Source organism: Bradyrhizobium sp. USDA 10063 (genome assembly GCF_054063735.1).
The window spans coordinates 7,561,737-7,619,407 of sequence record NZ_JBSSGP010000002.1; the positions used below are offsets into that span (position 1 = coordinate 7,561,737).

General features: G+C 63.1%; 50 protein-coding genes (2 of these 50 cut by a window edge). 34 read left to right on the plus strand and 16 right to left on the minus strand.

Annotated elements, in window-relative coordinates:
• The 10 genes from ACVJGD_RS37545 to ACVJGD_RS37590 all read left to right on the plus strand — a co-directional run.
• Positions 1–688: the 3' portion of a helix-turn-helix domain-containing protein gene (locus tag ACVJGD_RS37545; RefSeq protein WP_456638920.1), read on the plus strand. The gene continues 236 nt to the left of window position 1, outside the view; 688 of the gene's 924 nt are visible here — the last part of the coding sequence; its start codon lies off the left edge, out of view; its stop codon occupies positions 686–688.
• Positions 689–898: 210 nt separating this feature from the next.
• Entirely contained in the window at positions 899–3,235 is a 2,337-nt protein-coding gene (locus ACVJGD_RS37550; protein ID WP_456638921.1) for a TonB-dependent siderophore receptor, read from the plus strand.
• 9 nt (positions 3,236–3,244) lie between these two features.
• On the plus strand, positions 3,245–4,408 hold the full coding sequence (locus ACVJGD_RS37555; protein ID WP_456638922.1) for a PepSY-associated TM helix domain-containing protein: 1,164 nt from the start codon (positions 3,245–3,247) through the stop codon (positions 4,406–4,408).
• Positions 4,408–4,602 (plus strand): hypothetical protein, encoded by a 195-nt coding sequence (locus ACVJGD_RS37560; RefSeq protein WP_456638923.1) that lies wholly within the window; start codon positions 4,408–4,410, stop codon positions 4,600–4,602. Before ACVJGD_RS37555 ends, ACVJGD_RS37560 begins: the two co-directional genes overlap by 1 nt.
• Positions 4,603–4,739: 137 nt before the next feature.
• The gene (locus ACVJGD_RS37565; protein ID WP_456638924.1) at positions 4,740–5,618 is read left to right on the plus strand and encodes a helix-turn-helix transcriptional regulator; all 879 of its coding nucleotides are present in this window, start codon (positions 4,740–4,742) and stop codon (positions 5,616–5,618) included.
• Between the two features lie 241 nt (positions 5,619–5,859).
• The gene (locus ACVJGD_RS37570) at positions 5,860–8,160 is read left to right on the plus strand and encodes a TonB-dependent siderophore receptor (RefSeq protein ID WP_456638925.1); all 2,301 of its coding nucleotides are present in this window, start codon (positions 5,860–5,862) and stop codon (positions 8,158–8,160) included.
• Positions 8,154–9,074, plus strand: a complete 921-nt coding sequence (locus ACVJGD_RS37575) for an alpha/beta hydrolase (protein ID WP_456638926.1) — start codon at positions 8,154–8,156, stop codon at positions 9,072–9,074. Before ACVJGD_RS37570 ends, ACVJGD_RS37575 begins: the two co-directional genes overlap by 7 nt.
• Positions 9,013–10,203: an ABC transporter substrate-binding protein gene (locus ACVJGD_RS37580; RefSeq protein ID WP_456638927.1), complete on the plus strand. Its 1,191-nt coding sequence runs from the start codon at positions 9,013–9,015 to the stop codon at positions 10,201–10,203. Before ACVJGD_RS37575 ends, ACVJGD_RS37580 begins: the two co-directional genes overlap by 62 nt.
• Positions 10,204–10,280: 77 nt before the next feature.
• Positions 10,281–11,309 carry a FecCD family ABC transporter permease gene (locus ACVJGD_RS37585; RefSeq protein ID WP_456638928.1) on the plus strand — a complete coding sequence of 343 codons (1,029 nt, stop codon included), beginning with the start codon at positions 10,281–10,283 and terminating at the stop codon, positions 11,307–11,309.
• A complete protein-coding gene (locus tag ACVJGD_RS37590; RefSeq protein WP_456638929.1) occupies positions 11,309–12,079 on the plus strand; it encodes an ABC transporter ATP-binding protein in 771 nt (256 codons plus the stop codon). Before ACVJGD_RS37585 ends, ACVJGD_RS37590 begins: the two co-directional genes overlap by 1 nt.
• A 21-nt stretch (positions 12,080–12,100) precedes the next feature.
• On the opposite strand, the gene ACVJGD_RS37595 is transcribed toward ACVJGD_RS37590, so the two are convergent.
• Complete coding sequence (locus ACVJGD_RS37595; RefSeq protein ID WP_456638930.1) at positions 12,101–13,432, minus strand: aminotransferase-like domain-containing protein; 1,332 nt, start codon at positions 13,430–13,432, stop codon at positions 12,101–12,103.
• 93 nt (positions 13,433–13,525) lie between these two features.
• On the opposite strand from ACVJGD_RS37595, the gene ACVJGD_RS37600 reads away from it, so the two are divergent.
• Positions 13,526–14,002, plus strand: a complete 477-nt coding sequence (locus ACVJGD_RS37600) for a DUF983 domain-containing protein (RefSeq protein ID WP_456638931.1) — start codon at positions 13,526–13,528, stop codon at positions 14,000–14,002.
• A 334-nt stretch (positions 14,003–14,336) separates the two neighbouring features.
• Positions 14,337–15,335 carry a class I SAM-dependent methyltransferase gene (locus ACVJGD_RS37605; RefSeq protein WP_456638932.1) on the plus strand — a complete coding sequence of 333 codons (999 nt, stop codon included), beginning with the start codon at positions 14,337–14,339 and terminating at the stop codon, positions 15,333–15,335.
• Positions 15,336–15,766: 431 nt separating this feature from the next.
• Here ACVJGD_RS37605 and ACVJGD_RS37610 read toward each other — a convergent pair whose 3' ends face one another.
• Genes ACVJGD_RS37610 through ACVJGD_RS37620 form a run of 3 tightly spaced genes read right to left on the minus strand, consistent with a single transcriptional unit; the run spans position 15,767 to position 19,137 of the window.
• Positions 15,767–16,942 (minus strand): glycosyltransferase family 4 protein, encoded by a 1,176-nt coding sequence (locus ACVJGD_RS37610; protein ID WP_456638933.1) that lies wholly within the window; start codon positions 16,940–16,942, stop codon positions 15,767–15,769.
• A gap of 9 nt (positions 16,943–16,951) precedes the next feature.
• The gene (locus ACVJGD_RS37615) at positions 16,952–18,226 is read right to left on the minus strand and encodes a glycosyltransferase (RefSeq protein ID WP_456638934.1); all 1,275 of its coding nucleotides are present in this window, start codon (positions 18,224–18,226) and stop codon (positions 16,952–16,954) included.
• Complete coding sequence (locus tag ACVJGD_RS37620) at positions 18,223–19,137, minus strand: WecB/TagA/CpsF family glycosyltransferase (RefSeq protein WP_456638935.1); 915 nt, start codon at positions 19,135–19,137, stop codon at positions 18,223–18,225. Before ACVJGD_RS37620 ends, ACVJGD_RS37615 begins: the two co-directional genes overlap by 4 nt.
• A 90-nt stretch (positions 19,138–19,227) precedes the next feature.
• On the opposite strand from ACVJGD_RS37620, the gene ACVJGD_RS37625 reads away from it, so the two are divergent.
• Entirely contained in the window at positions 19,228–20,331 is a 1,104-nt protein-coding gene (locus ACVJGD_RS37625) for an endo-1,4-beta-xylanase (RefSeq protein ID WP_456638936.1), read from the plus strand.
• On the opposite strand, the gene ACVJGD_RS37630 is transcribed toward ACVJGD_RS37625, so the two are convergent.
• The 9 genes from ACVJGD_RS37630 to ACVJGD_RS37670 form a co-directional block, all read right to left on the minus strand.
• Positions 20,284–21,777 carry a lipopolysaccharide biosynthesis protein gene (locus tag ACVJGD_RS37630; protein WP_456638937.1) on the minus strand — a complete coding sequence of 498 codons (1,494 nt, stop codon included), beginning with the start codon at positions 21,775–21,777 and terminating at the stop codon, positions 20,284–20,286. The genes ACVJGD_RS37625 and ACVJGD_RS37630 overlap by 48 nt on opposite strands.
• 2 nt (positions 21,778–21,779) lie before the next feature.
• Entirely contained in the window at positions 21,780–23,939 is a 2,160-nt protein-coding gene (locus ACVJGD_RS37635) for an acyltransferase family protein (RefSeq protein ID WP_456638938.1), read from the minus strand.
• A 2-nt stretch (positions 23,940–23,941) separates the two neighbouring features.
• Positions 23,942–25,015 (minus strand): glycosyltransferase, encoded by a 1,074-nt coding sequence (locus ACVJGD_RS37640; RefSeq protein ID WP_456638939.1) that lies wholly within the window; start codon positions 25,013–25,015, stop codon positions 23,942–23,944.
• 20 nt (positions 25,016–25,035) lie between these two features.
• Positions 25,036–26,328, minus strand: coding sequence for a VpsF family polysaccharide biosynthesis protein (locus tag ACVJGD_RS37645; RefSeq protein ID WP_456638940.1), 1,293 nt, complete (start codon positions 26,326–26,328; stop codon positions 25,036–25,038).
• An 80-nt stretch (positions 26,329–26,408) separates the two neighbouring features.
• The gene (locus ACVJGD_RS37650; protein WP_456638941.1) at positions 26,409–28,703 is read right to left on the minus strand and encodes a polysaccharide biosynthesis tyrosine autokinase; all 2,295 of its coding nucleotides are present in this window, start codon (positions 28,701–28,703) and stop codon (positions 26,409–26,411) included.
• Positions 28,704–28,707: 4 nt separating this feature from the next.
• On the minus strand, positions 28,708–30,135 hold the full coding sequence (locus ACVJGD_RS37655; protein WP_456638942.1) for an outer membrane beta-barrel protein: 1,428 nt from the start codon (positions 30,133–30,135) through the stop codon (positions 28,708–28,710).
• Positions 30,136–30,436: 301 nt separating this feature from the next.
• Entirely contained in the window at positions 30,437–31,030 is a 594-nt protein-coding gene (locus tag ACVJGD_RS37660) for a polysaccharide biosynthesis/export family protein (protein ID WP_456638943.1), read from the minus strand.
• Between the two features lie 137 nt (positions 31,031–31,167).
• Positions 31,168–31,902 (minus strand): metallophosphoesterase family protein, encoded by a 735-nt coding sequence (locus ACVJGD_RS37665; RefSeq protein WP_456638944.1) that lies wholly within the window; start codon positions 31,900–31,902, stop codon positions 31,168–31,170.
• Positions 31,903–31,988: 86 nt separating this feature from the next.
• Positions 31,989–32,318, minus strand: a complete 330-nt coding sequence (locus ACVJGD_RS37670; RefSeq protein WP_456638945.1) for a hypothetical protein — start codon at positions 32,316–32,318, stop codon at positions 31,989–31,991.
• 354 nt (positions 32,319–32,672) lie between these two features.
• Here ACVJGD_RS37670 and ACVJGD_RS37675 point away from each other — a divergent pair, with 354 nt between their 5' ends.
• From ACVJGD_RS37675 to ACVJGD_RS37715, 9 genes are all read left to right on the plus strand, one after another.
• A complete protein-coding gene (locus ACVJGD_RS37675; protein ID WP_456638946.1) occupies positions 32,673–33,434 on the plus strand; it encodes a sugar transferase in 762 nt (253 codons plus the stop codon).
• 40 nt (positions 33,435–33,474) lie between these two features.
• Positions 33,475–34,908, plus strand: a complete 1,434-nt coding sequence (locus tag ACVJGD_RS37680) for a mannose-1-phosphate guanylyltransferase/mannose-6-phosphate isomerase (RefSeq protein WP_456638947.1) — start codon at positions 33,475–33,477, stop codon at positions 34,906–34,908.
• 79 nt (positions 34,909–34,987) lie between these two features.
• Positions 34,988–35,779 (plus strand): FkbM family methyltransferase, encoded by a 792-nt coding sequence (locus ACVJGD_RS37685; protein ID WP_456638948.1) that lies wholly within the window; start codon positions 34,988–34,990, stop codon positions 35,777–35,779.
• Positions 35,780–35,823: 44 nt separating this feature from the next.
• Positions 35,824–37,143 carry a UDP-glucose dehydrogenase family protein gene (locus ACVJGD_RS37690; protein WP_456638949.1) on the plus strand — a complete coding sequence of 440 codons (1,320 nt, stop codon included), beginning with the start codon at positions 35,824–35,826 and terminating at the stop codon, positions 37,141–37,143.
• A gap of 295 nt (positions 37,144–37,438) precedes the next feature.
• Positions 37,439–39,754: a bifunctional salicylyl-CoA 5-hydroxylase/oxidoreductase gene (locus ACVJGD_RS37695; protein ID WP_456638950.1), complete on the plus strand. Its 2,316-nt coding sequence runs from the start codon at positions 37,439–37,441 to the stop codon at positions 39,752–39,754.
• Positions 39,751–40,533: an SDR family NAD(P)-dependent oxidoreductase gene (locus ACVJGD_RS37700; RefSeq protein WP_456638951.1), complete on the plus strand. Its 783-nt coding sequence runs from the start codon at positions 39,751–39,753 to the stop codon at positions 40,531–40,533. The genes ACVJGD_RS37695 and ACVJGD_RS37700 overlap by 4 nt, the downstream gene beginning before the upstream one ends.
• 22 nt (positions 40,534–40,555) lie before the next feature.
• The gene (locus ACVJGD_RS37705) at positions 40,556–41,395 is read left to right on the plus strand and encodes an enoyl-CoA hydratase family protein (RefSeq protein WP_456638952.1); all 840 of its coding nucleotides are present in this window, start codon (positions 40,556–40,558) and stop codon (positions 41,393–41,395) included.
• 21 nt (positions 41,396–41,416) lie between these two features.
• Positions 41,417–41,812 carry a RidA family protein gene (locus ACVJGD_RS37710; RefSeq protein WP_456638953.1) on the plus strand — a complete coding sequence of 132 codons (396 nt, stop codon included), beginning with the start codon at positions 41,417–41,419 and terminating at the stop codon, positions 41,810–41,812.
• Positions 41,813–41,945: 133 nt separating this feature from the next.
• Positions 41,946–43,190 (plus strand): flavin-dependent oxidoreductase, encoded by a 1,245-nt coding sequence (locus tag ACVJGD_RS37715; protein ID WP_456638954.1) that lies wholly within the window; start codon positions 41,946–41,948, stop codon positions 43,188–43,190.
• 183 nt (positions 43,191–43,373) lie between these two features.
• Here ACVJGD_RS37715 and ACVJGD_RS37720 read toward each other — a convergent pair whose 3' ends face one another.
• Both ACVJGD_RS37720 and ACVJGD_RS37725 read right to left on the minus strand, forming a co-directional pair.
• Complete coding sequence (locus ACVJGD_RS37720) at positions 43,374–43,823, minus strand: cupin domain-containing protein (RefSeq protein ID WP_456638955.1); 450 nt, start codon at positions 43,821–43,823, stop codon at positions 43,374–43,376.
• 16 nt (positions 43,824–43,839) lie between these two features.
• Positions 43,840–45,006, minus strand: a complete 1,167-nt coding sequence (locus tag ACVJGD_RS37725) for an ABC transporter substrate-binding protein (protein ID WP_456638956.1) — start codon at positions 45,004–45,006, stop codon at positions 43,840–43,842.
• Between the two features lie 258 nt (positions 45,007–45,264).
• On the opposite strand from ACVJGD_RS37725, the gene ACVJGD_RS37730 reads away from it, so the two are divergent.
• From ACVJGD_RS37730 to ACVJGD_RS37740, 3 genes are all read left to right on the plus strand, one after another.
• Positions 45,265–45,759 carry a MarR family winged helix-turn-helix transcriptional regulator gene (locus ACVJGD_RS37730; protein ID WP_456638957.1) on the plus strand — a complete coding sequence of 165 codons (495 nt, stop codon included), beginning with the start codon at positions 45,265–45,267 and terminating at the stop codon, positions 45,757–45,759.
• Complete coding sequence (locus tag ACVJGD_RS37735) at positions 45,756–46,565, plus strand: alpha/beta hydrolase (protein ID WP_456638958.1); 810 nt, start codon at positions 45,756–45,758, stop codon at positions 46,563–46,565. Before ACVJGD_RS37730 ends, ACVJGD_RS37735 begins: the two co-directional genes overlap by 4 nt.
• Positions 46,566–46,707: 142 nt before the next feature.
• Positions 46,708–48,351, plus strand: a complete 1,644-nt coding sequence (locus tag ACVJGD_RS37740; protein ID WP_456638959.1) for a benzoate-CoA ligase family protein — start codon at positions 46,708–46,710, stop codon at positions 48,349–48,351.
• A 226-nt stretch (positions 48,352–48,577) separates the two neighbouring features.
• Here the strand turns inward: ACVJGD_RS37740 and ACVJGD_RS37745 are convergent, their stop codons facing one another.
• Positions 48,578–49,480, minus strand: coding sequence for a LysR family transcriptional regulator (locus ACVJGD_RS37745; RefSeq protein ID WP_456638960.1), 903 nt, complete (start codon positions 49,478–49,480; stop codon positions 48,578–48,580).
• Between the two features lie 157 nt (positions 49,481–49,637).
• On the opposite strand from ACVJGD_RS37745, the gene ACVJGD_RS37750 reads away from it, so the two are divergent.
• The 9 genes from ACVJGD_RS37750 to ACVJGD_RS37790 form a co-directional block, all read left to right on the plus strand.
• Positions 49,638–50,858, plus strand: a complete 1,221-nt coding sequence (locus ACVJGD_RS37750) for an amino acid ABC transporter substrate-binding protein (RefSeq protein WP_456638961.1) — start codon at positions 49,638–49,640, stop codon at positions 50,856–50,858.
• Between the two features lie 127 nt (positions 50,859–50,985).
• The gene (locus ACVJGD_RS37755; protein WP_456638962.1) at positions 50,986–51,852 is read left to right on the plus strand and encodes a branched-chain amino acid ABC transporter permease; all 867 of its coding nucleotides are present in this window, start codon (positions 50,986–50,988) and stop codon (positions 51,850–51,852) included.
• A complete protein-coding gene (locus ACVJGD_RS37760; protein WP_456638963.1) occupies positions 51,849–52,784 on the plus strand; it encodes a branched-chain amino acid ABC transporter permease in 936 nt (311 codons plus the stop codon). Before ACVJGD_RS37755 ends, ACVJGD_RS37760 begins: the two co-directional genes overlap by 4 nt.
• Positions 52,777–53,526, plus strand: a complete 750-nt coding sequence (locus ACVJGD_RS37765; protein WP_456638964.1) for an ABC transporter ATP-binding protein — start codon at positions 52,777–52,779, stop codon at positions 53,524–53,526. Before ACVJGD_RS37760 ends, ACVJGD_RS37765 begins: the two co-directional genes overlap by 8 nt.
• Positions 53,510–54,250: an ABC transporter ATP-binding protein gene (locus tag ACVJGD_RS37770; protein WP_456638965.1), complete on the plus strand. Its 741-nt coding sequence runs from the start codon at positions 53,510–53,512 to the stop codon at positions 54,248–54,250. Before ACVJGD_RS37765 ends, ACVJGD_RS37770 begins: the two co-directional genes overlap by 17 nt.
• Positions 54,251–54,289: 39 nt before the next feature.
• A complete protein-coding gene (gene cnbZ / locus ACVJGD_RS37775; RefSeq protein ID WP_456638966.1) occupies positions 54,290–55,039 on the plus strand; it encodes a 2-amino-5-chloromuconate deaminase CnbZ in 750 nt (249 codons plus the stop codon).
• 241 nt (positions 55,040–55,280) lie between these two features.
• Positions 55,281–56,819, plus strand: coding sequence for a flavin monoamine oxidase family protein (locus ACVJGD_RS37780; RefSeq protein ID WP_456638967.1), 1,539 nt, complete (start codon positions 55,281–55,283; stop codon positions 56,817–56,819).
• Entirely contained in the window at positions 56,816–57,241 is a 426-nt protein-coding gene (locus ACVJGD_RS37785; RefSeq protein ID WP_456638968.1) for a c-type cytochrome, read from the plus strand. The genes ACVJGD_RS37780 and ACVJGD_RS37785 overlap by 4 nt, the downstream gene beginning before the upstream one ends.
• Before the next feature lie 24 nt (positions 57,242–57,265).
• A protein-coding gene (locus ACVJGD_RS37790) for a RidA family protein (RefSeq protein ID WP_456638969.1) crosses the window boundary here: on the plus strand, positions 57,266–57,671 show its 5' portion. Its footprint extends 86 nt past the window's final position; only the first 406 of its 492 coding nucleotides appear in the window; the start codon lies at positions 57,266–57,268; its stop codon lies off the right edge, out of view.

The following is a 57,671-nucleotide window of genomic DNA, read 5'->3' on the forward strand; positions in this document are numbered from 1 at the left end:
CACCCGGTTCCGGTACTCGGAAAATTCGATTATCGTGATGGCCTTGCGGAAGCCTCTGTTCTGGACCGGCGAGACCTCCGGCGGCGGGCGCATGTTCGCCGCAGGCCTGGCGTTTCCCAAGGCATCGATCGATCGCCTCGGCCTGCAGCGTGAGTTCCTTGAGCTGTTTTCCTCGGCAGAATCGGATGAATTCGTGGTCACGCTGAAGGCGCCGCCGCGCATTCTGGCGATGGCGACGGAAATGCTGTCTCCGACGCTGGATGGACGCGCAGAAGAACTGCTGCTGTCCGCGCACGCCATGGAGATCCTCGCCAGGGTCATATCGATCGCGGGCAAGCGCGCGAGCATGGAGATGGCTGGCGACCACAAGCAGCGGCGGCTGCGCGCGATCCGCGATGCGATCGACGCGGATCTGCGGCGTCCATGGAAAGTCTCGCAATTGGCGCGGGAGGCAGGCATCAGCCGCCGCTCCTTCAATACCCATTTCCGACGCGCGTTCGGCGTCAGTGCCTCCGACTATTTGCGGACGCGTCGGCTCGAATCGGCGCGCCACGCGATCATCGAGCAGGGCATATCGATCAACGAGGCGGCCTATCTCGCGGGCTACGGCAATCCTGCCAACTTTGCGACGGCGTTTCGCAAGCACTTCGGATACGCCCCCAGTCGCTGCCGTCAGCCAACGAATTAGAATAAGAATAATTCTACATCGTAGGCTGGCCGATCCCGACGCGTCGATCAATGTAGCCAAGCCGTGCCACAGCGGAACGTCTCGGTGGCCAATCTGGAGTTCGTCGACAACAGATCAAAGGATTTTTGCGCAATCGCAAAGGCGTGAGTTTCGTAATTCTTGCACTCAGTCCCCTGAGTTTGCGGGCGCTCCGCGACGGGGGATTAAGTGATGGACTTCAAGAGAAAGAGCGAGTGGGGCCTCGCCCTGATGACGATTTGTGGTTTTGCCGCGGTGGCATTCACGGACGCGCCGGCACTGGCGCAGAGTCCGTCCGGCGCTGTGCAGCCGGGCTCGAACAGCGAGCTGCCGCCGGTGACGGTCGATGCGCCACGCCAGCAGCGCGCTCGCGTCGCGCCTGTGCGATCGACGCGAGCCGCGCGATCCGGCCGCAATGTCGCTCGGCGGACGCCGGCCCCAGTGACGCAGGAAGCCACAGCGCCTGGCGGAGCGGTGGGACGTGCAGTCGGTGAGAAGGGCACCGGCCCGGTGGTTGGCTATCTCGCCAAGCAAAGCGTGACCGCGACCAAGACCGATACGCCGATCCTCGAGACGCCGCAGTCGATCTCGATCGTCACCCAGGACCAGATCTTTGCGCAGGGCGCGCAGAACGTCACCGAAGCCTTGCGCTATACCCCCGGCGTCACGGTGCAGAGCTTCGGCGCCAATGCCTTCTTCGACAACTTCAAAATCAGAGGCTTCGACGCGCCCCGATATCTGGATGGCCTGCGGCTTCCGGCAGACAATACGACCTTCGCCGTGCCGCGGATCGAGACCTACGGACTCGAGCGGATCGAGGTGCTGAAGGGACCGTCGTCGGTGGTCTATGGCCAGTCCGAGCCGGGCGGTCTGCTCAACATGGTGAGCAAGCGGCCGACTGCGACGCCGCAGTACTCGATCGAGGGTACGTTCGGCTCGTTCGAGCGTTTCCAGGGCGCGTTCGACCTGGGCGGCCCGATCGACAAGAACGGCGAGTTCCTCTACCGCATCGTCGGACTCGCACGTGACAGCAATACCCAGACCGACTTCGTCCAGGACAACAAGCTCTTCATCGCGCCGAGCTTCACCTGGAGTCCGACGGTGGACACCAGCTTCACGCTGTTCTCGCAATATCAGAAGGCCGACAACAGGGGCTACCAGCAATACGTGACGGGCCAGGTGTCGTTCCTGCCCAACCCGAACGGACACGTTCCATACAGCCGCTATCTCGGCGTGCCCGGCGCTGACGGCTACAATCTCGAACAATTCATGGTCGGCTATGCCTTCGAGCATCGCTTCGACAACAACCTGCAGTTCCGCCAGAACCTGCGCTACACCGACGTCACCAACGATCTCTCGTCGGTTCGCACGGAGGGCATGGCAAGCGACCGGCTCGTCAATCGCAGCTATAACTATGTGAAGGCAGCCGCCGCCAACATCACCGTCGACAACCAGGTGCAGGCGGATTTCCTGACCGGACCGCTCGCCCACAAGGTGCTGTTGGGCTTCGACTACTTCAACCTCTGGTCCAACACCGACTATCGATCCGCCGGCATCGCTCCGATCGATGCCTATGCTCCGGTATATAATACCGCGGTTCCGTCCTTCGCATCGTTGGCGCCGTTCATCCTGCGCGACGACAAGCTGAGCCAGGCCGGTCTCTATCTGCAGGACCAGATCAAGTTCGACCGCTGGACGCTGACACTGGGCGGACGCAATGACTGGGCCCACACGGATTTCCGGAGCTTCGCAGTCTTTCCGCTCGCCGGCAGCTATTCCCGCGACGACCGGGCGCAGACCGGACGCGTCGGCCTCAACTATCTCTTCGATTTCGGACTGTCGCCTTATGTGAGCTATGCAACGTCGTTCACGCCGAACCTCGGCGCAGATCTCGCCGGCAACTCGTTCAAGCCGACGACCGGTGACGGGACTGAAGCCGGCGTCAAGTTCATGCCGAACGGATCGAACCTGATGCTGACGGCGGCCGTGTTCGAGATCAACCAGCAGAACATCCTCACGGCAAGCCCGATCAATCCGCTGTTCAACGTGCAGACCGACGCAGTGCGCGTTCGCGGCTTCGAGTTTGAAGTGAAAGGCAACATCACCCGCGAATTCGAGATCGTCGGCGGCTACAGCCATCTCGATCCGAAGGTCACGTCAAGCATTGCCGGATATGCCGGCAAATACATGCTGAACACGGCCCAGGACCAGGCCTCGCTCTGGGGCAAGTACACCTGGTACGACGGCCCGGTTGTGGGTCTCGGGCTCGGGTTCGGCGTGCGCTATGTCGGTGAGACCTATGGCGACTACTTCAATACGTTCGTCATTCCGGCCTATACGCTGTTCGATGCCGCCGTAAGCTATGATTTCGGCTATCTGCGTCCCGACTTGAAGGGACTGATCGCGCAGGTCAACGTGACCAACCTGACCGACCATTTCTATGTCGCGTCGTGCTTGACGGGCCTGCCTTATTGTGGATTGGGGAATGGGCGTACGGTGCTCGGCACGTTGAAATATAGCTGGAACTAGGAAAGCAAAGTGACGGCAGCGACCAGGTCTCTTCGGCGATGGGGGTTCGTCCACAAGTGGACGAGCCTCATCTGCACGGTGTTCATGCTGCTCCTGTGCATCACGGGGTTGCCGCTGATCTTTCATGAGGAGATCGACGAGCTCCTGCACAGTCAGGTGAAGGCAGCGGAGGTGGCGCCGGACACGCCGCTTGCCGACCTCGACCGTCTGCTCGGCAATGCGCTTGCCAACGCACCGGGACAGGTCCCCCATTTCCTGATCTGGGACCGTGACGATCCGAACGCCATGTTCGTCAGCGTCGGGCCTTCGATCACATCGGATCCGACCAAGAACCTGCTGATCCGGATGGACGCGCATACGGGCGCCTATCTGGACGCGCCTGACGTGACCGGCCGTTTCACCTACATCATGCTCAAGCTGCACACCGACATGTTCGCGGGCCTGCCGGGCAAGCTCTTCCTTGGCCTGATGGGCATCCTGTTCTGTGTCGCCATCATCTCCGGCATCGTCGTCTACGCCCCCTCGATGCGGAAGCTGAGCTTCGGCACCTATCGCGCCGGTCGCACGCGCGTGGTGCGCTGGCTGGATGTGCATAATCTTGCCGGCATCCTTCTCGTCGCATGGACGCTGGTGGTCGGTTTCACCGGCGTCATCAACACATGGGCCGACCTGGTCCTGAAGATGTGGCAGTACGGCCAGCTTGCCGAGATGACCGCGCAATATCGCGATCGCGCGCCGCCGACGAAGTTGACGTCCGTCAACGCGGCCGTCGAAGTGGCCGCCCATGCGGTGCCGGGGATGACGCCGAGCTTCGTCGCTTTCCCGGGCTCGATCTTCAGCAGCAAGAGCCACTACACCGTGTTCCTGCGCGGCAACACGCCGCTCACCTCGCGCTTGTTGAAGCCGGCGCTGATCGACGCCGAGACCGGCACGCTCACTGACAGCCGCGACATGCCCTGGTATGTCTCGACGCTGTTCATCTCCCAGCCGCTGCATTTCGGCGACTATGGCGGAATGCCGCTCAAGATCCTCTGGGCAGTGCTCGACGTGCTCACGATCATCATCCTCGTTACCGGTATCTACTTGTGGGTGCGACGGCGACGCGCAGGGGTCAGCGTCGATCGCGTGATCGCGCGCTCCTCCGGCATCGAAAGTCCCGCATTGTCATCCTGATGACGTCGCGCAAATCCATGCATCGCACGCTTCGGCAGATCTTCGTCGCGCCGCTGCTGGTCGCGATCGTCAGCACGCTGGGCCTCGTCGGCGCGCTCGTGGGGGACGGCTGGTGGGATGCCCTCTCATGGGTGACGCTCGCCGTCCCGGTTGTCCTCTACTCGCTGTTCATCTGGTGGCGAAAGCCGAATTAGAACGGTTTGAACAAGTGGCCGCGAGCGGCTGGCTCGCCCGATCCCAATTTGGATCGATTTTATGTTCCGGGCCTTTTGCGCGGGACCCTGTCTTCGTACAAGAAGTCCGGCCTTTCCACCTGACGGACGGGAGCGCGGTGACAGGACGTGCGATAGCGGCAGGAGCCGCTCGCGAGAACGAGCGACTGCTGATGCTTTCCGGCGCGATGGTGCTCTCCGCCGGGATCAATCGTTTTGACGAGCCGAAACGAGTCAACGCAGCGCTCCCCGCGGGCATCAAGACCGTGGTCCTGTTGAGCGGTCGGCTGCAGATCAGCGTCGGCGGCGGCAGCGAGCGCGAGGTCTGCGGTCCGACTGTCCTCGTCATTCGCAGCTCAGCCGACGCCGCCCGGGATCAGGTCTTCGCCGCGAATGTGCCGATCCGCTATTTGATCGTGCAAATGGACGAGAACGTCCTTGGCCGAGAGATGACAACGGCGCTCGACCGCTCGCTCGACGCGCTCGGCGGCAAGAGTGATGCTGCGGCGAGGCTGGCATCCTGCCCGGCCGGGCACGCGCTCCGCGCGCTGGTCTCGCAGATCACGAATTGCCCGATGCGCGGCCCGGAACGCGAATTGTATCTGTGCGGCAAGGCCATGGAGCTTGTGGCGCTCGCGATCGCGTCCTGCATCACCAGGATCGACGGCGGCGAGCTCAAGCTGCCGGCGCGCGACATCGAACGTATCCGCCAGGCGCGCGATATCCTGGTCGCGGCGATGAGCCAGCCGCCCAGCCTCGACGCCTTGGCGCAACAGGTCGGCCTTAATGTGCGGAAGCTGAGCTCCGGCTTTCGCCAGGTGTACGGCGCAAGCGTGTTCGGATTCCTGCAGGAGTACCGGCTGGAGCAGGCGTATAAACTGATATCGACGGGTGAGATGAGCGTGTCGGAAGCGGCCTCCCGCGTCGGTTATGGTCCGGCCCATTTTGCCACCATCTTCCGCAAGCGCTTCGGAGTCTCGCCGAGCAGCCTGCGCTGATCGCGGGCGAACGCGCGGCTTGTGAGTTTGTAGGTCTCCTAACCTTGAACGAAAGCGAGAGTCCGGCGAACGAAAGTCGGCCCCTAGGTCGGGCGATGGCGCCGTGTCAGTACCAAGTTCCGCGCGGCATGGGGTTCCGCGCGAAAGATTGCTTGGTGCGGGCTTGGGGATGATGAAGACGTTTCGCGGTAGATGGTTACTTTGTGTGTCAGCGCTGGTCGTAGCAAGCGAATTACCCGATATGATGAATGTCGCCAACGCGCAGGCGATCGGCAGCTCAAGTCTTCCGCCTGTCGTGGTCGAGCGTCCCGCGCCGCGGCCGGCACGCCGTGCGGCCCAAGTCACGCCGCGCGCGGCGCCGCGCTCCGTGACTGCGTCACGGCCGCAGCCCGCGCCGACGTCTGATGCCGCGAGGGAGACCGCGCGCGGACCGGTACGCGGTGTGGTGGCGCATCGCACCGGCACGGGATCCAAGACCGACTCGTCGCTGCTGGAGATCCCGCAATCGGTCACCGTGGTGACGCAGCACCAAATCGAGACACAAGGCGCCCGTACGGTTGCCGAGGCGTTGCGCTACGAACCCGGCGTGGTGTCCGAGAGCCGGGTCGGCGACCGCTTCGACAACGTGTTCATCCGCGGCTTCGGCGGTTTCGGAGGCAACGCGAACTATCTGCATTTCTGGGATGGCCTGCGGCTTCCGCGCGGCGTGTCCTATGCGATGCCGTCGATCGATCCCTATCTGCTCGAGCGGGTGGAGATCCTGCGCGGTCCGGCCTCGGTGCTCTATGGCCAGAACAATCTCGGCGGCATGGTGAACCTGATCAGCAAGAGCCCGACGCCCGCGTCGCAGGGTGAAGTGATGACGCGGTTCGGCGACCACAACCGGATCGAGGGCGGTTTCGATATCAGTGGGCCGCTGACCCAGGACGGGCGATTGCTGTATCGCCTGATCGGTCTCGCGCGCAAAGCCGATACCGATGTCAACTATACGACGACGGAGCGCGAGCTGATCGCGCCGATGATCACCTGGCGGCCGACGCTCGACACGACCTTCACGATACGCGCGCTCCACGATCGGGATCCCTCGAGCTATCAGCCGAACTGGCTTCCCGCGCTCGGCACACTGCAGCGCAATCCGAACGGGCAGATTCCCCGCGATTTCTTTTCGGGTCATCCAAACTACAACGGCTACGACCGCACGCAGGATTCGATCGGCTACGAGTTCGAGCACCACTTTGACGAGACCTGGACCGTCCGGCAGAACTTCCGCTACATGAGCCTATCGAGCGACTTCAAGGCGTTGTCCGTGACGGGCTTCGCCGCTGGCTCGACGTGCGGCGCCGGTGCGATCACCAATCTCTGCCTCGTCCGACAGAGCACTCATTATATCGAGGACCTGAAGGCTGCCGCGATCGACAATCAGGCCGAAGCGAAGTTCGCGACCGGCTGGCTGCAGCACACCGTGCTGATGGGCGTGGACTACCAGGCCTCGTCCGCCAGCGCGACGTTCGGCAACGGCACGTCGCCGAATATCAACTACCTCAATCCGAACTATGGCATGATCGCCGCGCCGGCGCTGACGTCGCAGACGCAGCAGGATCGCGAGCAAACCGGCCTCTATCTTCAGGACCAGATGCGGCTCGGAAAGCTCGCGATGGTGCTGGGTGTCCGCAACGACTGGGCCAACGCGACTTCCGATACGAAGACGATCGCCACTGGCGCCTACACGAACCGCAGTCACCCTTCCGATTCGGCAACGACCTGGCGCGCCGGGGCGACCTATCTCTTCGACAACGGCCTGGCCCCCTATGCCAGCTATTCGACGTCGTTCGAGCCCACCATCGGCACCGACTATACCGGCGCGGCTTTCGTGCCGACCACCGGCGAGCAATATGAGGTCGGGGTCAAGTACCAGCCGATCGGCTTCAACGGCCTCTTCATGGTGTCGCTGTTCGACACTACGCAGAACAACGTGCTGACGCTCGACACGACGCATCTATACACTGCCTATCCGGCCTGCACCCAGTCAGGTCCCAATTGCCAGATCCAGCAGGGCCAGGTGCGCTCGAAGGGTGTTGAATTCAGCGCGAAGCTCACGCCGCTGCCCGGTCTCGACGTGATCGCGGCCTATTCGCACACCGACATCGAGATCACCAAGAGCACGCAGGTGGTCAGCGGCATTCCCGTCGAGGGCAAGGTTCCGGTCGGCGCTCCCGCCAACACTGCTTCGCTGTGGGTGGACTATACGATCCAGGGCGGAGCGTTGGCCGGCTTCGGCTTCGGCGGCGGCATCCGCTATGTCGGCGAATCCTTCGGTGACAACATCAATTCGATGGCCATGATCGTTCCCGCCTATACCTTGGCGGACGCGATGGTGCATTACGACCTCTACGGCCTGTCCCCGCAACTGAAGGGTTGGAAGCTGGCGGTGAACATGACCAACGTGTTCGACAAGACCTATGTTTCGGCCTGCGCCTCCGCGACGCAATGCTTCTACGGGAACGGCCGCTCGACAATGGGAACGATCAGATATCAGTGGTAGATGCCGCCGTCGTGGTAACGGGTGACGAACGGAAGGCGCGTGCGCCGCAATTGTCGGAGGCTTTCGGCATCAACATGTTGATGCCGGGCGTTTCCGTACGCGACATGCGCTCTTGCGCCGGGCGCGACTACAGGATATTCGTCTGGCAGCCGGACTCTGTGCAATCAAGTGAGCCGCTTCCGGTCGTCTACCTGCTTGACGGTAACGGCCTGTTTCCGATCGCGGCGGCCGCGCTTGCGCTGCAGTCGCGACGAACCGAGCGGACCGGCGTCAGCCCGGCCATCATTGTCGGCATCGGATATCCGACGATGCACTGGATCGATGCCAAGCGACGCACATTCGACTACACGCCGCCGGTTCGTCGGGACCGGTTGGCGCCGCTGCCGGGAAATCGCGCGTGGGACGAAACCGGCGGAGCCGACGCGTTTCTCGACTTCATCGCCAACGACCTCGTTCCCGCCCTATCGGCGGAACTGGCGATCGATCGGGACCGCACGGCGTTGTTTGGTCATTCGTTCGGCGGTCTGCTCGCCCTCTATGCGCTGCTCACGAGGCCGCAGATGGTGCGGAGCTATATCTCCGCGAGCCCGTCAATCTGGTTCGCGCCGGATGAGCTGAAGAACAGGTTGAAGAGCTTCGTCGCGCCGGCACGCCCGCGCCGTCGCCTGCTGATCACCGTCGGCAGCCTGGAGCAGGGCGAGCTGTCATCGAACGATGCTGATGCCGATGATTATGGGTCCTGGATCCGTCGCAACCGGATGGTCGACAATGCCCGAGAATTTGCGGCCGCGCTCACGGCCGCTGCCGGGGCATCACTGGACGTCTCCTTCAGGGAATTCGAAGATGAGAATCATGCCTCGGTGGTCCCGGCGGCAGTCAGCGCCGCGCTTCGCTTTGCGCTGGCGCCGCGCTGAAGCCATCTGCGACATGATCGCGATGGCGGCCGTTGCGATCGCGGCGGTGCTCGCGTGGACTTGTGAGCCGGTCGCCGCCGCTGCGGCGGATGCGCCGGTCGTCGTGACCGATATCACCGGCCGGACGGTGACGCTGCCGCGACCGGCGACGCGGGTGCTGCTTGCCGAAGGCCGCCAGATCATTGCCTTGTCTTTGCTTGATCCGAAGCCTGTCGGGCTGATCGCCGCATGGCTCGGCGACTTTCGCCGCAATGACAGCGAGAGCTATGCGCTCTACCGCCAGAAATTCCCTGAAGTCGACGACATCCCCATTCTGGGAGTAGGGAGCGACGGCACGTTTCCGGTCGAACGCGCCATCGAGATCAAGCCTGACGTTGCAGTTCTCGGCGTCAGCTTCGCGCCGGGAGGCCGGGCCAACGACGTGGCACGCCAGCTCGAGGCCGCCGGGATATCAGTAGTGTTCACCGATTTCTTCGTTGCGCCGCTCGAGCATACTGTTGCCAGCGTCCGCATCCTCGGCCGCGTTGTCGGCCGCGACCAGCAGGCCGAGGCCTTCGCGGAGTTCTACGAGCAGCACATGAAGCGCATTGCGGACCGTCTGGCGCAGGTCGGCTCGCCGCGCCCCCGGGTGCTGGTTGAAACCCACGCCAATGTCACCGATTGTTGCCATGCGCCGGGGGCTGGCAATCTCGGCCGCTTTGTTGCCTTTGCGGGCGGCGACAGCATTTCGGCGGCGATCTCACCTGGACCGACGGCGCAGCTCAGCCTCGAATATGTCATCGCGGCAGACCCCGAGATTTACATCGGAACCGGCGGCGCTCACCTGAAGGCATCCGGCGGTCTCGTCATCGGGCCTGGCTTCGATGTGACGACGATCCGCGAGCGGCTCGCGGCGGTTGTGGCGCGTCCCGGCTTCAGCACTCTCAAGGCAGTGCGCGATGGCCGCGTGCACGGCCTGTTCCACAACATCATCTCGACGCCACTCAACCTGCTGGCGGCTGAAGCACTGGCGCAATGGATTCATCCAGAGGCGATGCGGAACATCGATCCCGCAGCGACGATGGCGGAGCTGAATGCACGGTTTCTGGCGGTGCCGCTCCAAGGTGTCTATTGGATCGATCTGAAATGAGTGCCGTGTCGCCTCCACGAGACCAAATCGAATCGACGGCGTCCGACGAGGAAGGGCGGGAGGCCGCACTGGCGCGAATGGCTGCCGCATACCGGGCGCTGATGCGGCGCAGGTTTGCGTGGCTGCTCGTAATGTTCGTGATCGCCACCGCGGCGTTCGTTGCCGATCTCGGTATCGGTCCGTCTCGGCTCGGGCTCGGAGATATCGTCAGCGGGATGCTGCAGCCCGGTGCGCTGTCGGCGGCGGAAGCTGCGATCCTCTGGGAAGTGCGCCTGCCGCAGGCGCTGCTGGCGGTGCTGGTCGGCATCGCGCTCGCCACTGCAGGGGCCGAGATGCAGACGATTCTCGGCAATCCGCTGGCGAGCCCGTTCACGCTCGGCGTATCATCGTCGGCGTCGTTCGGCGCGGCCTTGGCCATCGTGCTCGGCATCGGCATTCCCGGCGTGCCGCAGACCTGGCTGATCTCCGCGAACGCTTTCGTGTTCTCGTTGTTGGTCGTGCTGGTGCTGCAAGCGGTGGTGCGCTGGCGCGGCTCCGGCACCGACATCCTGGTGCTCTGCGGCATTGCGCTGTTCTTCACCTTCAACGCGCTGGTCGCATTGACGCAGTTCCTGGCCAGCCAGCAGGCGCTGCAACAGCTCGTGTTCTGGACCATGGGAAGCCTCTCGCGGGCGAGCTGGGACAAGGTGCAGGTGCTGCTCGTCGCGATCCTTGCGACATTGCCTTTTGCGCAGCGGGCGGCCTGGTCGATGATGGCGTTGCGGCTCGGCGAAGATCGTGCGCGCAGCCTTGGCATCAATGTCTCCCGGTTGCGCCTGGCAGCGCTGCTGCGCGTCAGCGTGATGACCGCCACGGCCATCGCATTCGTCGGAACCATCGGCTTCGTCGGGCTCGCCGGGCCGCACATCGCCCGGCTCACGCTCGGCGAGGATCATCGCCTGCTGCTGCCGGCGAGTGCGTTGACCGGCGTCATCATCATGTCGCTCGCCTCGGTCGCGAGCAAGACCGTCATGCCCGGCGTCCTGATCCCGATCGGCGTCGTCACCGCGATGGTCGGCCTCCCGGTGTTCTTCTCGCTGATCTTCAGCCGGCGGCGCGCGATCTGATGTCGCGTACGCTCGACATTCAGGGTCTCCATGCCGGCTATCATGGCCGCGAGGTGCTGGTGGGCATTTCCTTGCCGCCGATCGAAGCCGGCAGGATCACCGCGCTCGTCGGTCCGAACGGCGCAGGCAAGACGACGCTGTTGCGTGTGCTGGCGGGCCTCGTGCCGGCGAGCGGTGACGTGCGGCTCGATGGCCGGAACCTGTTGGAGGCGACGGCGAATGAACGGGCGCGTCTGATGGCTTTCATGCCGCAGTTCGTGCCGCAGCGGCTATCGCTCACGGTGCTGGAGGCGGTAATCACGTCGCTGCGGGCATCGCCGACACCATCGGCTGCGACGGATGAAGACGCACAGCGGCAGGCGTTGGAAGCGCTGGATCGTCTGCAGATTCTCGATCTCGCCTTGCAACCGTTCGACATCCTTTCCGGCGGACAGCGTCAATTGGCGAGCCTTGCTCAAGCCTTGGTCAGGCAGCCACGGTTGCTGCTGCTCGATGAACCGACCAGCGCGCTCGATCTGCGCCATCAGCGCCAGGTGATCGGCAACGTCCGCGCGGCGGCGCAAGCGGGTGCGATCGTCGTGATCGTGCTGCACGATCTGCAGGCCGCCGCGTCATGGGCTGACGCCGTCATGGTGATGACGCAGGGGCGCCTCTATGCGCACGGCGCGCCGCGATCGGTCATCACGGCGGCGATGCTCAAGGACGTCTATGGCATCGAGGCCATCGTGGAAGAGACGGCGCGTGGCGGCATCCACATTCAGGTTGATTGACGCTCATGCGCTGCCCGCGCCTCAGACGATCTGCGTCGCCATGACAGACAATTTCATGGCTGCGGCGAGCACCTGCATCGCCTGGCTGACATCGGCACGATTGCGCGCCGCGCCAAGGGAGACGCGGATCCCGCGCGGCGGTTTGTCGATGACGGCGAACGCATCTTCACCGACGACGGCAAGCCCGTGCCGCAGCAGGTGCGAAAGCAGGTCCATCCGATTCCAGGATGGCGGTATCTCCAGCCAGAGGTGATGGCTCGTGGGACGCGATGCGAAAGCGATGCCCTTCAGGGTACGGGTTGCCAGTTGCTGTCGCCCCTTGGCCTCGTTGCGCACCGCCTCGATGATCTCGTCGGCGATACCGGTTCGGATCCAGTGGGTGACCAGCGCGACCATCAGCTGTGGCGACATCTGCATCGTCGCCTGCAATCCGCTGCGCAGGGTCTGCGCCCCGGTGGAATCGGGCGCCAGCAGATAGGCGACGCGCAGTCCCGGCGCGATGCATTTCGACATGCTGGCGGCGAAATAGGTCCGCTCGGGGATCAGGTTTGCGATCGGGGAAGCCGACGGCTCCAGCAGACCATAGGCGTCGTCCTCGATCAGGAACGTCCCCGCATTGCGGATGATTTCGGCAATGGCCTTGCGGCGCGCCGGCCCTGCGGTCGCGGTCGTCGGGTTCTGCTGCGTCGGCACCAGATAGACAGCCATCGGCTTGTGCTTGCGGCACGCATCCTTGAGCGCATCGGGTCGCACGCCTTGCTCGTCCATCGGCAGGCCGATCAGGCGAACGCCCAATCGCGCGCCCGCCGTCTTCAGGCCCGGATAGGTGAGTGCCTCGGTCAGAACCACATCACCGGGCGAGGTCAGGGCGAGAAGCGCATTGAACACGATGGCCTGCGATCCCGGAAAGATCACGAGGCGCTCGGCATTCGCATCCGGCACGCGATGGCGCAGCCAGTTTGCTGCCGTCTCAAGCTCGAGATCGCTGCCGCCCGGTCTTGAATAGGTCAGGAATGCGCTGAAGCCGCTTTCTCTGCGAATGGTGTCCAACCCCTGCGCGATCCGAAGATCCAGATTGGCTTCCACCGGCTGCGGCGGAAGGTTCATCGAGAGGTCGATCGTGACTTGGGAGGGACCATGCGAGGGCGAGCGCACCGTCGTCTCCGAGACGAACGTTCCCTGACCGACCCTGGCGTCCAGCAGCCCGCGTCGACGCGCTTCGCCATAGGCGCGGGTGACGGTGGTGAGATCGATGCCGAGTTCGGTCGCGAGCGCGCGGTGCGTCGGCAGCCTTTGTCCGCGAACAAGCCGACCGCCCTCGATGTCGGCGGCCAGCGCATCGACGATGCGCATGAACAGGGGGCCTTGCCATTCGGAAAGTGTAGGGACCCAATCCATACAATAGGCCTATTTGTCTTTGATTGTATCCATACATTCTCGTACTGTATGGATACCCTCAGGTCAAGGAATTCAGCCATGACACAGCCAGTTTCGCTTGCCCAAGCCGCATGGCGCGGCTTCACCATGCGATGCCCCAATTGCGGGAAGGGTCATCTCTTCCGCCGCTTCCTGAAGGTCGTGGATCACTGCGAAGTCTGCGGCGAGGACTACACGCCGCAGCGGGCCGATGACTTCCCTGCCTATCTCGTCATCGTCGTTGTCGGGCATGTGATCGTACCGGCACTGCTCGCCGTCGAGATGGCTTATGCGCCTCCGGCGTGGCTGCAACTCGCGATATGGCTGCCCTTGACGCTGTTCTCATCGCTGGCGCTGCTTCAGCCGACGAAAGGCGCGATCGTCGGCCTGCAGTGGCAAACGGGAATGCATGACTTCGCGAAATCGAAGAACCGGAGGTCGGCCAGTTCCACGAAGTCCACCCAGTCCGCCAACAATACGTCGCTGAAGAGTCACGCACTTACCTGACTTTATCTGACTCTGCTTGGACCGGCTGTCCGAGCAGGGAAGTTCCGTGAGCCACCCTCACACAATGAGCCGCGATCAAGATCGTGATGACGATCGGCGCAGCCATCGTGCTGACAACTTGAAGATTCATTCTCACGCTTGGAAGCGCGGGCTCACGTCGATGCGTGGCGTGACCTGCGGCGGGCGTGTTGCGGCTCGTTGAAAGCAGGTCTCTCCGTCCCACCAGACAGAACCATCTTGCCCCGCACGCGTTGGCTTGTTGCGTCGCACAGGCGCCGCAATTTGCATCAAAAAATCGAGATATAGTTCCTAGGGCGGAACCCAGGAACGCCGCTTGAACGAAGGGGCCTCATTGGATTCTTCCGTCACCGACCGATTGGACACGTGGGCGCAGACCGACTGGTGGCGGCGCACGGTTCGTTGTCCCCGCTGTGCGGCGCCGCTGCGCGAGATCGACGCGCGACCGTTCTGTTCTAATGCAACGTGCGAATACTTCGGAAGCGGATTTCCGATCGTCGAGGACCAGCCCGTCCTGATTGATTTCGCTACCAGCGTCTTCGAGCGCGGAATGTATCGCGGCGGCAATGGCTCGATCTTTCATCGCGACGTGTCGCGCCGCTCGATCAGCTCGCGTCTCCACCAACTCACCTTCGGCGGCAATCAGGTGGCACAATCGAACTGTGCGCGCTTCATCGAACTCCTGAAGCAGGAATCCGAACGGCCGGTCGTGCTCGTCATCGGCGGAGGTGCGGTTGGCGATGGCGCCGACGAACTCTACACGGACGACTCCCTCGAGTTGATCGGAACGGACGTCTACGCCTCGCCCTACACGCTGCTGGTGGCCGACGCGCACCGGCTGCCGTTCGAGGACGGCGTGTTTGACGGCGTCTGGGTTCAGGCCGTGCTCGAGCATGTCCTGGAGCCCAGCGCCGTCGTCAGCGAGATTCACCGCGTGCTGCGGCGCAGGGGCCTCGTTTATGCCGAAACGCCGTTCATGCAACAGGTGCATGAGCGCGGCTATGATTTCTCGCGCTTCACGCGGAGCGGCCACCGCTGGCTGTTCAAGCAGTTCTCGGAAATCCACGCGGGTCGCGTCGGTGGCGCAGGCGTTGCGCTGGTGTGGTCGATCCGCTATTTCGCCCGTGCGCTCGGCGCCGGCGACAAGCTGTCGCGCCTGGTCGCGCTGCCGTTCTTCTGGATCCGCCTGCTCGATCCGTTGACGCGCGGCCGCGCCGGATCGGACGCGGCGAGCGGCTTCTTCTTCCTCGGGCGCCGGGCAGAGCGACCGCTCGATCCGCACGTCATGCCGCGATATTACGACGCGCAGAAATGACGACAGGCCTCGCCGGTCTTCAGGTGAGGCCTTTTTGATCTTCTTGCAAGGCGTCGCAGAGGTCGAGGAAAGCTGCACGATGCCGACGATGGATTTTATCGCCAGTATCTCCTTGCTCGTGAGGAAGCGCAGCGTTGCGCTCGGATAGGCGTCGCAGAATTGCGACAGTGTCGACGCCGTCGCGGGGATGGTGTCCTGCTTGGGAACGACTGCGATGCCGCCGTCCCTTAGGATATAGGCGTCCTTCACATTCGTCATGTTGCTCGCCGCCAGGCAGATCTTGAACAGATCGTTGTAGGATTGGGGCGGCAACTTCAGATCGCCGCCGAGGCTGCCCAACAGGTATTCGCGGCTTCGGCGGCAATTGTCGGCGTCGGCGCGCGCGGCGCCGGTGGCGAGCACAAGCAGGATCGCGGCGGCGGCGAGCCGTTTCATGCCGTCACGACCTCGGCCTGCGGCGCAGGCCGCTCTTTCCGAGACAGTCCATAGGTCGCCGCCGCGCACCGTTCCCAGGATAGTACGCGCGCATGAGCCAGCGCGCCCGCGGCAAGGGTCGCGCGCAATTCGTCATTGTCGGCGAAGGCGGCGATCGCCGCAGAGATGCGATCGATATCGGGCGGAACGAGGATGCCGCTTTGATCCGGCAGCACCGCGTCGGGAACGCCGCCGACAGCCGTCGCAACGCTCGGCACGCCGCCGGCGCCCGCCTCGAGATACACCAATCCAAATCCTTCGACCCGTCCGGAGGAATCCGGAAGTCCCGTCAGGCAAAACAGGTCAGCCGCACCGTAGATGTCGCGGATCTCTTCGTTCGGCAGCGGGCCGAGCAGGCGGACATCGCAATTCGCCGTGTCGATCAGGCGCTGGAGGTCGTTGACATAGTCGGCCTCGCCATTCGGGCCGATCACGAGCCAGGTGATGCGCTGGCGTAGCCGCTCGGGGAGACGCGCCAGTGCCGCGAGCGTCAGATGATGTCCCTTGCGGTGGGTGATCCGCGCGACCGTGACCATCACCAGACGCTCTGGCGCCAGTCCAAGGCCGGCGCGGATGTCCGCGCGATCTCGTCGGTCTCCGAACCAGAAGTCCGAAACGCCGAGACTGATTGCGCTGATCTGGCTTGCGTCGACCGAAAACCGTTCGCAGAACAAATCCCGGGTGTAGCGGCTGTTGGCGACGATCTCGGTCCGCGCTCCGAACACGCCGGCGCTGCGGATCGCCATCCGCTTCAATGGCGTCTGGGTCTCGTTGATCTCGGTGCCGTGCACCGTCATCAGCACGCGCGCCTTCGTCTGCCAGCGCGACAATGCGACGGGAATGAAGAACGGCCAATCGGCCGCATGGATCACGTCGTAGCGACGGTCGCGCACCTTGTTGCGGGCCAGCAGCATTTTCGCCGGCAGGTCCTTCATCGAATGCAGGCCGCCGGGAAAGCGGACTACTTCGAACGGCAGTGTGCGATCGCGGCCTGTGTTGTCCTGTCCGTAGTCCGGCGCCACCAGGGTGATGCGCGCGCCGAGCCGCGCGGCGGCGGCGGCGATCTCTGCCGCATAGGTGCCGATCCCGCCCATGGCGGGAGCAAACTCACTGGTCAGCAGCAGGATGTCCACGTCGACGCCTCAAGAGGCCGTGGCGGCAGCGAAGCCGCGGGCGTCCTGAATTTCCTGATGGTAGCGGTAGACGCGCGCCAGTTGTGTGGCCGGCGTGAAATCCCTGATCGCATCGGCGACCTGCTCGGGCGTGATCTTGCCACCGTCGATGGCGTCGCGGATTTCGATGAAGCGCTGTGCGAGGATCTCCGCCATGTCGTCGCGGCTGCCATCGCGCATCACCAGATAGCCGCTCTGGCCATCATGGATGACGGACTCGAGCTGCGGCAGATGCATCGCGACCACGGGACGGCCGACCGCGAGCGTTTCCAGCACGCAGCGCGGCATGCCCTCGAATTCGGAGGTGAGGATGCCCGCATGCGCCTCCGCCAACGTCTTCGCCATGCCCATGGCATCCTTGAAGCCGTGGCGAATGGTGATGTCCTCGATCGCGGCGAACTCGCTGAAGCGATGCGGATCGCTGGTGCCGATATAGTGAAAGCGGATCGCGCCGTTCAGCCGCTGCCGCAATCGCTCGATGGTGCGGAACATCAGCGGCGGGTCCTTGAATTCGTCGAGCCTGCCGGCGAACACGATCTGGAATGGCGAGATGCGTTCCGGGAACGGCTGCGGCTGGAAGATGTCGGTGTTGACCCAGGTCCACAGCGTATCGATCTTCTCCTTGCTGCGCGGATAGGTCTTCTGCATCCGCTCGGTGATGAACGGATTAACGCAGAGGAATTTCTCGCTCATCGTCACCGCGAACCGTTCGCCGGTATTGTGTACGAACGAATATTTCCGGAGCAGCGAATCCATCTGCAGTTTCGGCGCGCCCTCGCCATGCAGCATCTGCACGAAGGGAAGGCGCAGTATCGCCGGCAGCCAGGAGAACTCGACCCGACGCAGGTCGATCGAGCACCGCCGCGTCCGTACCAGTCGTGCGATCTGGCCGAAATGACGCAGCAGCGCCACGAAGAACTGACCTGTTAGTGAAGAACGAATGGTACGCGCGGCTTCACGCGCCTGGGCGTCGCTGTAGCGCAGGATCGGAAGGAAATCGAAGGTGCGGCCGCGGAAAGTGACCCGGTGCACTTCGCCGAGCGCGAGGTCACCGATCGAATCCACGCCGACGAACAGGATGTCGGTGTTGTCGGGATGGAAGGTGATGAAGTCGCGGATATAGGTCTCGAGCCCGCCGACCTTCTGGCCGCGCGGGTCGAACGGATGGATCAGGCAGATCTGATAGCGAGGCCGAACGCGGCTTGCATTGCGGGCGCGCAGCGCCAGTGTCACGGTCGAGGTCATGCGGTCTTCCGGATTCGTGCGTTGATGATCTGGGGCAGGGTTCGCGCAACGAGCCCCGGAACGGCGGCCATGCAACGCGCATAGCGCGGTCCGAGCCGGCTTGGGTTGTTCAGCATGCGCCAGGCCCATTCGAGTCCGGCCTTCTGGGTAACCGACGGCGCGCGCTTCTGCGTACCGGCGATGAAATCGAGCGCGGCGCCGATACACAGCACGCCGGTGCCATCGAGCTCGTCGAGACAGCGGGCGGCAAATACTTCCTGGCGTGGCGCTCCGAGCGCGACAAAGCAGAGTCTTGCACCGGACTCGCGGATCAGTTCGATCGCATGGTCGGCCTCGACGGAATAAGGATCGAAGTTGGGGCCTGGCGCGTACCATCCCACAACTTGCAGGCCGCGGAACCGTTCCGCCAAACGTTGCGCGGTGGCCTTCAACGTCGCGTCATTCGATCCGAGCAGGAACACGGGAAGGCCTTTCTTCTGCGCTTCCTCGCAGAGCGGTTCCACGAGATCGGCACCAGTGGTCCGCTCGATGTGCGTACCAAGCAAACGCGACAGCACCACGATCGGGAACCCGTCGGCCGTCACAAATTTGGCGCGGCGATAAGCCGCCCGAAAGTCGGGCCGATGTTGCAGTTGAACGACGTGGTCGAGATTCAACGTGCACACGCTGAAGTTCTCGCCTTGTTGCGCAGCCGATACGATTGAGTTCACAGCTTCGGGAAGTGAGCCGATGTTGATGGAGATGCCATCCACATTGAGATTGGATGTCGCGGGCTGCGTCTGTATTTCCGGCATGTCGATCTCCAGGTGACAGAAAGCCGAGGCGCGCGCTGACGTGTCGTCGGCATGCTCAATGCTTGTGCGAGAAGGGAACTCGCATCTCGAAGACTCTTCTTCGACGAGCAGCGTCACGAAATAGAACTATTGCGTCGCAACGATGGCGATGCCGCTGTGCAGAAATGATTCAGCGTAGCGAATGCATTCACTTGATGGAGAGCAGCCATGCAGATGTCGCGACGAAGTGCACTCGCCATTCTCGCAGGAACAAGCGTCGCCGTGCGTGCAGCAGTTTCAAGCGCTGCGCCGACGCAAAGCCAGAGTCTCGGCGCAATCGCTGCACAACATGGGCTCGCCTTTGGAGCTGCCGCTGGCCCCGTCATCGACAAGGATCTTGCCTATCGCGAGCTCTACACGACGCAGACGCGCATCATCACAACCGACGTTGCGATGAAAATGGGCACGATCGCGCCACAACCTGGCCCCAAACGCTTCGAGAGCGCGGATCGTCTGCTGCAATTTTGTGCGAGCAACCGCATTCCTATGCGCGGTCACTGTTTGATCTGGAACGATTGGGTTCCACAGTGGATCAAGAACATGAGCAACGCGGAGCGCCAGGCATTCTTCGATTCCTACATAGAAGAAGTGGTCAGCCGCTATGTCGGCAAGCTGCATTCATGGGATGTCGTCAACGAACCGTTCTGGCCGGGCCATAAAGCGCCCGGCGGCTACAGGCTCGGCCCGTGGTACGACGCATTCGGCGGAACCGGCTACATCCGCCGCGCTTACGAACGCGCAGCCATGGTCGACAAGAAAACCAAATTTGTTCTCAACGAGGCGCAGACCGAGCGCGATGACGAGGTAGGGCTTATCGTGCGCCGCGGCTTGTTGCAGCTTGTCGATGAATTGAAGCAGGCCGGCGTGCCACTCGCGGCCGTCGGCCTGCAGGGGCATCTGCAGCCGCGCTATCCGCATGATCCGGGGCGGTTTGCCGAGTTCCTGCACCAACTCGCATCGCGCGGCGTGGACATCTACATCACCGAGTTCGACGTGCGCGACGACACGTTCCCGGACGATATCGCCACCCGCGACGCGATGATCGCCGAGACCGGCGAGAAATTCCTCACCAACGTGTTGCGGGTACCGGCGGTCAAGATGGTGATCGCCTGGGAGCTGTCGGACAATTACTCCTTTTACACGGATGCGGCCAAGAAGAAGGATCCGCTGGCGCAACGTCTGCCGCGCCCGCTGCCCTATGATTCATCGATGCAGCGGAAGCCGCTATGGTTCGCGATCGCGCGCGCGTTCGAGAATGCAAAGAAGGCGTAACAGAACCGTCATGCGCCGGAATGTTGCGGGCCGGCCCGGCAACATCCTGAGCAATGAAGGCGCGTACAGCAGCGCCAGCATCGTCAGATAGACCGCCGCACCGGCTGCGATATGAGCGGCGAGCATGACGGTGTTTCCCGCTTCCGGGAACTCGCGCAGCAGCGCCGCCATCGCGACGGTCGCCACCGCGATGCGCGCGAGATGCGCAAACGGCAGGGTCAGCCCGAACAGCGAGAAGCCGATGCTGAAACTCGTGGCAGCCGCGGCAGTTGCGGCCAGCACTGTGGCGCCGGCCGCGCCGGCAAGTCCCCAGTAGCGCAGGCACACCACGCTGAGGATCACCGTCATCGTGGCATCGATGGCGGAGATCGCCATCATCCATCGCGTACGATTGTGCAGCAGGAAGACCTGGTCGCCGAAATGGGCACGAAGGTTGCGGATCGCGCCGGCGAGCGTCGCGAGCGGCAGCACGCTTAGCGTTGCCTGCTGAAAAGGCGCGGCGATCAGAAGATGCACGATCTCGAACCGCAGCATGAAGATGCCGGTCAAGCTTGGCGCGAGGATCGCGACCAGAAGTGCGGTGTTGTCGGCAAGCTGCCGCATCGCCGCTTTGCTGCCGCTTTGTTCCATGCTCTTGACCGCGAGCGGAAAGGCGGCGGCCGTCACCAGCATGGCGGCAACCGCGGCGGCGCGTTGTCCGAGCCCGTAACCGACGGCGAACAGGCCGGCGGCGGCCACACCCTGCATCTCGTTGATGATGAAGCGCGAGGCATTGAGGCCGACCCAGCCAAGTCCGCCGCCGATGATGAGGGGAACGCCGTAGTGCAATGCGTGCACGACGATCTCGCGATCGATCGGCCAAAGGCGGCGGCCGTGGGCGATCTTCGGCAGCACGACCAGCGCGGCCGCGAGTTGCGCGATGGCGTAGCCGGCCAGCGGCCATTCGGCGGATTGGCCGAACAGTTTGATCATCACAAGGCCCACGGCGAAGCCGACCGCGGGCCCGACCACCTGCTGGATCGTGTAGACCCAGATCTGCTGATGGGCGCGGGCGCGCTCGCCGATATAGAGGTTGAGCGAACGTGTGACCACGTAAGCAATGGCCGCAAGCAGCATGCCGAAGTGCGCGTCGGGGGAAATGACGAGGCGCAGCACGACAACGACGACGAGGCTCTGCAGCAGGACCGACGTCAACAGCACGACATTTTCGGTGCGGTAGAAGCGCGGTGCGTCGCCATCCCGGTAGCGGCCCGAGAAGCGCAGTGCGTATTGCGACCACCAGGCAAGGAAGGCGATCTGCAGGAATTCGTGCGTGGCCGTGACCAGTGTGATGATGCCCAGCGTGTGATCGTTGACCACATGGGTCCACACGATCATCGCGATGAGCTGGAACAGCGGCCCGACGAACTGCGCAGGAAGATAGAGCAGGGTGTGGCGCAGCAGCATCGTTACGCTCCAAGCCAGCGAGCAACGCGCGCGGGGGAGAACTGCCTGACCGCGCCGAGGGCAGCGATGCTGACAATGGCTGTCAATCCGAAGGTGACGGCAAAACTGGCAGCCGGGCCGAACTGGCGCAATCCGGCATGGTCGCGCAACAGCATCACGATGAAGATGTGCCAGAGATAGATGAAATAGCTGCCCGAGCCAAGGCTCGCGAGCCAAGCGGCGCTCGGCTGCAACGCGAGCAGCGCAAGGCTGAACAGTGCCGCGTAGAGAAAGAAGGCCGTCGAGTCGTAGACCGCGGCATCGCCGATCCCGGATAGCCGGACCGCCAGGTACAACAAATAGGCGAACAGCATGGCGGTAACAAAGATCGCGCGCATGTTCCGCGCGGTCGCGCCTGCGAAGGTTGCCGTCAGAGCGCCGACTGCCATGAACGAGAACCAGAACGGGATATCGCGCATCCGGGCTTCATCGACGAAGGACTCGGCAAAGCCGAGATGGAACAGCAGGGGATCGAGGTAGCTTCCAGCGACAAGCCCGAAACCGATCGAAAGCGCCAGCAGGATCGTCGTCCGCTGCTCTGTGTCCCCCGTATTGGAACCGGCGGTCGCATAGATCAGCCACAGCACGATGGTGCAGCCGACATAGACGAAGACGTAATAATAGACGAAGACGTAAGCGAGGCCGAAACGTGCCACCAACGTGGTCGCGCGATGATCCATCGCCGGATTATGGAGCGCCATGTAAAGGTAGGCGGCAACGAAGGCGATGGCATAGGGGATCACCGCCGCTTTCAGCCGCTTGAACAGCGGTACGCGTCCGGCGCGCGCGGTCAGGTAGCCGGACGCGAACAGGAATACGGGTACGCAGGGCCGCAGCGCCGCATCGATCGCCTTGGTCCAGGCGAGATCGAGCGGCTGCGGCAGCGAATGGATCCCGATCACCATCAGGATGGCAACGCCCCGCATAGTGTCGATCACCGCGTCGCGGCTCGTCGCCCGCGCATCCGAGCGGGCGTGAACGACGTCTGCCTGTGCCGATGCAGCCAGCGTCATCAGGCGATCTCCCGCTGCGAGATCGGTACTGCCACCGGCCGGGGCGAAGCGGCGATCATACAGGTCTGTCAGATAGCGCCGCGACGGCGTCTCGAAGTATCGGTAGGAGAGCACACTGGCGACGCCAAGGACGATGACCGACACGGGCGCCAGGATGAGTTTGGCCTCCGGGGATGCGAAGAGCACCAGACGCGAATCCAAGGTGATGATGACGGTCGCGATGGGCATATGCAGCATATAGCTCGAGTATGTCAGCGGTGCGAAGCGATCGAGCTTGAGCATCGATAACAACGTATCGCGGCCGCTGCAGTCGAGTTGGATCGCGAGTACGGCGATCACGTACACCGTCACCAGCGCAGCCATCGGCGTCAGCCACGAGCCGAACAGGATGAACGCGCCGAGCGTCAAGATCAGCGTGCCGCGCGTTGCGGGCCAGCGCGCGATTTGGTCGCGGTAGAGGGAACAGGCAATGCCGAGGCTGAACGCCGGCACCGCGCGGAAGGCGCCGCCTTCGTTGATCCACTCGGACCATGGCAGGGTTTCCATGGTCGCGGCCCACACGCTGTTGGCAAGCGCAGACAGCGCCACGAGCCCGATGATCAATGTTTTGCGCCGCGATGTAAGCGCAACGATCAGCGGAAACAGCAGATAGCAGAACATTTCCGCCGACAACGACCAACTCGGGAAGTTGAACGTCAACCGCTCACCGACGAAAGCATGCAGCAACAGGAACTGCGCCGGAAGATCGGAGAACGCATAGCGCGCGGGATTGTCCGTGTGCGCCATGCCAAACGAAAGTGCGAGGGCGATACCAATATAGAATGCCAGCGTGACGAGGTGCAGCGGATAGATGCGGGCGATGCGCCGCCAGAGGAAGCGTCCGATTGCGGGACCGTCACCGACGTCGTCAAAATATTGACGGGCGATGACGAAGCCGGAAACCACGAAGAACAGGTCGACGAACAGGTTGAAATGCCAGAGATGGTCGACCATCAAGCGCCCGAGCGATAGCTCCTTGAAGTAATCGGAATAGTGCAGGACCACCACGGCGCATGCGGCGATGATCCGCAGGCTGTCGAGGTGCCGCATCGCATTGGTGGTCTTGTGCAAGTTTAGATCCGCTTCGGGTTGAACTGGCCGGAGGTGAGGGGGTGGGCAGCAAGGCGCGAGATCAGGTCGATCACCGCTTCGCGGTCGCCGTGGGCGAGCGCGTTCCAGCGATCAAGATTCTGTTCAGCGAGCGCCACATAGCGCGCGCGCCAGTTCTGGATCGACAGCGCGGCGGCGATCTGAGCTGCGGCGGCGGCCGGCTCGGCGGGATTGATGAAGATGCCGGATGCGTCGAGCACCTCGCGGAAGATCGGTGCATCGGGCGCTGCGATCGGCAGCCCGGCATACTGCGCCTCGAGCAAGGGCAGGCCGAGCCCTTCGTCATGCGACGTGCAGACGAACAGGTCGGCCGCATCAAGCAGTTCCCTGACGCGTTCGGTCGGCTGATAATCGTGCAGTGTGACGCCTGGCGTGGATTCCAGCGCTTGCCAGTCGTCGCCCCAGCCGCGCCGGCCGACAATATCCAGCGCGGCATCGGCAAAACCCCGTCCGCGCAGCGCTTCAACGAGCGCGGCGGCTGCCTTGAAATTCTTGCGCGGCTCGACCGTGCCGAGCGCGACCAGCCGCAGCGGTCGCGGCGCGGTCGCGCGGCCGGCGCGTTTGTTCGACTGCAGGCCGAACACGTTGCGCACGGAGGGACGGTACAGCGTGATCTCGGCATCGGATCGGGTATGGGCGGCGATCCGGCGCCGTGTATCGTTGGAATTGGCGAGGAAGCGGGGATAGTGCCGCAGCGCCAGCTTGAAGGGACGCGCCATATAAAGTCGGGCGCGGGCGTTGAGCTCGGCAGGCCGCGTCACCAGGAAATCGTCATGGATGTAGGGCAGCACGCGCGAGGCGAACGGCAGCAAGAGCGGGCTGGGCGGAAAGCCGGGGCAGAGCAGCATCGCCGATGACGTCGCAAGCCGCATAGGCAAGCCAAAGGTCTGCGTCGTCACCATCTGGCGCGTGCCGCGCGCAGTGACCGGCACCACGTTGAGCGGAGCGAGCGCGGATGCGGAAAACAGTTCGAGCGTGATGCGCTCGAGCCCGGTGACGTGACGTCCGAGATGGGTGTTGTCGACGTAGATGTCCATACGATGTCCTGACGCCAGATTTACGCGTGAACAGGCCGGTAGCGGCGCTGGGCGACGGGTGGCGGAGCGGATGTCCGCCGATATCCCTCGCGCGGCAGCAGCACGGTGATCAGGACGATGAACTGCGCAAGCTGGATGTTCTTGGACGAGAAGCTCACCGAGCTTGCAGCGATCGTCAACATCAGCAGCAGCATCGGCCAGACGCCACGGTCGGCGCGCCTGATGATCTCGGTGAAAAGGCAAACGAGCCCAACTGTCAGCGCAACGGTGTGGATGACGCCGAACTGCGCGATGCAAGATATCCAGAAATTCTCGATGCCATAGTCGAGGCCGAGCTGGGTCTGCAGGGAAGTCACCCGCACCGGATTGGGGCCGAGGAGCAGCTCTTGCCAGTCGAAATACGACAGCAGGTGGAAGGTGGCATAACGCGCCAGCGTGCTGCCCTTGTCGGAGGAGAAGCGCAGTAGCATCTTGTCGAAGATACCGAGATCGAATGCCGCAAATCCGACTGCGCCCGCTACAAACAGAAGGCAGATGGCGAGGATCGCCGCCGAGAGCGGGATGCGCTTGCCCCGCAGCATCTGCAGCATCTGGAAGGCGACAAGCAGTCCCATCACGATCAGCACCGTCACCAGCGCGGTCCGGCCGCCGAACGCCATCAGCGAGGCCAGGCTGAAGGCGATCAGCGGCACCCGTATCAGAATCGGAGGGCAGAGCGCCGGGCGCAGCAGCAAGGCCAGCACATAGCCGGCGACCACGCCGGATGCCGTGAGCGGATGGCCGAGAAAGGCCGACGAGCGCCATTCGCCGAGCACGACGATGTCGCCCATTGTCAGCGGAATCAGGCGGTGACCTGAGAAATACTCATAGTAGCCGACCACAATATTGATCAGAATCGTGACATGGATCGCCCACGCCAGCGGTCGTCGTTGCAACGGCGAGAGCTGCCAGATCGCGAGGCACAACACGACCGGCGTCAGGAACGTGTCGAAGATCACCGTGAACGGCCGTTCCAGTACGAACATCTGCACCAGGAGGAACGCCCAGCATGCCAGATAGAACAGCAGAAGCTTCGACTGCGAGAACATCCGGTCGATCTCGCCGATGGGTCCGCGGCTGCGCATCAGCAGCAGGAAAAAGGCGAGGAAGGTAAAGTACGTCGCCGGATGCAGCTTCTCGTAGAAGTTGCCGCCAGCCGTCAGATAGTGGATCTTCACGTTGGTGAGCATGCCGGCCGAGAGCATGAACATCGCGAGGACCGCGAGCACGAGAAAGCCCGTCGCCAGCCATTCGACGAACGTGTCGAATGTCATCCCGCGCGTCCGCGTTGCGCCCGGCGCACGCGCCGCCGCGCCGGGCAGGCTTAAAGGTTGCCTCGCCAAGCCGGGCATGTTCACCGCGCCGCTCCGGGGCTGAGGCTCGCGGTTCCGTATGGCTTGAGATAGGCGGAGCTGCGGTAGTAGTCGTAGAACTGCAGACGGCTGAGATCGACGCGGGTCAGCACGGTGCCGAGAATGCGGTCGGCGACCGGCGACAGCAGGTCGATGGTGTGGGTCAAGACCTCGCGTGGGGTCTGATCCCAGGCCAGCGCCAGGATGATGCGGTCCGCAAGCTCCGCCAGCGCGCGGCCGTCAACCAGCGGTACCAGCGGCGGCGAGTCGACGATGATCAGTTCGTAGCGATGGCGCAGATGATCGAGCACATCGACGATGCGGTCGGAGAACATCAGTTCGGTGATGATCTCGGCCTGCTTGACCGCGGTCGACGGCAGCACGGATAGGCCGGTGCTTTCGTCGGTCAGGATAGCCTCTTCGATGGCCGCGCGGCCGAGGGCCACGTCCAGCAGTCCAATGTCGGCGCGCGGGCAGAGCGAGCGGGTGAGTTGCGGGTTGCGGAGATCACCGTCGATCAGAAGCGTCCGGATACCCAACGTCGCCAGCGACTGCGCGAGATTGCCGGCGAGCGTGGTCTTGCCTTCGCTGTCCAGGGCAGAAGTGACGAGCACGACCCTGACCGGCTGCATCCGCATGGTCCGTTGCAGCGCCAAGCGTACCGAGCGAATCGCCTCGGCGAAAAATGTAGCGGGCTCATCGATCGCATAGCGCATCAGAGGCGGCTGCAAGGCGGCCGGCAACAGCTTGACCGTTCTTGGATCGTGATTTTCGAGCTCGCTGCGTCCGCGTCGCCGCGCCAGCCCCGCAAGTTCCCTGGTGTTGATCAACGGCACGGCAGCCAGTGCCGGCACGCCCGATATTGATTCCGCCTGCTCCAGCGTCTTGATCCGGCCGTCGAGATAGTCGGCGCCGAAGGCCAGCACGCTGCCGAGGCCGAGGCCGAGCATCCCGGCAAGACCCAGGATCAGCATGGTCTTCGGCGAGGAGGGACGGATCGGAACGCTGGCCTTGGTCACCACCCGCGAGTCCGGCAGTTCCAGGCTTTCCTGCGACGTCGCTTCCTTCGAGCGCGCCAGATAGGATTCATAGAGAGTGCGGTTGGCTTCGGCCTCACGCTGCAACTCGTGCAGGCGCACCTGGGCCTGGCTGGACGTATTGGATACGTTCTGCAACTGCTCCAGGCTCTGGCTCAGCGAGTTTTCGCGGGAGAGCGCCACGTCGTAGTCGTGCTTGGTGCTCTCGAGGATACGCTTGATTTCCTCGTTGATCAGCCGCTGGGTGTCCTTGAGCTGCGCGCGCACATTGGTGACGAGCGGATGCCGCGAGCCGTATTTGCTGGAGAGATCGGCCTCGTTCTTGGCGATGTCGGCATATTGCGTACGCAACTTCGTGATCATGTCCGACGAAATCGCCGCATTGATGCCGCCGGGGTCACCACCGGACTTGGCGATCTGCTGCACCTGGTCATATTTGGCGCGCGACTCCGCCGTCTGCACCCGCGCCGCGATCAGCTTGTTGTTGAGATCGGTAATCTGCTGGTCGTTGACGGTCACGCCCTGCGAGACTGTCAGATTGTTGGCGGATCGGAAATCCTCGACCGCCTTCTCGGAGGCGACGACCCTCGACTTGAGATCGTTGATCTGGCCGCTGAGCCAGTTCGCGGCGATGCGGGTTGCGTCATTCTTGGCGCGGACCTGGTCCTCGAAATAGGCGTCCGCGACCGCGTTGGCGATAATGGCGGCCTTTGAGGGCGACTCCGAGCTGACATTGATGTCGACGAGGAAGGTCGTGCCTTGCCGTGTCACCTTCATGCGCTTCTGCAGGATTTCGATCGAACGCGCGCGCGCGGCGTCTTGCGGATCCGCGGCACCTTCGGGAGCGGCCGAGGCGAACAGCCGCTTGATCGGATCAAGGAGGCCCGGTGTCGGGATGAATTCCGGGTCTTGCGTCAGCTTCAGCCTGCGGACCACCCGATCCAGGATCGCGACCGACTGGATCAGCAATGCCTGGCTTTCGATGGTTGCATCGTCGGTGCCGTAGTTCGAAAGCGCGGTCTGGCTGTTCGTCTCGACGGCTGCGGCACGGCGCGGATCGACCAGCACGGTCGCGGTCGACGTATATAACGTGGTGGCCAGCAGACAGTAGGTTAGTCCGAGCGCGACCAGTACGACAGCGGGCAGGATGGCAAGCTTGTAGCGGCGGCGCAGGATGCGCCCCATCTCGCGCAGATCGACGGTCGGAGCCTGCCAGCGGGCTGCGGCACGTTCAGTGGTCTCTTCCGGGGGGCGAGCCAAGTGCTCAGAACTGCGTTGTAACATTCAATCCCACCAGGTGTTTGTCGTAGCTGAAGGTCGAGATGTTGCTTTCGCGTGACGTGAAGCGGTAATAGACCGCGATCGCGGCGAAACGATTCAGCAGATATTTGATGCGAGCGTCGGACGTGGTGACCTGATCCTTGCGCGGCTGCCCGAAGAATTTGTCGCTCTCATAGGCGCCGTAGAACGAAACGATGACGTTGCGACGGAACTCATAGTCCAGCCCGAGCTGCACGGCGTTGGCGAGCACGCCGGTCGAACTCGTGACGGAAGTCTCCGTGACGATCTGCTCGGCGTTGAAGTGAACGTCGATCATCCGCGTCGGACTCCATGTCAGTCGGGCGCGATAGGTCGGGCCTTCGATCGTGCCGATGGTCGGATCGACGAAGCGTTGCTGCACATAGCCGAAGCCGATTTCGCCGGTGATCAGGCGCGCCAGTCCGAGGGTGACGCCGGTGAGCGCACGATAGCCCTGGGAACTCAGCGGCTGGAGAGGCTGGCCGCGGAGGTCGCGCACATTGCCCTCGGCGCTGCCGAACCAGCCAAGGGTCTCGGAAAACGCATAGTCGATCCGGCTGTGCAGCGAGTAGATCTGACCGTCGCGGGCGTCCTGGTTGATGGGCATGCCGTTCTGCGCGACGGTCGAGCCGTAGTCGTAGGAATCGGTGCGGAAGCCGACAGAGGTGGTCAGCCGGTTGAATTCCTTGCGAAAGCTCAGATCGCCTGAGTACCAATTATAAGGTGTCGGTGCGATGGCGTTGGCGGGCGAACTCAGCGAGCCGACGCCCTCGTTGAGATGCGCGACCTGGAAGCTGCCCAGCAGCGCCATGTCATGGGCAATGTCGATCCAGCCATTGCCCTTCAGGCTGGCATTGGTCTGGTTGAGGCTGGAGTTCTCCTTGTAGACCGTCTCCTGGGCATCGAGCTTGAGGTCGATGCCGTGCCGTTCCCATAGGGTATGGGCGCGCAGCGACGGCTCGACCACCGCCGCGACGTCACCCCGGATGTCGGTATTCGACGCGAACACGTTGCTGTCAAAGAATCCGCCGGTGATCAGCGACGGATTGAACATCCAGGAGCCCGAACGAATGCCCACAGGCTCATAGCCGGGCTGCAGGCGGCCTTTCACGGGCGTGTCCTCCGGCGGGATGTCTTCACGGGTGTCAGGATCGGTCAGCTTGGGCAGCGGGGATGGCTCGAAGATTTGTTGCGCGTTCCATGGCGGCGCCACCTCCTCATTTGGCCAGGGGAGCACCTGCGCATTCGCCGGTGATCCGAGTCCAAGCACAATCGCAGTCACCGGTGCGGGTACGATCTTCAGTCCGCGGCGACCGAACGCGACGACCGAACGGGTTTGCGACCCACTCGTTCCAATCGCGTTCAACCAGCCAAATGCAGTGGTGCGTTCCATAATCCATCCCTTGCGGGAACTCTGGAGGCGGTGAAATCCTGAGGCGCGGTCACCCGTGCTCACAAATTCACCGCGGACTGCGCATGGACATGGCAGCCCTTGCACTTGTTACGCGCGCACTACGGAGCATTGCTGGTTCAATCAGAGAACATCTCCCCGCGCATTAACGTGCGTCGCAGGAAAAAGTTTTCTGCATTGCAAAATAATACTCACCGCAAATCGACGACACTATGGCAGCGCGTATGACGTAAATGTTTACGCGCGTGATTTGCGAACGAGACTGCTCCGTCGAACGAGCAATTCAGAAGTAGCGCTCGCCGATCCTGATGTTGTCACCGGGAAACACCAGGATCGGTGCATCGAGCGCGTAGATCTCTTCTGCTGGACTGCCCGATCGACGCAGATAGACCTTGGATTCGTTGGCGCGATAGGTGAATCCGCCAGCGCTGGCGACGGCATCCATCACCGTCAGACCGAGGCGGTACGGATACTCGCCGGCCTTCTTGACCTCGCCGAGAATGTAGTAAGGCCTGTATGCGACGATTTCGACGTTCACCTTCGGATCACGCACGATATCCTTCGATAGCGCGGATGTGATCGCGCGTTCCAACTGCTTCGTCGTCATGCCGGACGCCTTCATGCGTCCTGCAAGCGGAACCGAGACCTGACCGCTCGCGTCGATTTCATACTCTCCGGTGATATCAGGCTCCCCGTAGACCTTCACACGCACTCTGTCGTTGGGACCGAGCACGTAGGTTCCCGTCGAGAACGCATGCGAGCCGGTTTGCGTCTGGGCCGATGCGCAAGTTGCGAAGCTCGCGATGCTCGCTAAAGCAAACGCAAATAGAATATTGCGTGGCGCCGCGCGGGCGACACGGATCGATTGTTGCTGCATGACTAGATCCCCACGAAAGTCTGTCAGTAACGGCGCGGATCATAGGTAAGCAAACAAGGCGAAAGAATGTGGATGCTGGTTCCGCGACAAGTCCATGCGGTTCCATGAGCGCGCAACGTTAATGGCGGCTGCGTCTCCTACAGGACCAGGATCGTCGTTCCCTCTATCGCGATGCAGGTGAGAGTTCCGCTTCTCCAGGCGCCGGTGTCGATATTGATGCGGTTGTGTCTGATGTCGGGATGGGGGACCGGGGTGTGGCCGTGCACGACACATTTGCCGTGATCTTCATCCGAATTGAGAAACTCCTGGCGGATCCAGAGCAGGTCCTCCGGATGCTGCTGCTCGATCGGCACCCTGGGGCGCACCCCGGCATGGACAAAGAAGAAGTCGCCGCAGGTGAAGCTGTCGCGCAGGCATTGCAGGAACAAGGCGTGCGTGCGTGGGAAGGCGCTGAGAAAGCGCCGTTGCAGGTTGATCTCGGAGACGGGCATGTCGCGCGGGACCACGCCATAGGAGGCGAGAGTCTGCATGCCGCCGAGCCGACGCCAGTCCGCGAACACGGCCGGATCGTAAAGAAAGTGTTGCAGCAGCTCTTCGTGATTGCCGCGCAGGCAGACTGCGCGATTCCTGACGAGGCGAACTGCCAAAAGATCGAGCACGGTCTTGGAATCGGGGCCGCGGTCGATGTAGTCGCCGAGATAGATCTCGAGCACGTAGCGGATCGGCCGCCGGCTGATGTCGTCGTCGATACGTGCGATGGTCTCGGCGAGCAGGTCGGCGCGTCCGTGAATGTCGCCGACCGCGTAGATGCGCGTGTCTGCGGGAGCCGAAGGTGCAACGAACTGCGGATATGCAACTGGCGGCCGCATCATCGATTGCTTCGATCATGGAACCATCATGACGTCAATCGGCGGCAACGCCCCGACAGCCGTTCCCCGCTTTCCGTAGTATGTGGAGTCTAGAAGAAGATCATTCGGATGAGCAGAATGATCACAATCCAGGCAAGCACATTCGCCAGGATGATGCGGTTCCTCAATCTGCGGCCCGCTGGATCGAGCCGTTTTGGTTCAGGGCAATCCAAATGCGCGGCGATCATTGGCGCCTCCCTGGAGACGAGCGGCTTCTTGATTAAGGCCGTTTCCACGTCTTGACGTCCCGCAATCATCGACAAAACCATCAATTGAAATGCTCGCATCGGGCAAAGTACGAGTAGCCATTTAGTATGCCGTGAAAGAAATCTTTCAAAAATGATCGCATAGATTAAGCGCTCGATGTTCGAGTGCTGCAATTCCTGAATCGAATCTGATTCCGTCGCGGTTCCAGGCCTGCGTTAATGCATGGCTGCACCGAAGAGTGCGCAGCGCAATTCGCGTGCAGTCCAATCTAAGCGCTTCCGAACAAAACGGATTCTGTGCATTGCACAAACTTCACGATGCCGCGATGCAAAACCGCGCGCAACATTTTCGTTTTGCTGCCCCATTTCGCTCAAAGAGTTCGTAGAGTTATACGGCCGCGCGATCGAGGCGCGTCTCTGCTACGCAGGAAAATTCGCAATTGCGAAGGTGCCCGCGAGATGGGCAGCGACGATCCGCGTGCGTCGCGCTTGTGACCTCTTTGGGTTCAACAGAGAGAGCGAGAGCAAATGGCCGCCATCGTCACAGCCAACTTCGACCAGGACAGTATCAGGTCGCTCCGCAACACGCGGAGTACCATCTCGGTGCGGCCGGTCGAATATGCTGGCAGCAATGCATACAGCCCCTATCGCGCAAAGCGCCTACGCCGTTCGGTCCGCACCGAACCGGGCTCCTCCATCGCAAAGCGTATCTTCGATATCGTGGTTGCGAGCGTGGCGCTCTTGTTCTTGGCGCCGCTCTTGGCCGCGATCGCCATCGGCATCAAGCTGACGTCGCGGGGGCCGGTGTTGTTTCACCAATACCGCTACGGCTATCGAAACCGGCGCTTCAAGATCTACAAATTCCGCTCGATGCGAACCGACGCCTGTGACCTGCGCGGTGTGAAGCAGACGGTGCAGGGCGACTCCCGGGTCACCGCGATCGGCAAGATCCTGCGCAAGACGAGCCTCGATGAAATTCCGCAGTTGATCAATGTCATCAAGGGCGACATGTCGCTGGTCGGTCCGCGCCCGCATGTCCCGGGTATGCTGGCCGCCGATCTGCCTTATGAGGACCTCGTGCCGTATTACTTCCAACGCCACAGCGCCCGGCCCGGGATCACGGGTCTCGCGCAGGTGAGCGGCTGCCGCGGAAGCACGGTTGAGGCCGGCCGCGCGATCTCGCGGATTGATTACGATCTCGACTATATCGAGCGCTGGTCCTTGCGCATGGACATCATGATCATCGTGCGCACCGTCCGCCGCGAATTCCTGTCCGGCAGTGGCTTCTAGCCCGCCGACGTACAAGCATCACCAAAAGGGGAGCGACACGATGCTGCAGCCACGCGGCCGCATAGTCCCAGTTCTTTTGTCGGGCGGAACCGGCTCGCGGCTCTGGCCGCTGTCGCGCGAGAACCAGCCGAAGCAACTGCTCGCGCTGCTTGGCGAGAAGACCTTGCTGCAGCAGACGGCGAACCGCGTGACGGAGCCGTCGCTCTTTTCCGATCCGATGGTGATCGCCAATGCCGAGCATCGCTTTGCCATCGGCGAGCAACTGCGCGCGGCTGGCATCGGCAGTCCGACCATGGTACTGGAGCCGTTCGGACGCAACACGGCGCCGGCGGTGACGATCGCGGCGCTTCTCGCCAGCGAGGTCGATCCTGACGCGGTGATCCTGGTGACGCCGGTCGACCATTGGGTGCGCGATCACGCGGCGTTCCGGGCCACGATCGCGAGCGGGCTTCCGGCGGCGCGCCGCGGACAATTTGTCCTGTTCGGCCTCAAGCCGACCGGGCCTGCGACCGGATATGGCTATATCCGCATGGGCGATGGCATCGCCGACCTTCCCGATATCCGCAAAGTAGCAGGCTTCGTCGAGAAGCCCGACGTTGCGACTGCGGAGCGCTTGCTCGTCGGCAATGATCATTTGTGGAACAGCGGAATCTTCCTGCTGCCTGCACGACCTTTCATCGATGAGTTGTCGCGGCGCGAGCCGGCCATTCTGGAAGTCTGCCGCGCGGCGCTGGCCGGCGCGACGCGCGATCTCGATTTCCTGCGGTTGGAAGAAAAGGCGTTCGAGTCCTGCCCGTCCATCTCCGTCGACTACGCCGTGATGGAAAAGACCGACAAGGCCGTCGTGGTGCCGGCCAGTTTTGACTGGAGCGATGTCGGAAGCTGGTCGGCGCTGTGGACGATGGGCGAGAAGGACGCCTCCGGCAATGTCGTGCTCGGCGACGCGGTGGCCGAAGACACCTCCGGCTGCTACGTGCGAGGAGACGGCCCGCTGGTTGCAGCCCTCGGCGTCGAGGATCTCGTCATCACCGCCTCACCGGACGTGGTGCTGGTGACCAAACGCGAGCGCGCGCAGGACGTCGGCAAATTGGTGGAGCGGCTGAAAGCCAATGGCCATCGCGCCGCGACGCAGACCCACAGCGTGCACCGTCCCTGGGGTTATTACACCTCGATCCACGCCGGCGACCGCTTCCAGGTCAAGCGCATCACCGTCAACCCGGGCGCCAAGCTGTCGCTGCAGAAACATTTTCACCGCGCCGAGCATTGGGTGGTGGTGAACGGCACCGCGATCGTGACACGGGATGACGAGGAGGTGCTGCTCCGCGAGAACGAATCGATCTTCGTTCCGCTCGGCTGCATGCATCGCCTGGAGAATCCGGGCAAGGTTCCGCTCAACCTGATCGAGGTGCAGTCGGGCACGTATCTTGGGGAGGACGACATCGTCCGGGTGCAGGACATCTACCACCGGGTGTGACGCGGCGACCGCAAGCCAATCCGGCAAGCGGCGTCCCGGAGCGCCCGATCCACATCAACACATAACGGAGGGAATGGACATGGGTGCCAAGCAGCAGGCCAAGGATCTCTTGAAGGATGCATTCCCATCGATCTGGCTGCAATGGCACTTCATGCATCGCCCGAAGTCGGCGGAGCGGGAGCTTTCCTATCTCGACAAGATCGTTCCCGAAGATGCGGTGACGGTCGACGTCGGCGCCAATTGCGGGCTCTACACCCGGAAGCTGGCGCGGCTTTCCCGCGAGGTCCACGCCTTCGAGCCCTCGCACGACATGGCGCGCCTGCTACGGCGGACGTCTGCGTCGAACGTCAGCGTGCATGAGATCGCGCTGTCGGACCATGAAGGCGACGCCGAACTCTTCATTCCGCGCGGCGATAGGGGCCTGGTCCACGGCCTTGCCTCGCTTGAGCGGCGGGTGATGGCCTCCGCCGATCCGATCGTTGCCGCCCATGTGCCGATGGCACGGCTGGATTCGGTAATGCATCAGGAGGTCGCGTTCGTGAAGATTGACGTGGAAGGGCACGAGCTCAACGTCCTCAACGGTGCCGTCGAACTCCTGGATCGCTGCCAGCCGGTGTTCCTGGTGGAAGCAGAGGATCGCCATCGGCCGGCCGCGACCGAATCGGTGTTCGATTTCTTCCGGCAACGGTCCTATCGTGGTTTATTCCTGAAGGACGACGATGTGGTCGACGTCGAAAAATTCGATGTCGCGGAGCTGCAGGATGCGGCGGCGCTCGAGGCGGATGGTGGCCGCACGGACGGGCGGTTCTATATCAACAACTTCTTCTTCTTCCCGCAGCATCTCGACGGCGAATCGATGCTGGTCAAATGATGACCCGCGCGATCGCTGCGATCATTTGTCAGACAGGATAAGCCATGCATATCACGATGGTCGGCGCCGGTTATGTCGGACTGGTGTCGGGGGCGTGTTTCTCCGACTTCGGGCACTATGTTGTTTGCGTCGACAAGGATGAAAAGAAGATCGCAGCGCTCAACAAGGGCGAGATCCCGATTCACGAACCCGGGCTTTCCGATCTGGTGGCGAGAAACGTCGCGCAGGGCCGCCTGGCCTTTGTGACCGACCTGAAGGGAGCGGTCAGCCGTTCCGAGGTTATCTTCATTGCGGTCGGCACTCCGTCCCGCCGCGGCGACGGCCACGCCGATCTTTCCCACGTCTACGCCGCGGCGCGCGAGATCGCTGCGGCCTTGCCGGAATCCGCGGTCGTGGTGACGAAGTCGACCGTTCCGGTCGGCACCGGCGACGAGGTCGAGCGGATCATCCGCGAGGAGAAGAAGGACGCGAAATTCGCCGTCGTCTCCAATCCTGAATTCCTGCGGGAAGGGGCCGCGATCCAGGATTTCAAGCACCCCGACCGCATCGTCATCGGCACCGAGGATGCATTTGCGAAGGAGGTGATGGCGGAAGTCTATCGTCCGCTGCATCTCAACGCCTCGCCGATCCTCTATACCAGCCGCCGCACCGCGGAGCTGACGAAATATGCCGCCAACTCGTTCCTTGCGACCAAGATCACCTTCATCAACGAGATCGCCGATCTTGCCGAGAAGGTCGGCGCCAATGTCCAGGAGGTCGCCCGCGGCATCGGGCTCGACAACCGGATCGGCTCGAAATTCCTCCATGCCGGTCCGGGCTTCGGCGGCTCCTGCTTTCCCAAGGATACGTTGGCGCTGATCAAGACCGGCCAGGACCACGAAGCGCCGCTGCGGATCGTCGAGACGGTGGTGGCGGTGAACGACCAGCGCAAGCGCGCAATGGCGCGAAAGGTGGCAAATGCCTTCGGCGGCAACATCCGCGGCAAGACCATCGCCGTGCTCGGCGTCACCTTCAAGCCGAACACCGACGACATGCGCGATGCGCCGTCGATCCCGCTGATAACAGCGCTGCAGGACATGGGCGCGGTGATCCGCGCGTTCGATCCGGTCGGGATGGAGCAGGCCAAGAAGGTGTTCGAGAACGTCACCTTCTGTCGCGACGCCTATGACTGCGCGCGGGGAAGCCATGCTTTCGTGATCGTGACGGAGTGGGAGCAGTTCCGCGCACTCGACCTGAAGAAGATGGCAACGATCATGGCAACGCCCGTGATCGTCGATCTCCGCAACATCTATTCGCCCGAGGATGTGACGCGGAACGGCTTTCATTATTGCGGTGTCGGCCGGCCGAAGCCGCTGGCCTATTAGAGCCTGATCCGATCAAGCTTAGAGGTAGCCCCGGTGAAGCTGCGCTCCCTCTCCCGCAAGCGGGAGAGGTGCCTCCCAGCCCTCGAGTAGCCCCTTGAGCCTTCGTTTCCAGCACCCGACTCACACGAAAATCCCCGTGCCCGGGAGCAAAAGGACGGCATAGCCGCCCGTTTGCCGGGCTGAGCCGGCCCGCCCTCGCTTGACAAAATTATTTTAAGCATAAAATATCTCCCGGCTTCGCCCCGGGGAACTTTTCCGCTTGCCCCGCGCTGACCGTCGAAGCGAGGAGACAGCCATGCGCATCGTCTGCATCGGGGGCGGGCCGGCCGGGCTCTATTTCGGCATCCTGATGAAGATGCTCGATCCCGCACACCGGATTTCAGTGGTCGAGCGCAACCGTCCCTACGACACCTTCGGTTTCGGGGTCGTGTTCTCCGACGCGACCATGGACAACATGCGCAAATGGGATCCGGCCACGGCTGATGCGATCGAACAGGCGTTCAACCACTGGGACGATATCGAGGTCCTGATCAAGGGCCGCCGGATGCGCACCACCGGCCACGGCTTTGTCGGCATCGGCCGCAAGCGCCTGCTCAATATATTGCAGGCGCGCGCCGAGGAACTTGGCGTCGAATTGGTCTTTGAGCGCGAGGTCGATTCCGATCTCGAATTTCCCGATGCCGATTTGATCGTCGCCGCCGACGGCGTGAACTCGAAGATCCGCACGCGCTATGCCGACAGCTTCCAGCCCGACATCCTGATGCGGCCGAACCGCTACATCTGGCTCGGCACCAACAAACGCTTCGACGCCTTCACCTTTGATTTCCGCAAGACCGCGCATGGTTGGTTCCAGGCGCATGTCTACAAATTCGAGGAGGGCGCGGCCACCTTCATCGTCGAGACCACGGAAGAGACGTTCCTGGCGCATGGTCTCGACAAGCTCGGTCAAGATGGCTCCATCGCTTTCTGTGAAAAGGTGTTCGCCGAGATTCTCGAGGGCCATTCGCTGGTCTCCAATTCCCGCCACCTGCGCGGTTCGGCCTGGCTTTCCTTCCCGCGATTGATCTGCGGCAAGTGGACCGCGTTCAACGGCAGCAGCCATGTCGTCTTGATGGGCGATGCCGCGCATACCGCGCATTTTGCGATCGGCTCGGGGACCAAGCTCGCGCTCGAGGACGCGATCGAGCTGACCAACCAGTTCAAGCAGCTCGGGGCGGCGTCTGACAAGATTCCCGCGGTGCTCGCGGCTTACGAGGAGCTTCGCCGCGTCGATGTCGCGCGGATCCAGAATGCCGCACGCAACGCGATGGAGTGGTTCGAGGTGGTCGGCGCGCGCTATGCCGACACGCTGGAGCCCGAGCAGTTCATGTATTCGCTGCTGACGCGCTCGCAGCGCATCAGCCACGAGAATTTGCGTCTTCGCGACAAGGCGTGGCTCGAAGGCTATGAGCGCTGGTTCGCCGAACGCGCCGGGTTGCCGGAGTCCAATGATCGCGTGGCGCCGCCGATGTTCACGCCATTCCGCATCCGCGGTTTGTCGCTACCCAACCGCATCATCTGCTCGCCGATGGCGATGTATTCGGCGGCGGAAGGCGTGCCGAACGATTTCCACCTGGTTCATTTCGGCGCACGCGCGCTTGGCGGCGCCGGGCTGATCTTCAGTGAGATGACCTGCGTGTCACCTGAGGCACGGATCACGCCGGGCTGCTGCGGGCTGTGGAACGACGAGCAGGCGAAAGCCTACAAGCGCATCGTCGATTTCGTCCATGGCAATAGCGCCGCCAGAATCGGCATCCAGCTCGGCCATTCCGGGCGCAAGGGTTCGACCCGCGTGGCCTGGGAGGGAATGGATGAGCCGCTTGCCGAAGGAAACTGGCCAGTGGTGTCGGCCTCTGCTGTCCCCTATCTGCCCGACGGCCAGATGCCGGAGCCGATGACGCGTGCGGAGATGGACAAGGTGCGCGAGCAATTCGTTGCCGCGGCGAGGCGCGCGGTGCAAGCTGGCTTCGACATTCTCGAACTGCATTGCGCCCACGGTTACCTGCTGTCGAGTTTCCTCTCGCCGCTTACCAACCGTCGGACGGACCAATATGGCGGCGGTGTCGAAAACCGCGCGCGCTACCCGCTCGAAGTGTTTCGGGCGATCCGTGCGGTGTGGCCGCAGGACAAGCCGATCTCGGTGCGCCTGTCGTGCCATGACTGGGCCGAGGGCGGCAACACGCCTGACGATGCGCTGCAGTTCGCGAAGCTGTTCAAGGAGGCCGGCGCCGATCTGATCGATTGCTCTTCGGGCCAGGTCTGGGCTGACGACCATCCGGTCTATGGGCGGCTCTATCAGACGCCGTTCGCCGACAAGATCCGCAACGAGGTCGGGATTGCGACCATTGCGGTCGGCGCGATTTCCGAGGCCGATCACGCCAATTCCATCATCGCCGCCGGCCGCGCCGATCTCTGCGCCATCGCCCGCCCGCATCTCGCCGATGCAGCCTGGACGCTGCACGAGGCCGCGAAGATCGGTGTCAAGTCGATTGCCTGGCCGAAGCAATATCTCTCCGGCAAGCAGCAATATGAGGCCAATCTGGAACGCGCGGCAGCGGGAGCGAAGGCATGACCCGGAATTTCTGGCCCAACGCGCATGCGCTCATCACCGGCGGCGGCTCCGGCATCGGCGCCGCCACCGCGCGGGCGCTGGCCGAAGCCGGCGTGCGGGTAAGCGTTGCAGGCAGGAGGCCCGATGCGCTTGCCGAGACCGCGGCGTCTCTCGGGAAGCGTGCCGGCGCGGTCCTGCCGATGGATATAACCGATGAAGTCGCGGTCACTGAGGGCATCAAGCGGATCGAGGCCGAGGCCGGTCCGGTCGATATCCTCGTCAACAATGCAGGCAAGGCGGTGAGCGCGCCGTTCGATAAGACGGATGCCACGCTGTGGTCGGACATGCTGGCAAGCAACCTCTCCAGCGTCTTCCTGGTGACGCACGCGGTGCTGCCGGGTATGGCGCAACGCGGACGCGGGCGCATCATCAACGTCGCGTCCACCGCGGGCCTGACCGGCTACACCTACGTCTCTGCCTATGTCGCCGCCAAGCACGGCGTCGTCGGGTTGACGCGTGCGCTCGCGCTCGAATATGCGCGCCGCGGCGTCACCGTGAATGCGGTCTGTCCGGGCTATACCGACACGCCATTGGTGGCGGAGGCGGCCGCCAACATCGTCGCCAAGACCGGCCGGAGCGAAGCGGAAGCGCGCGCAGCCCTCGCCAAGGTCAATCCGATGCAGCGATTGGTGACACCTGAAGAAGTCGCGGACACCATTCTTTGGCTCGCCTCCTCTAGCGCAACGTCAATCAACGGACAGGCCATCGCGGTTGCCGGCGGCGAGGTCTTCACGGGATAAGGGAAACGCCAAAGGAAAAATCATGTCTGAGATGAAAGCAAAGCTCCGACCATTCAAGGATTATCCGGCGCGCCATTTCAAATGGTCGACCGATGACGATGCCCGCGTCGCCACCATCACGCTGAACCGGCCGGACAAGAAGAACCCGCTCACGTTCCAGTCCTACGAGGAACTGCGCGACCTGTTCCGGAATCTCGCCTATGCCTCCGACGTCCGCGCCATCGTGCTGACCGGCGAGGGCGGCAATTTCTGCTCCGGCGGCGACGTGTTCGAGATCATCGAGCCGCTGACGCGGATGGCGATGCCCGACCTGATCGCGTTCACGCGCATGACCGGTGATGTCGTGAAGGCGATGCGCAAATGCCCGCAGCAGATCGTCGCGGCGATCGACGGCATCTGTGCCGGCGCCGGCGCGATGCTGGCGCTCGCCTCCGATTTGCGGCTGGCGACGCCGCAGGCCAAGACCGCGTTCCTGTTCACGCGCGTGGGACTCGCCGGCGCCGACATGGGCGCGTGCGGACTGTTGCCGCGGGTGATCGGGCAGGGCCGCGCGGCCGAGCTGCTCTATACCGGGCGGGCCATGAGCGCGGAGGAGGGATTTGCTTGGGGCTTTCACAACCGCCTGGTGCCATCGGCAGAGCTCTCGACCGCGGCCTATGACCTCGCCCGTTCGCTCGCCGATGGCCCCTGGTTCGCGCATGGCATGACCAAGACGATGTTCAACCAGGAATGGGCGATGGGCATCGACGAGATGGTGGAGTCGGAAGCGCAGGCGCAGGCGATCTGCATGGCGACAGGGGATTTCCGCCGCGCCTTCGAGGCTTTCGCCGCCAAGAAGAAGCCGGTCTTCGAGGGGAATTGAACCCGTGACGGGAACAAGCACATGATCGAACTCCTGCAGCCCGAAGGCTGGGCCCAGCCGGTCGGCTATGCCAATGGCGTCAGCGCACGCGGCAAGATGATCTTCATCGCCGGCCAGATCGGCTGGAATGCGCAATGCGTGTTCGAAACCGACGATCTCGTGGCGCAGATCGGGCAGACCCTGCGGAACGTCGTCGGGGTCGCCGCCAGCGGTGGCGCAAAGCCCGAGCATATCGTGTCGATGACCTGGTTCCTGCTCGACCGCCGCGAATATTCCTCGCGGCTGAAGGAGATCGGCGCTGTTTACCGCGACATCATGGGCCGCCGATTCCCCGCGATGACCGCGGTGCAGGTCTCCGGCCTTATCGAGGATCGCGCCAAGGTCGAGATCCAGGCAATCGCGGTGGTTCCGGATTGAGGTGGTGAGAGCGTTAACCTAAGTCGCCGGCAGAGCGGATGCTGAGACGATAAAGTGTCTTGCGAGCGGCTCGGACGCCGTGCGACCCTGCGAACGTCTCACCAACGTCCGGATTGTCGAGTGGAGTAGGGCGATGAAGGCGATTATCGTCGGCGGCGGGATTGGCGGGCTCACGACGGCGCTGATGCTGCGGGCCCGCGGCATCGCTTGCGAATTGTTCGAGCAGTCGGAAACGATCCGTGAGCTCGGCGTCGGCATCAACACCTTGCCGCATGCGATCCGCGAACTCGCTGGTCTTGGCCTGCTCGATGCGCTCGACAAGGCCGCGATCCGCACCTACGAGCTGTTCTACCTCACGCGCCACGGCCAGCAGGTCTGGCACGAGAAGCGCGGGCTCGATGCCGGCCACGACGTGCCGCAATTCTCTGTTCATCGCGGCCGGCTGCAGGGCGTCATCCATCAGGCTGTGGTCGCGCGGCTCGGCGGTGATGCGATCCACACCGGCTGCCGGCTCGGCGCGTTCACGCAGGATGAAGGCGGCGTCACCGCCTATTTCTTCGATCGTGCAGGCCAGCACGTGCGCACCGCGCGCGGCGATATCCTGATCGGTGCGGACGGCATCCACTCGAGAGTGCGCGAGACGCTGTTTCCGAACGAGGGGCCGCCCTGCTGGAACGGCCTGATGTTGTGGCGCGGCGCCGCTGACTGGCCGGCGTTTCTGACGGGCCGCTCGATGATCATCGCCGGCGGTCTGAACGCCAAGGCCGTGATCTATCCGATCGCGGAAGGCTCCAGCCCCGCAAGCCGTCTCACCAATTGGGCTGTCATGGTGCGGATCGGCGACGGCGCATCACCGCCGCCGCGCCGCGAGGGCTGGTCGAATCTCGGCAAGCGGGAAGAGCTGATGCCCCATGTCACAGGATTCTCGATCCCGCAGGTCGATTTTGCGGCGCTGGTCCGTGCCACGCCGGAATTCTGGGAATATCCGTGCTGCGATCGCGATCCCTTGCCCTATTGGACGAGCGGGCGCGTCACCTTGCTCGGCGATGCCGCGCATCCAATGTATCCGGTTGGCTCCAACGGCGCCTCGCAGGCCATTCTTGATGCGCGGTGCCTCGCGGATGCGCTGGCGCGCTCGGAGCATCCGCGTCAGGCGTTGGTTGCCTATGAACGCCAGCGCCTGCCGATGACCGCCGATATCGTCGCCTCGAACCGTCGCGGCGGGCCCGAAGGCGTGATCGATGCGGTCGAGCAAATCGCGCCGCAGGGCTTTACGGACATCGAGACTATTCTGAGCTATGAGGCGCGCGAAGCGATCGTGCGCGGCTACGCCGCCAAGGCGGGCTTCGCCGCACGCGTGGTGGCGCGGCAATCGTAACGGGTGTCGGGGCTTCATCCTTCGAGACGGCCGCTGCGCGGCCTCCTCAGGATGAGGTCTGAGAGCGCGCCGAGATCGTAGACCCTCATGGTGAGGAGCGCGGCCTGCCGCGCGTCTCGAACCATGAGGCCATAGACCTCTCATCCTGCTCTTGAGCGCAACGTACTCTACCCTTGCGACAGACTACGCCGGCGGCGGCAGGAAGTGGATGTTATACTCGGCCGCGAGCCGGACCACGTCGTCCGGATTCTGCTCCCGCATATTGTGGATCGCCCAGAACAGGTCATAGAGCCGGCGCGTCGGCGACACCCAGAACAGCGTCTTCGCGGCCTGCTGCGACTTGTTGAAGATGCCGTGCGGCTTGCCCATCGGCAGGCGCACGAGATCGCCTGATGTTGCGGATTCATCGGCGCCGTCGAGCATGAAGTCGAGCTTGCCTTCGAGGATGTAGAGATACTCGTCCTGGTCGGGATGGATGTGCGGCGGCACGAAGGTGCCGGGCGGAAACGTCGCATGCCAGGAGAACGAGTGCTCGGTGCGGTTCTTCGGCACATAGGTCTGGCCGAGGATGTTCCAGGTGATCCCCTGAATACCTTCGTTGGCACGGGTGATGCCCGCGATCTCGTCGTTCATTGTTCCACTCCCTCGTTCATTTTACTGAACAATCCTTGGCGTAGCGGTCGCCGTAATTCTCGAACACCTTTTGTACGATCTCGGTTTGGAACTTTCCATCAGGACGTTTTGCGACCTGAGTCAGATAGAAGTCCTGGATTGGATAGCCGTTGGTGTTGAACTTGAAACTGCCGCGAAGCGAAACGAAGTCGGCCTTCTTGAGCGCCGCCGCGACCGCCTCCTTCTTGGAGAGATCGCCGTTGACCGCCTTCGCCGCGCTGTCGATCAGCATCGCCGCATCATAAGCCTGCATGGCGTAGGTGCCGGGCACGCTCTTGTAGGCGGCTTCATAGGCCGCCACGAACTTCTTGTTCTGGGGGTTGTCGAGGTTGGGCGCCCAGTTGGCGCCGCCAAACATGCCGACCGCCGCATCCTGCTGCGCCGGCAGCGTCGATTCATCGACCGTGAAGGCGGAGAGCACTGGCACGGTGGCGCCGGCCTGCTTGTACTGCTTCACCAGATTGACGCCCATGCCGCCCGGCATGAACGTGAACAGCGCATCCGGCTTCTGCGAGGAGATCTTGGTCAGCTCCGGCTGGAAGTCCAGCGTATTCAGCGGCGTGTAGGATTCGTCGACGATCTCGCCCTTGTAGTCCAGCTTGAAGCCGGCGACGGAATCGCGCCCGGCCTGGTAGTTCGGCACCAGGAGATAGACGCGCTTGTAGCCGCGATCCTGTGCGACCTTGCCGAGGATCTCGTGCACCTGGTCGTTCTGATAGGAGGTGACGTAGAAGAATGGGTTGCATTCCTTGCCGGCGTAGCTCGAGGGGCCGGCGTTGGGCGAGATCAGGAACGTCTTGTTCTCGGTCACGGGGCGATGGATCGCCTGCAGGATATTGGAGAAGATCGGCCCGACCACGAAATCGACCTTCTCGCGTTCCAGCAGCCCGCGCACCTTGGTCACCGCGCCATCCGGCTTGAGCTCGTCGTCGACATTGACGACCTCGACGTCGCGGCCCGCCATCTTGCCGCCGAGATCCTTGATCGCCAGCGCAAAGCCGTCGCGCACCTGCTGGCCGAGCGCGGCGGCCGGGCCTGACGTCGTTACGATGACGCCGATCTTGATCTTCTCCTGCGCCAGGCTAGGTGCGGCAGCAACTCCGAACAGCGCCGCCATTCCTGCCAACTTCAATGCCTGTTTCATGGTCTCTCCTCGCGCCAACAAAGATCAAAACCTCGCGCTGCAGCTTATTCTGATGACGGCAAGCGCCGCAAGCGAATGCCACGCCACGTCTCGGCCGTCCGCGGACCGCATGCAAGCGCCGCGCCAAATTGCTTGAAGCTTAAAGAAATTCTGCGATAACCTGCGGCACGCCTCATCATTTGACTTGCGATAGGCTGCGAATTGTTTGAAGCTCAAAACGATCGGCCGTGATTGGCGCCGCGAAAGGCGTGATTGCCCATGATGCTTGATTCCGAGACAAAAGCGGTCGAATTGCCGGAAGACCACGGCACCGAGCTTCGGCTCTGGCTTCGGCTTCTGACCTGCACCAACCTGATCGAGGGCGAGGTGCGCGGCCGCCTGCGCGAGCGCTTCGAGGTCACGCTGCCGCGCTTCGACCTGATGGCCCAGCTCGACAAGGTGCCGGACGGCATGACGCTGTCAGATCTTTCCAAGCGGATGATGGTGTCGAACGGCAATGTCACGGGCCTGGTCGAGCGGCTGGTGGAATCGGGGCATCTCGACCGACGCACCTCGGACACCGATCGCCGCGTGCAGTTCATCCGATTGACGAAGCTCGGCCGCGCCGAGTTCCGCAAGATGGCGGCCGAGCACGAGACCTGGATCGCCGACATCTTCGCCGACCTCTCGCACAAGGATATCCGCGAATTGATGCGGCTGCTCGCCAAGACAAAAGCCTCGGCGCAGCGATCCGCCAAGGCGCGGACGCCATGAGTGGCGACTACGAAGTCGAATACAACAATCGCGCGCGGGTGCCGGAACATCCCGCGCTGATCGAAGGCTGGGCGAGGGACGCGGCCGCTTATCGCGCGCAGCATGCGCCGCGCCGTATCGTCTACGGTTCCGGCAGTCGCCACACGATTGATTTCTTTGAAAGCGGCGAGGGGCCGGTCGTCGTCTTCATCCATGGCGGCTACTGGCAGGCGCTCGACGGCTCCTTCTTCAGCCATTGCGCGCGCGGGCTCAATGCCCACGGTATCAGCGTCGCCGTGCCGAGCTACGATCTCTGTCCCGCCGTCACCATTGCTGACATCATCGGCCAGATGCGTGACGCGTCGCGCGAGCTGGCGCGGCTCGGCCGACCATTGGTAATGAGCGGCCATTCCGCCGGCGGGCATCTCGCCGCTTGCATGCTCGCGACCGATTGGGCGGCGTTCGATGCATCGCTGCCGAAACGGCCGGTCATTTCGGCCTATTCGATCTCCGGCCTGTTCGAGCTCGCGCCGCTGGTCGAAACCTCCATCAACAAGGCGTTGCGTCTGGATGCCGCATCGGCCAAGGCCGCAAGTCCGCTGTTCTGGCAGCCGCCGGCCGGAACGACGCTGGACGCGGTGGTCGGCGAAACCGAAAGCGCCGAATATCATCGGCAAAGCCGCGCCATCGTCGAGGAATGGGGCGCCGCCGGCGTTGCCACCCGCTACGGTGTCATCGCCGAAGCCAACCATTTTACCGCGATCGCGCCGCTCGCCGATCCGGGCTCGGCGATGGTCACACGGCTGCGCGAATTGGCGCAGGGCTGATTCTCTTCACGTTCCGGCGAAGCGCAGAAAATCGGCCCTTGCGCGGAATTGTTTTAAGTATAAAATTGTTGCCGGATACGCTGCCGGGCGTCCTCGATGTGTGATCGTGAGCATTCCTGCTGGAAAGCGAGGGGCGATGGATATGGCAGTTCTTGCACCGAAGCTGGGCCCTTCCGCCCATGTCGATACATTCACGCGCGACAATCTTCCGCCGTTCGATCAATGGCCGGACCTGCTGCTGGACCGGCCGGAATTTCAATATCCAGACTATCTTAACGCCGCAGTCGAACTGACCGACCGCATGGTCGAGAAGGGCTTTGGCGACCGCGTTGCGCTGATCGGAAACGGCCGCCAGCGCACCTACAAGGAACTGACCGACTGGTCGAACCGGCTTGCGCATGCGCTGGTCGAGAACTACGGCGTCAAGCCCGGCAACCGCGTGCTGATCCGCTCCGGCAACAATCCGGCCTTCGTCGCCGCCTGGCTTGCCGCGACCAAGGCCGGCGCCGTTGTCGTCAACACCATGCCGATGCTGCGCGCCGGCGAATTGGCGAAGATCGTCGACAAGGCCGAGATCACGCTGGCGCTGACCGACAGCCGCATCGCCGATGAGCTCGTCGCCTGCGCCAAGACCAGCAAATTCCTCAAGCAGGTCGTCAATTTCGACGGCACGCAGAACCACGACGCCGAGCTCGATCGCGTCGCGCTGAGCAAGCCGGTGCGGTTCGAGGCTGTCAAGACCGGTCGCGACGACGTCGCGCTGTTGGGATTCACATCGGGCACGACCGGCGAGCCAAAGGCGACGATGCATTTCCACCGCGATCTCCTGATCATTGCGGACGGTTATGCGAAGGAAGTGCTCGGGGTCACCGAGAACGACGTCTTCGTCGGGTCGCCGCCGCTGGCCTTCACGTTTGGTCTCGGCGGGCTCGCGATCTTTCCGTTGCGGTTCGGTGCCACCGCGACGCTCCTGGAAAACGCCGCGCCGAACCAGATGGTCGAGATCATCGAGACCTACAAGGCGACGATCTGCTTCACCGCGCCGACCGCCTACCGTGCGATGATGGCCGCAATGGACAACGGCGCCGACCTGTCGTCGCTGCGTGTTGCCGTCTCAGCCGGTGAGACGCTGCCGGCGCCGGTGTTCGAGAGCTGGACCAGGAAGACCGGCAAGCCGATTCTCGACGGCATCGGCAGCACGGAGATCCTGCACATCTTTATCACCAACCGGATCGGCGATGCCGTGGCCGGGACAACAGGACATCCGGTCTCCGGCTATGAGGCAAAGATCGTCGATGACGACATGAACGAGTTGCCGCCCGGCAAAGTCGGCAAGCTCGCGGTGCGCGGCCCAACCGGGTGTCGCTATCTCGCGGATGCGCGGCAGACCAAATATGTGCGCGACGGCTGGAACCTGACCGGCGACGCGTTCGTGCGCGACGAGAATGGCCGGCTCTCCTTCGTCGCCCGCGCCGACGACATGATCATTTCTTCCGGCTACAACATCGCGGGTCCCGAGGTCGAGACCGCGCTGCTGACGCATCCCGATGTTGCGGAGTGTGCGGTGGTCGGGCAGGCCGACGAGGAGCGCGGGCAGATCGTCTCCGCCTATGTCGTGCTGAAGCAGGGCTGCCGCTCCGACGATTTGCAGGTCAAGCTGTTGCAGGACCACGTCAAGGCCAGGATCGCGCCGTACAAATATCCCCGCGCCATCAGCTTCGTCGACGCGCTGCCGAAAACGCAGACCGGCAAGGTCCAGCGCTTCAAATTGCGCGAAGCGAGCTGACGTCGGCTGCTTCACCTCTCCCGCTTGCGGGGGAGGCGTAGGCCGCCTTTCGGCGGCCGTTCTTAAAGAACGCCGAAGCAGAGCTTCGGCTATGGCGTCAGCGCCGGGTGGGAGCTCTCTCCACACGATCGGACAGCGTGAATCGCGGAGAAACCCCCCACCCCAGCCCTCCCCCGCAAGCGGGAGAGGGAGCACAGCATCCATCGCCGATGCAATCGATCTAATCTCAGTCCTGCTCCTCCCGCATCCGGCCGATCAGGAGGTCGGCCACCAGCCGGCAGGACGGCGACAGGTTTCGGCTCGCCAGTCGGACCATCGTGACCTGCGTCGCTTCCAGCCGCTTGTCGCGCAACGGCACGGCAACCAGCAGGCCGGTCTCCAGCGCCGGCACCGCGGCGACGCGCGGCAGGAAGGTGGCGAGATCGGTGCGGGCGGCGAGCGTCTGTGCGAAGGCGAGCGAGTTGGTCTCGTTGCAAACCTCGAGCCTGACCTTGGCCTGCGCGCAAGCGCGATCCACCTCCTGGCGGATGCCAAAGGACGGATCGGGAACCACGACGCGCAGGCCCGCAAGTTCCTTCACCGTGCAGCTCGCCTTGGTCGCCAGCGGATGGCGCGGCGAGACGATCAGGCACAGCGACTGCCGCATCCGCCCGAGCTCGATCAGGTCGCTGCGCGGCGCGCGGCCGAACACGAAGCCGAGGTCGACATCATTGTGGCCGACCTTCTCGGCCACGTCGCGCGAGCCCACCATCGTCATCGAGATCGAAATGCCCGGATATTCGCCGGCAAGGTCGACGGCGAAATTCGACAGGAAGCTCATCAGCATGCCCTCGACGGTGGCGATCCTGACCTGCCCACGCCGTGAGCTGTCGAATTCCTGCACCTTGACGCGGATGCCGTCGAGCTGGTTGCGGTTCTCGACCGCGTAGCGGTAGAGCAGGTGGCCGGCGCCGGTGAGCTGCATCCCGTGCGGGCCCCGTTCGAACAGCTTTGCCGAAAGCTCCTCCTCGATCGCCTGCATCTGCCGGCTGATCGCGCTCGGCGCGATCCGCAGCGAAGCCGCCGCCTGCTTGATCGAGCCGCATTCGGTGACCTCGCGGAAATAGCGGATGGCGGCTGACTCGATCATGCGGCTTTCGTCCTCCTGTCGGCCTGCCCAACAAGATGGCAGGCATTGACCAGCATTCGAATTATTCGATCTCAGACCTCTAATTTCAATGCTTTTATTCGAATGCAGGATTTGCCATGATTTTCCATCCTGGCAGGTGGTGGTGGAGAATTGTTCTATGAATAGCTCTTGGGTCGCTCGTTACGCGCGTCTTGCAGCTCCGCTATGGGCGGCGGCGGTTCTCTGCGGTGCGCTGGCCTCGAACGCGTCGGCTGAGGACGTCATCCGCTTCGGCGCGCCGCTGCCGATCACCGGCCCGCTCGCGCCCGAAGCGATCAAGCAGCAGCAGGGCTATGACCTCTGGGCCGAGGAGGCGAACAAGGCCGGCGGCATTTCCGTTGGCGGCAAGAAATACAAGGTCGAGATCGTCTACGTCGACTACCAGTCGAACACGCCGCGCGCGGTGCAGGCGACCGAGCAGATGATCACCCAGGGCAATGTCAACTTCATGTTCGGCGCCTTCGGCTCCGGCGCGGCCAAGGCAGCGAGCACCGTATCCGAGAAGTATAAGGTGCCGACGCTGGCGGCGACCGCATCCTCGGTCCAGGTCTACGACCAGGGCTACAAATATCTGTTCGGCACCTTCACGCCGAACGACACGCTGACGACGCCGCTGACCCAGATCATCGAGGCCAAGGTGCCCGAGGTGAAGAAGGTCGCCATCCTGGCGCGCAACGACCTGTTCCCGCTCGCCATCGCGCAGGAGATGGAGAAGTCGGCCAAGGCGAACGGCTTTGATGTCGTCTATTTCGAGAAATATGCGATCGGCACGCTCGATCACTCGGCGGCGCTGTCGCAGATCAAGTCGCTGGCGCCGCAATGGGTCTTCGTCACCGGCTACATCAACGACCTGCTTTTGGTGCGCAAGCAGATGGTCGACCAGGAGATGAAGGCGCCGGTCGTCACCATGATCGCCGGTCCCGCCTACCAGGAATTCATCGAGTCCGGTGGCAAGACAGCCGAGAACATCACCAGCGCCTCCTGGTGGCATCCGGCCGCGCGCTATGAGGGCAAGGACATTTTCGGCTCGACCGAGAATTTCGTGAAGCTGTTCAAGGCGAAGTACAAGAGCGAGCCGGACTACGGCCAGGCTTCTGCCGCGCTGTGCGGGGCGCTGTTCCAGATGGCGATCGAAAAAGCCGGCTCGCTCGATCGCGACAAGGTGCGGGATGAGCTCGCCAAGCTCGACGCGGTGACCTTCTTCGGTCCGGTCAAGTTCGGTCCCAACGGGCAGATCAACTCGCTCGATCCGCCGGTCTTCCAGATCCAGGGCGCCAAGCCGGTGGTGTTGTTCCCGGATGCGATCAAGCAGGGAGATCTCAAGGTCGGCGTCAACTGACAGCCACCCCGTCATTGCGAGCGGAGCGAAGCAATCCATGCGTCACCACGAAGAGAGAGTGGATTGCTTCGTCGCTGCGCTCCTCGCAATGACGAAACCCTCGAGCTGATCCGTTAAGGCATCACACATGCACGCAGCCCAGATCCTGGTGAACGCGGTCGTTCTCGGCTGTCTCTATGCCTGCATTGCGATCGGCTTCTCGCTGGTCTGGGGCGTGCTCAATGTCATCAACCTGATCCACGGCTCCTTCATCGTGCTCGGCGCCTATCTCGCGTTCGGGCTCTACAACGCGCTGCACATCTCGCCCTGGTATTCGGTCGCAGTCGCCGCGCCGCTGTTCTTCGTGCTCGGCTATCTTCTGCAGCGGCTGTTGCTCAACCGCGTGATCACCGCGCCCGTGCTGGTGACGCTGACGCTGACCTTCGGGCTCGACCTGATCCTGAACAACGCGATGATCTATTTCTTCAAGGCCGACTACCGCAAATTGACGCTGACGCCGTCGCTCGGATCGGTCTCGATCTTCGACGTGGTGGTGCCGGTCGACCGGCTGATCGCGACGATTTCGGCGCTGGTGCTCACCGGACTGCTCTATCTCCTGCTGCGGCACTCGCGCGTCGGGCGCGCCATCGTCGCGGTGCGGCTCGACCGCGACGCCGCCGTGCTGATGGGCGTCGACGTCAAGTCGATCTACGCGATCGCGTTCGGTCTCGGCGCTGCGCTCGCGGGTTGTGCCGGCGTGCTGATGGCGTTGATCTTTCCGATCTCGCCACTAACGTCGTCGGGCTATCTCGGGAAGGCCTTCGTGGTCTGCGTGCTCGGCGGCCTCGGCAGCGTCTCGGGTGCGCTCGCGGGCGGATTGTTGCTGGCGCTGGTCGAAGGGATCGGCTCGACCTTCTTCGGCCCGGCCCATGCGACCACGCTGTCCTTCATCCTGCTCATCGTCTTCCTGATCCTGCGCCCGCAGGGGCTCCTTGGCCGGAAGGGTTTCGAATGACGAAGTCGAACATCGCCCTGCTTATCCTGCTCGCGGTCGTCGCATCGCTGCCGCTGTTCGGCGGCGCCTATGCGCTGCGGCTCGGAACCATCGCCTGCATGTATGCGATCCTGGCGCTGTCGTGGAACGTTGTCGGCGGCTTTGCCGGCTATCCCTCGTTTGCGACCGCCGCCTTCTTCGGCTTCGGCGCCTACACCACGGGCGTGCTGCTGGGCAAGGGATTGCCGCTTTGGCTTTGCGTGGTCATTTCGGCCGTTGCTGCTCTGCTGATCACGGCGGCACTCGGCGCCGCGCTGCTCCGCCTGCGCGGACATTACTTTGCGATCGCAAGCCTCTCACTGGTCGAGGTGCTGCGCGAGCTCGTCAACAATGCCACCGATCTCACCGGTGGCGGCATGGGTCTCAACATCCCGCTGGTGTCAGGCTCCGGCGTGATGGCGGAAGCGATGTTCTTCTTCTATGCGATGTGGATCCTGCTGCTGCTCACCGCGCTGATGGTGATGGCGGTTGCCGGCTCGAAGCTCGGCTTCGGCCTCGCCTGCATCCGCCAGAACGAGACCGCCTCCAGCATGGTCGGCCTCAACACCACTCTTTATAAGAGCATCGCCTTCGGGCTGTCGGCCTGTTTCGTCAGCGCTGCCGGTGGCATCTATGCCGCCTGGGTGCACTATATCGATCCGTCCGACGTCTTCGACATCCTCTACTCCGTGAAGCCGATCGTGATGGCGCTGATGGGCGGCCTCGGCTCGCCGCTCGGCGTTGCCTGCGGCGCATTCCTCTATCTCGGTCTCGAGGAGGTGGTCTGGCGCAACTACATCCAGATCCACACCGGCGTGCTCGGGCTGATCATCGTCCTCTTGCTGCTGTTCCTGCCGCACGGCCTGATTTCGTTGCGGCCGTCCAACCTCTGGCGACGGGTCAAGCATGTCTGAGATCCTTCGCCTCGAAAACGTATCCCGGCATTTCAGCGGCCTGCAGGCGCTGCGCGGCGTCACGCTTACCGTCAACAAAGGCGAGGTGCTCGGCCTCATAGGACCAAACGGCGCCGGCAAGACCACGCTGGTCAACACCATTTGCGGGGTCACGCCGGCCAATTCCGGCAAGGTCTCCTTCGATGGCAACGACATCACGCGGATCAAGACCTATCAGGCGGCGCGGCTCGGCCTGTCGCGCACCTTCCAGATCGTGCAACCCTTTGCCGAATTCACCGCGCTCGACAATGTCGCCGCCGCCGCGCTGTTCTCGCAGCCGGGCCAAAGCCTGAAGGTGGCGCGCGAGCAGGCAATGGCGCATCTGGTCTATGTCGGCCTCGAGCTGCAGGCCAATCACCCTGCCGCGACCCTGACGCTCGCCATGCGCAAGCGCCTCGAGCTTGCGAAAGCGCTCGCGATGAAGCCAAAACTGTTGTTCCTCGACGAGGTCAATGCCGGCCTCAACAGCGCCGAGGTCGAGCGCGCAACGAAGCTGATCCACGAGCTTGCCGCCAGCGGCATCACCATCGTCATGATCGAGCATCTGATGAAAGTCGTGCTCAACGTCTGCACCCGTATCGCGGTGCTGCACAACGGCGCGCTGATCGCCGATGGCGCGCCGCGCGAGGTGATCGAGAATCCGGCCGTGGTCGAGGCCTATCTCGGCCAGCAATATGCGAAACGGAATGCCGCCCGTGGCTAGCTCCCTGATCCTCGAACTGAAAGGGCTGTGCGCCGGCTATGGCGAGATCCAGGTGCTGTGGGGCATCGATCTCGAAGTCCGCCACGGCGAGATCACCGCGTTGATCGGCTCCAACGGCGCCGGCAAGACCACGCTGATGCGGGCACTGTCGGGCCTGATCCCGACCTCCGCCGGCAACTATTTCTCGGAAGGCCGCGACCTCACCGGCGACACCGCCGCCGAGATCCTTGCCCACGGCATTGTGCATGTGCCGGAGGGACGGCGGCTGTTCGGCGCCATGAGTGTGGAGGAGAACCTCCTGATGGGCGCATATTTGCGCGACGCGAGCCGCGCCGAGATCAATCGCGACCTCGAGCAGGTCTATGCCACGTTCCCGAAGCTGCGGGAGCGGCGGCGGCAGGCGGCGGCGACCTTGTCCGGCGGCGAGCAGCAGATGTGCGCGATCGGCCGCGGCCTGATGAGCGCACCGCTGCTGTTGATGATCGACGAGCTCTCGCTCGGGCTTTCGCCCTTGCTGGTCGAACAACTCGTGGCGGCGCTGCGCGAACTCAACGCTGGCGGCACGTCGATTCTGCTGGTGGAGCAGGACGTCACCATCGCGCTCGATCTCTGCCACCGCGCCTTTGTCATGGACATGGGCCGTATCGCGCGGAGCGGCTCGGGCTCCGAACTGCTCGCCGATCCGATCGTCCGCGATGCCTATCTCGGCGTTCTCCACGAATGATCGACCTTTTCTAAGCCCTTTACGTTGCAAAGAGGTGTCATGATTACGACCATCGAGGTTCAAGACGGCGGCTATCGCTTCATGCCGGGCGTCAGCCAGTATTCCTGCGGCATCGGCGCGCTTCCGGGCTTTTCCATCGAGCGCGTGCGCTTTGCCGATCCGGTACCGCTGAAGGCGGGATTTGCGCGGATCGCCGAAATCCTCAAGAATGCCGGCCGACCGCTCACCGCGTTCGGTGCCTGCGAATTGCGCTCGCCTGCGCCGTTCACGGAAGAGGGCTTTCGCGCCTTCAACGAGATCTACATCAAGACCCTGATCGAATGGGGCGTCATGAAGGACGGCGTCAATCCGGTGGCGCGCAGCAATGTCTGTCCGAAGATCGATCCGCCGTCCGAGCCCTGCTTCCACGCCTTCTCCTATGCAGTGCCGGCGCCGCAGGCCGCGCCGTCCTTCGTGATCGCCGGCAGCGGCGAGTCGGTCGAAGGCAAGGCGAACTATCGCGATCACATCATCAGCCCCGGTGATGTCAGCCCGGCGGGCATGCTTGCCAAGGCAAAATGGGTGCTGGACGAGATGGAACGCCGCATGAGCGCGTTCGGCGGCACCTGGAAACAGACCACCGGCGTGCAGCTTTACACCGTGCAGGACGTCTATTCGATCCTGGAAAGCGAACTCGGCCGCCGCGGCGTGTTCAGGAACGGCCTGACCTGGCATTTCAACCGCCCGCCGGTCGTCGGTCTCGACTACGAGATGGATTGCCGCTGTGTTCACGTCGAAAGGGTGATCTAGGTTCTTCCTCTCGCCGCACGCGGAGGCGAGGTGAGCTGCAGCTCACCTCTCGATCTCGCATCATCGCGCCCAACTCGCATCAAAAGCGCGTGTTGCCGCGCGTCCAAGCAAGCCGCTTTCTTGACAGGCGAGGAGCCAAACCGTTTCCTTTGGCTGCTCGAGATCTGGACCGGCTGGGACGTCAATGCGAAGCGAAGCGGCAGTCATCAGGCGGCGTGATCTTTTCTCGTTGATCGGCGCGATGGCCGGCAGCGCAGCGATGTATCATGCGATGACCAGCCTCGGCTTCGCCTCCGAGTCGACCTACAAGGGGCCGATGAGGCTCGAAGGGAACCCGAAGGGCGCATCTGTCCTGGTCCTCGGCGCGGGTCTTGCCGGCATGACGGCGGCGCTGGAGCTGCGCAAGGCAGGCTACAAGGTCCAGATCCTCGAATTCAACAACAGGGCAGGCGGCCGCAACTGGACGCTGCGCGGCGGCGACACCTTTGTCGAACTCGGCGGCTACAAGCAGACCTGCGAATTCGATCACGGTCTCTACATCAATCCAGGCCCGTGGCGGATTCCCTATCACCATCGTGCGCTGCTTGATTATTGCAGGCGGCTCGGCGTCGCGCTCGAGCCGTTCATCCAGTTGAACCACAACGCCTATCTGCACGCCTCACGCGCGTTCGGCGGTGAGCCGCAGAAAATCCGTGCGATCAAGGCGGATTTCCAGGGGCAGGTTTCCGAACTGCTTGCGAAGGCAACCCAGCAGGGCAAGCTCGACGAAGCCGTGTCCAAGGAGGACCAGGAGATCCTGCTGCAGGCGCTACGCTCCTGGGGCGCGCTCGATTCCGACTACAGATATAGTGCCAATCTCGTCTCGGCCGAGTTCCGCGGTTATGCGCGCGAGCCCGGCGGGGGCTTAAGTCCCGAGCCGTTGCCGAGCGATCCCGTCACCTTGTCGGACCTGTTGCGGTCGCGGGTCTGGCGTTACTTGCAGAATTTCGCGCGTTACAGCTTCCAGACCACGATGTTCCAGCCGGTCGGCGGCATGGACATGATCGGCAAGGCCTTTGCAAGGGAGGTCGGCGACCTCATCCGCTATAACGCCAAGGTGACGCAGATCCGGCAGAACGACCGCGGCGTCACGGTGAGCTATGTCGACACCACAAATCCGTCGACGGTGCTGCACGCAACAGCGGATTGGTGCATCTGCACGATCCCGCTGTCGATCCTGAGTCAGATCCCGATCGACGTCGGCAGCCGCATGCAGGCGGCGATCGACGCCGTTTCCTACGCCGGCGCGGTCAAGATCGGCCTGCAGTTCAAGCGCCGCTTCTGGGAGGAGGACGAGGCGATCTATGGCGGCATCAGCTATACCGACCTGCCGATCCGGCAGATCGCCTACCCCAATGACGGTTTCAATCGCGCCGGCCGCGGCGTCTTGCTCGGCGCCTATCTGTTCGAAGGCGCGAATGCCTATGAGTTCACCGCAATGATGCCGGCGGAACGGATCGCAAGCGCCCTCGAGTTCGGTTCCATGATCCATCCGCAGTACAAACGAGAGTTCGAGAACGGTGTTGCGGTCGCCTGGCACCGCGTGCCCTTCACGCTCGGCTGCAGCGGCGAATGGACCGACGAGGGCAGGGCGAAGCACTACAAGAATCTGTGCCAGATCGACGGGCGGATCGTGTTGGCCGGCGAGCACGCATCGGATCTGCCGGCCTGGCAGGAGGGAGCGATCCTGTCCTCGCTCGACGCCATTGCGCGACTGCACGAGCGGGTGGTGAAAACGTGACGCCGACGAGACCTCATTTCATCGCGCAAAAGGCAGGCGCCGCGCTGCTCGCGTTCCTCCCTGCGGCGACGGGCGTCACGCAGGACAACACCGCCACGCGCGCGACCTTCAGCTCGGGCTACCGCTTCGTCGAAATGACCGGCGAGGAACTGTTCGCCAATGTCTGCCAGGGCTGCCACATGCCCGATGCCTCGGGCGCAGCCGGCGCCGGGGCTTACCCCTCGTTGATTGCCAACCGGAATCTTGCAACCAGCAGCTATGCCGTCCATCTCGTCGTCAACGGCCGGCGCGGCATGCCGGCCTTCGGCGACATGATGACCGATGGCCAAGTCGCCGCAGTTGTGAATTATCTGAGGACGCATTTCGGCAACAGCTACACCGACGCGGTGACGGCCGGGGAAGTCAGGGAAGCGCGCCGCTGAAGCGCTGAGTCAAAGGGGGAATAGATGAGAATTCGTACGATACCGTTGCTCGTCATGCTTTTGGCGCTGGTGTCCGCCAATGCACAGGCCGAGATCGTCAGGCATCCGATTCCCAATTCGACATTCCCGATCGCGCAATCGGTGCAGGTCACCGGCAATGCCACGATCTATTATGTCAGCGGCCAGGTGCCGCCGGTGACCAACAAGGACGCCGATCCTTCGAGCCGGGACGCCTATGGCGACACCAAGGCCCAGACCGTCGGCGTGCTCAACCGCATCAAAGGCATCCTGGAAGGGCTCGGCCTCGGCATGGGCGATGTCATCAAGATGCAGGTGTTTTTGGTGCACAGCCCAACCGCGCCGATGGACTTCAAGGCCTTTATGGACGGCTATACCCAGTTCTTCGGCGGCAGCCAGCCGAACCTGCCCG

Excerpts from the sequence above, each read along its gene's own strand:
- ACVJGD_RS37550 (WP_456638921.1), top strand. The coding sequence starts at position 899 with ATGGACTTCAAGAGAAAGAGCGAGTGGGGCCTCGCCCTGATGACGATT.
- ACVJGD_RS37560 (WP_456638923.1), top strand. The coding sequence starts at position 4,408 with ATGACGTCGCGCAAATCCATGCATCGCACGCTTCGGCAGATCTTCGTC.
- ACVJGD_RS37570 (WP_456638925.1), top strand. The coding sequence starts at position 5,860 with ATGATGAATGTCGCCAACGCGCAGGCGATCGGCAGCTCAAGTCTTCCG.
- ACVJGD_RS37580 (WP_456638927.1), top strand. The coding sequence starts at position 9,013 with ATGCCTCGGTGGTCCCGGCGGCAGTCAGCGCCGCGCTTCGCTTTGCGC.
- ACVJGD_RS37585 (WP_456638928.1), top strand. The coding sequence starts at position 10,281 with ATGGCTGCCGCATACCGGGCGCTGATGCGGCGCAGGTTTGCGTGGCTG.
- ACVJGD_RS37590 (WP_456638929.1), top strand. The coding sequence starts at position 11,309 with ATGTCGCGTACGCTCGACATTCAGGGTCTCCATGCCGGCTATCATGGC.
- ACVJGD_RS37595 (WP_456638930.1), bottom strand. The coding sequence starts at position 13,432 with ATGCGCATCGTCGATGCGCTGGCCGCCGACATCGAGGGCGGTCGGCTT.
- ACVJGD_RS37600 (WP_456638931.1), top strand. The coding sequence starts at position 13,526 with ATGGATACCCTCAGGTCAAGGAATTCAGCCATGACACAGCCAGTTTCG.
- ACVJGD_RS37615 (WP_456638934.1), bottom strand. The coding sequence starts at position 18,226 with ATGACCTCGACCGTGACACTGGCGCTGCGCGCCCGCAATGCAAGCCGC.
- ACVJGD_RS37625 (WP_456638936.1), top strand. The coding sequence starts at position 19,228 with ATGCAGATGTCGCGACGAAGTGCACTCGCCATTCTCGCAGGAACAAGC.
- ACVJGD_RS37630 (WP_456638937.1), bottom strand. The coding sequence starts at position 21,777 with ATGCTGCTGCGCCACACCCTGCTCTATCTTCCTGCGCAGTTCGTCGGG.
- ACVJGD_RS37640 (WP_456638939.1), bottom strand. The coding sequence starts at position 25,015 with ATGGACATCTACGTCGACAACACCCATCTCGGACGTCACGTCACCGGG.
- ACVJGD_RS37645 (WP_456638940.1), bottom strand. The coding sequence starts at position 26,328 with ATGACATTCGACACGTTCGTCGAATGGCTGGCGACGGGCTTTCTCGTG.
- ACVJGD_RS37655 (WP_456638942.1), bottom strand. The coding sequence starts at position 30,135 with ATGGAACGCACCACTGCATTTGGCTGGTTGAACGCGATTGGAACGAGT.
- ACVJGD_RS37660 (WP_456638943.1), bottom strand. The coding sequence starts at position 31,030 with ATGCAGCAACAATCGATCCGTGTCGCCCGCGCGGCGCCACGCAATATT.
- ACVJGD_RS37665 (WP_456638944.1), bottom strand. The coding sequence starts at position 31,902 with ATGATGCGGCCGCCAGTTGCATATCCGCAGTTCGTTGCACCTTCGGCT.
- ACVJGD_RS37675 (WP_456638946.1), top strand. The coding sequence starts at position 32,673 with ATGGCCGCCATCGTCACAGCCAACTTCGACCAGGACAGTATCAGGTCG.
- ACVJGD_RS37680 (WP_456638947.1), top strand. The coding sequence starts at position 33,475 with ATGCTGCAGCCACGCGGCCGCATAGTCCCAGTTCTTTTGTCGGGCGGA.
- ACVJGD_RS37685 (WP_456638948.1), top strand. The coding sequence starts at position 34,988 with ATGGGTGCCAAGCAGCAGGCCAAGGATCTCTTGAAGGATGCATTCCCA.
- ACVJGD_RS37690 (WP_456638949.1), top strand. The coding sequence starts at position 35,824 with ATGCATATCACGATGGTCGGCGCCGGTTATGTCGGACTGGTGTCGGGG.
- ACVJGD_RS37695 (WP_456638950.1), top strand. The coding sequence starts at position 37,439 with ATGCGCATCGTCTGCATCGGGGGCGGGCCGGCCGGGCTCTATTTCGGC.
- ACVJGD_RS37700 (WP_456638951.1), top strand. The coding sequence starts at position 39,751 with ATGACCCGGAATTTCTGGCCCAACGCGCATGCGCTCATCACCGGCGGC.
- ACVJGD_RS37705 (WP_456638952.1), top strand. The coding sequence starts at position 40,556 with ATGTCTGAGATGAAAGCAAAGCTCCGACCATTCAAGGATTATCCGGCG.
- ACVJGD_RS37710 (WP_456638953.1), top strand. The coding sequence starts at position 41,417 with ATGATCGAACTCCTGCAGCCCGAAGGCTGGGCCCAGCCGGTCGGCTAT.
- ACVJGD_RS37715 (WP_456638954.1), top strand. The coding sequence starts at position 41,946 with ATGAAGGCGATTATCGTCGGCGGCGGGATTGGCGGGCTCACGACGGCG.
- ACVJGD_RS37720 (WP_456638955.1), bottom strand. The coding sequence starts at position 43,823 with ATGAACGACGAGATCGCGGGCATCACCCGTGCCAACGAAGGTATTCAG.
- ACVJGD_RS37725 (WP_456638956.1), bottom strand. The coding sequence starts at position 45,006 with ATGAAACAGGCATTGAAGTTGGCAGGAATGGCGGCGCTGTTCGGAGTT.
- ACVJGD_RS37730 (WP_456638957.1), top strand. The coding sequence starts at position 45,265 with ATGATGCTTGATTCCGAGACAAAAGCGGTCGAATTGCCGGAAGACCAC.
- ACVJGD_RS37735 (WP_456638958.1), top strand. The coding sequence starts at position 45,756 with ATGAGTGGCGACTACGAAGTCGAATACAACAATCGCGCGCGGGTGCCG.
- ACVJGD_RS37740 (WP_456638959.1), top strand. The coding sequence starts at position 46,708 with ATGGCAGTTCTTGCACCGAAGCTGGGCCCTTCCGCCCATGTCGATACA.
- ACVJGD_RS37745 (WP_456638960.1), bottom strand. The coding sequence starts at position 49,480 with ATGATCGAGTCAGCCGCCATCCGCTATTTCCGCGAGGTCACCGAATGC.
- ACVJGD_RS37750 (WP_456638961.1), top strand. The coding sequence starts at position 49,638 with ATGAATAGCTCTTGGGTCGCTCGTTACGCGCGTCTTGCAGCTCCGCTA.
- ACVJGD_RS37755 (WP_456638962.1), top strand. The coding sequence starts at position 50,986 with ATGCACGCAGCCCAGATCCTGGTGAACGCGGTCGTTCTCGGCTGTCTC.
- ACVJGD_RS37760 (WP_456638963.1), top strand. The coding sequence starts at position 51,849 with ATGACGAAGTCGAACATCGCCCTGCTTATCCTGCTCGCGGTCGTCGCA.
- ACVJGD_RS37765 (WP_456638964.1), top strand. The coding sequence starts at position 52,777 with ATGTCTGAGATCCTTCGCCTCGAAAACGTATCCCGGCATTTCAGCGGC.
- ACVJGD_RS37770 (WP_456638965.1), top strand. The coding sequence starts at position 53,510 with ATGCCGCCCGTGGCTAGCTCCCTGATCCTCGAACTGAAAGGGCTGTGC.
- cnbZ (WP_456638966.1), top strand. The coding sequence starts at position 54,290 with ATGATTACGACCATCGAGGTTCAAGACGGCGGCTATCGCTTCATGCCG.
- ACVJGD_RS37780 (WP_456638967.1), top strand. The coding sequence starts at position 55,281 with ATGGCCGGCAGCGCAGCGATGTATCATGCGATGACCAGCCTCGGCTTC.